Here is a 57,523-nt window from a genome sequence, read left to right as displayed (position 1 = left end):
GCGCCGGCCAGGCGATTACTTTTGACCGGAGCCTTTGATGTCGAACGCTGGCGGCATCTACTACATCGTTGCAGCGGCGACATTGGCGCGAACGGGCGGAAATCGGCGCGTTTGCCGGATATCAAAGGTCGCACGAAGCGATTGTTCGTCTCTGCGCTCGCACTCCTCTCGTTCGCGACGTGCGTTCATGCGCAAAGCAGCGCGTCCGGCCCGATCGCGACTGTCTCAGGCGTACTGCAGTTCGAGCGCGAACAACGCGATTTCGTGGCGATGCTCGACAACCAGGCGTTCGATCGCTTCGACGCGAACACGCTCATCCATTTCGATGATGCCGGCAATGCAAACGACACGCTCACCCGCATGCTCGTGCAGACCGATGCCGGTCCCGTGTTGTACGATTTCCGGCGCCATCCACCGCTTGTGCAGCGCTCGGGCAGGCGCATGACGGTCAAGCGCGTGTTCTGGCAACGCGACGAAGTCGTCATGCAAGGTTCGCAAGGCTGGTTCCGATTGCTGGGCGGCCAACTCACGAAGCTGCAGTCGTCGTCGACGACATACCACTGATTTCCGTCGCGAGTGCGCACGGGCCATCGCGATAAGCGTTGGCCGGTTTTTCCGTCTGTCTCGACGCGTAATGCAAATTCGTTCCGTCCGTTCGATTGCTGCCGCAAGGGAAACGACTGCGTGGCTCACGGCGTCAATCGGAGCGTCGGGTCGACGAGTGCGGACAGCAGCCCGGATACCGGGCCGCAGCCGACATTCGAGCGGCGCGACACTGCCGTTCGCTCAGGGATTGAAATTCCGAGCGCGTCTGAATGACCCGCTCGCTGCTCTACAGGCTGGACGGGCTGGGCGCGGGCAATTGCAGTCTGTACCGCGCACGATGGGCCGCCACCTGTTGCATCAGAGTCGGGTCCGTGACAGGTGCGCTTCCAAAATACGGCATCTGCGACAGCGTATGAGGCTGCCGCACGCCTTCATGATGGACCGATTGCCCTGCGGCGTTCTGCAGCGCTTCCATATACCCCCGGCCATGTTCCGTGCTGGTCAGACTCGCGCCGGAATGTGCCTGATGCGTCGTGACAATCCGGTTAGACGGAAACAAAGCGAATGTCTGCGATTGGCCGCCTTTGACGCGATTGTCGATCAGGGAAAACATTTTCGTTCTGGTCGGAAGACTCTTCGCCATCGTGTTTGTTTTGTGAAACGCGGTCTGCTTTTTCATTTGACTCAGTTGCGTGCGCCGTGCGTGGACGCGTTGAGCGTGCTGCATTAAATCCACGCCGAGCGGCGCGGCGTGCTTCCCGCCGTATGTCAGTTTGCTTAAAGCTGCTTTCATCGACCTCTCCATCACGAAGGTAGCGAATCAGAAGAAAAAGGCGTGCGCCTGGCTACCGGAAAAGCGCCCGCTCTCGCCGACCGGCCAGCATCCGTGCTCGTTGCAATCGCGTTCGATAGTGTCAGTCGGTGAGGACAAGATGAACGGCAGCGGCCGGAGCGAGGCGCTTTTCACACAAGTTTCGTGCCCGCGATCGGGCGTGCGCCGGCACCCAGCGGGCCGCGTTGGCGCGCGCAACGCGCACTCGTGGCGGGTGCGAATTCACCCATCATGAGCATACGGTTGCCGCCGGAGAAACCTGCGATGCGCCTTTGCAGCGGCAGGCGTGAAGCAAGACGGGTGTCACGACGAACGCTGTCCGCTTACTGGTCGATTCGAACCCATTGGAGGGCGACTTCTCACCTCAACCGTCGAGGTGTATTCGCGCCAAAGCCAACGCGCGCTGTTCGCGGAAAAGCAGGCTGAGCAGGCTGGATAGCGTGATGTTTGTTGATCGGCCCGGTCTGACCGCTCCATTCAAAGCGCGACTCATTCGGCTTACGTGGATGAGCGCAATGGAGACTTCCTGGCGCCTTCTTTTTCAGTTGACATGAAATCCTGTATACGGGATATTTTCTCCATTATGATGGAACGTCGAAATCGGACTTCCTCACTTCGATCACGTGCAACGATCATGTACATCGATCACATGCGATCACTCAACTCGGGCAACGCAGGCACGATGCATAGCGCACAAACACACCCATGGCAAAAAGCAAACTGAGTCAGACGGAAACCCGGCTCGACATCAATTCGCGCATTGCGACTGTCGTCAGGTCGCTACGCGGCGAGCTCGAGATGACGCTGGAAGATCTGGCGAAGGTGTCCGGCGTGAGCCGTTCAATGCTCTCGCTAATCGAGCGTGGAGAATGCAGTGCGACCGCCGTGGTACTCGAGAAAATCGCTACCGCGCTACGTGTGCCGCTTGCGAGTCTTTTTGAAGATCCGGTGCAAGCCGTTTCGCCCGTTTCCCGAAGTGTCGATCGCCGCGCGTGGACAGATCCTCAAACCGGCTACAAACGATGGAACATCTCGCCACCCGGTCTCGCAACACCGATACAAATTGTAGAAGTGCTGTTTCCACCCGGCGCGACGGTCGCCTACGAAACCGGCGAGCGCAAGCCGGCGGTGCATCAACAGATCTGGGTGCAACGCGGGGTAATGGAAGTCACTCTGGGAGACGTCATCTACACGCTTCGGAAAGGCGATTGCCTCGACATGCAACTCAACGTGCCGATCACTTACCACAATGCGACAGATGAACCCGCGCGCTATGCGGTCGTTATCGTCGCGCCCGATCGGATGCTATTGCGAAAATGAAAAATGGAGAAGTTTACGATTGAGGCCGTCAAGTCTCTCACCCGCAAAGAGCTCGATGAGTTGTGCGACGTACTGGTCGATTGCGTCGAGGGTGGCGCGTCCGTCAGCTTCATGCTTCCCATCGAGCGTCGCACAGCAGTGGAATTCTGGACTGGCGTCGTAGCCGGTGCGGCTGACGGGAAGCGTGTTCTGCTGATCGCGAAAGACGAAGCGGGTTGTATCGGAACCGTGCAAATTCTGCTGGATCAGCCGGAAAACCAACCTCATCGCGGCGACCTCGCAAAGATGCTGGTGCATCGGCGCGCCCGCGGGCGCGGTGTCGGCGCCGCACTGCTGCGCCACGCTGAAGCGGCCGCTCTACGGGCCGGCAAATCACTACTGGTGCTCGATACGGCAAATCCGGCCGCCGAGCGGCTGTACGAGCGCGGCGGGTGGATCGCCTGCGGCCTGATTCCAAACTACGCGCTGATGCCGGACGGCCCGCTGTGCGCCACGCGCCTCTACTACAAGCAGTTGGCGCCGCCTGGCCATGCTCTATCGACGCAAGACTCTTGACATTCCCACCGTGGCAACGTCCAAAGTTCGCACCAGCGCGGACCCGAACCGTCGACCGGGTTCGCGCAGCATGCGCCGTATCCGTACACCATGTGTGATCCTGCAGTGAATCGGCGCAATAGTTTTGCGAACCCGCTAGAATGTCGCGACACTCGACTGCCGCCATGAAATTCTTCCGAACCCTCTTCGTGTTGTTGCTGTGCGCGATGCTGCCCATCAGCGGGCTGGCAGCGAGCGGCCTCGCCGGCGAGTGTCCGATGCAGCAGTCCGCCGGGCAGTCCGCCGCGCTGCACGATGATGACGGCAGCACGTCTACGGCCATGGCGGGTTGCGATTCGATGAAACCGTCGCCGGACGGCAACGCCAAAACCGGGTTCTGCAAGATGACGGCGCAGTGCCAGTTCGGCAGTCTCTATTATCCCGGCACGTCTGCCACGGTCGTCCGTCCCGCGGCGCCTCACAACCGGGTTGTCTTCCACTATTCGCAGTCGCTCTCCGTCCGTGCACCGGATGGACGCTGGCGTCCCCCGCGCTCCCTGTAACGCTCCGACCTTCTGGTACACCGCGCTCGCGCGGTGATGTCTGTCCTGACCCAGGACATGAGCTGCTACGCCTGTTCTAACCGGGCGTGGGCCGGCTCGACCATTCGGGGTTCACATGTTCCTCCCCTTACTTCCATCGGGCAGCCGATGGCGGGCGCTGCGTGTCGTTACGCTCGCGGCACTCATGCTTGCCGGCCGCGCCGCGTGGGCGCAGCGCAGCGGCATGACGCTCGACGAGGCGCTGCAGGTCGCACAGAGCCGCTCGTCGTCCATTCAGGCGTCGCAGGCGGCTGTGCGCGGCGACTCGGCCGTCGTCGTCAAGGCGGCCCAACTGCCCAACCCCACGTTAAAGCTCAGCGTTGAAGACCTGCCGATCAACGGACCTCAGGCATTTACGATCGGCCAGGACGACTTCACGATGCGCGGCATCGGCATCGAACAGGAGTGGGTGTCGCCGTCCAAGCGCCGTCTGCGCACCGCCCTTGCCCATCGCACCGTCGACCAGGACAGGTCCGCCTACCTGGAAAAGCTGGCCGAGGTCCGGCAGCAAACGGCGATGGCGTGGCTGAACGCCGTCTATACGAAGAAAGCGGTCGCGCTCAACCAGGCGCTGGTCGATCACCTGAACGACGAACTCGCTGCCCGCCAGGCGTCGTATCGCGGCGCGCAAGGTACTGCGTCGGATATCGCGCAGGCGCGCGTGACGCTCGGCAACGCGCGCGATGCGCTGATCGACGCGCAGCAGGACCAGAAGACCGCGCTGATCGACCTGTCACGCTGGACCGCTGCCGGCGATGTGCTCGACGTTTCGGACGAGCCGCCGCCGCTGGATTCGCCGGTGTCGGGCATGAGCGCCGAACAGCTCGCGCAGGTTCAGCCGGCTCTCGTGGCCGCGCATGCGGCCATCTCGGTTGCCGATGCGGCGACCGATGTCGCGCGTAGCGACAGGAACCCCAACTGGACGTGGGGGCTGACCTACTTCAAGCGAGGCGGCAATTTCTCCGACTACGTGTCCTTCGGTGTATCGATTCCATTGCCGCTCAACCGGAAAAATCTCGAGGACCGCGACGTCGAGCAGAAGTCGGAAATGGGCACCCAGGCGCGGCTCAACTACGAAGACACCGAGCGGCAGGTGATGGCGAATATCCAGAGCCTCGCGACCCGGTTTGCAAGCGGCCGCGAACGACTGGTCAATCTGCGGCAAACCGTCCTGCCCGCTGCCGCACAGAAAGTGCAACTGGCCAACGCGGCCTATCGGTCTGGCGCCGGCACGCTTGCGGACGCATTCGAAGCACGCCACATGCAGCTCGAAACGCAACTCCAGGTGCTCAATCTCGAGCGGCAGGTGGCGCTTCTCTGGGCAGGACTCGAATACCAGGTTCTGCCGCCCGACCTGATCGCGGCCGCGGACCAATGAGGACAACCATGAACAGGAAGCGAATCGTACAGGCGCTCGCATTGGCCTTCGCCGGTGTGGCGCTACTGGCGGCAGGTTATGTCGTGGGCACCTCTCGCGGCGCCGCGACGAACCGTGTGCCGATGGTTGCGTCTGCATCCACTTCGGCCCCGCCCGATAAGGCCGGCCCGCAGACCGGCCGCAAGGTGCTCTACTGGCGCGACCCGATGGTGCCGAACCAGCATTTCGACAAGCCGGGCAAATCGCCTTTTATGGACATGCAGTTGCAGCCCGTCTATGCCGACGAAGGCAGCGGCAGTGCCGGCATCCGGATCGATGCGGGTCTGCAGCAAAACCTCGGCATTCGCTACGCGAGCGTGCATCGCCGCGACACCGCGGAAGGGTTCGACGCGGTGGGCACCACGCAGTTCGATGAATCGCAGGCCGACGTCGTGCAATCGCGCGTCACCGGCTATATCGATCGTCTGTACGCGAGCGCGCCGATGCAGCGCATTGCGAAGGGCGCGCCGATCGCATCGCTGTTCGTGCCCGACTGGCTGGCCGCGCAGGAAGAATACCTTGCCCTCGAACGCGGCGGGATGGACAACGGTTTGCTGCAGGCGTCGCGAGCGCGCATGCGGGCGATGTCGATTCCCGACAGCGTCATCGCGAGCCTCGAGCGCACCGGCACGGCACAGACGCACATCGTGCTGACGTCGCCGGAAACGGGCGTCGTCAGCGAACTGAACGTGCGCGACGGCGCGATGGTGACGCAAGGTCAGACGCTCGCCAAAGTCGCGGGGCTGTCGAAGCTGTGGCTCGTCGTCGAGATTCCGGAAGCACTCGCGCTCGATGCGCAACCCGGCATGGGCGTCGACGCGATATTCAGCGGGGACCCGACGCGGCACTTCACCGGGCGCATCCGCGAGATTCTGCCCGGCATCAGCACCACGAGCCGCACCTTGCAGGCCCGGCTCGAAATCGACAACGCCGATGGACGGCTCACGCCCGGCATGCTGATGCGGGTGCGGGTGAGCGGCGCCCACGCGGTGTCGCGTCTGCTCGTGCCGTCCGAAGCCGTGATCACGACCGGCAAGCGTTCGATTGTCATCGTCAGGAACGGCGATGGGCGTCTGCAACCGGCCGAGGTCACGATCGGCCGCGACGTCGGCAACGAGACCGAGGTGCTCGGCGGATTGAACGACGGCGACACGGTCGTGGCATCGGGCCAGTTCCTGATCGATTCGGACGCGAGTCTGAAATCGATCCTGCCGCGGCTGGAAAACGCATCGACGAGCGGTGCATCGGCGCCGGCTGCGGTTCCAACTGCAGTGCCAACTGCGGTTCCAGCTGCCGCCGCGCCACAGACATACGAAACAACCGGCAAGGTCGAACAGGTCACGCCCAACGACATCACGTTCTCGCACCAGCCGGTTCCCGCGCTGGGCTGGCCGGCGATGACGATGTCGTTCGACAAACCCGCGCCGACCGCCTTTGCCGGCGTGAAGGTCGGCGACACGGTGCACTTCGTCTTCAAACCGTCGGGAGACGGTTATCAACTCACGAAGGTCGAACCGGCCGGAGGCGCCAAATGATTGCCCGCATCATTCGCTGGTCGATCCAGAATCGCTTTCTTGTGCTGTTGGCCACGGTGCTGGTTGTCGCGTGGGGCGTGGTGTCGCTGCGCGAAACGCCGCTCGACGCGCTGCCCGATTTATCGGATACGCAGGTGATCATCAAGGCGTCGTATCCGGGCAAGGCGCCGCAGGTCATCGAGGATCAGGTGACCTATCCGCTCACCACCACGCTGCTCGGTGTGCCGGGCGCGAAGACGATCCGTGCGTATTCGTCGTTTGGCGATGCGTTCGTCTATGTGCTGTTCGATGACAAGACCGACCCGTACTGGGCCCGCTCGCGCGTGCTCGAGTATCTGAACCAGGTGCAAAGCCGTCTGCCGCCCGGCGCGACCGTTTCGCTCGGACCGGACGCCACCGGCGTGGGATGGGTCTACGAATACGCGCTCGTCGATCAAACCGGGCATCACGATCCCGGACAGTTGCGCGCACTGAATGACTGGTTCCTCAAGTTCGAGCTGAAGGCGGTGCCGGATGTGTCGGAAGTCGCGAGCCTCGGCGGCATGGTGCGCCAGTACCAGGTCGTGCTCGATCCCGACCGGCTGCGCGCGTATGGGATCACGCAGCAGCAGGTGGCCGACGCGCTCGGCAACGCGAACCAGGAGTCGGGCGGTTCCGTGATCGAAATGGCCGAGTCCGAGTACATGGTGCGCACCTCGGGGTACCTCCATTCGCTCGACGACTTCCGCAACGTCGTGCTGCGCACCGACGACGCCGGCACACCGGTGCTGCTCGGCGACGTCGCGCGTATCCAGATCGGCCCCGACACGCGTCGCGGCATTGCCGAGCTGAACGGGCAAGGTGAAGTGACAGGCGGGGTGATCGTGATGCGATCGGGCAAGAACGCATTGACCACCATCGAAGGGGTGAAGGCAAAGCTTGCGGACCTGAAGCGTTCACTGCCGCCGGGCGTCGAGATCGTCACAACGTACGACCGCTCGCAACTGATCGAACGCGCAATCGACAACCTCAGGGACAAACTCATCGAGGAGTTCATCATCGTCGGCCTCGTCTGCGCGGTGTTCCTGTTCCATCTGCGCAGCGCATTCGTCGCCATCCTGTCGCTGCCGCTCGGCGTGCTGGCCGCCTTTATCGTGATGCGCTACCAGGGCGTGAACGCGAACCTGATGTCGCTCGGCGGCATTGCAATCGCAATCGGCGCGATGATCGATGCGGCGATCGTGATGATCGAGAACGCGCATAAGCATCTGGAGGCGTACGAGCATCATCATCCAGGCCAGCCGATCACGACCGCGCAACGCTGGGAGCTCATCGCGACGTCGGCAGCGGAGGTCGGCCCCGCCCTCTTCTTCTCGTTGCTGATCATCACGTTGTCGTTCATTCCGGTGTTCTCGCTGGAGGGACAGGAAGGCAAGCTGTTCGCGCCGCTCGCGTTCACGAAGACCTACACGATCGCGGCCGCGGCCGGGCTTTCGGTGACGCTCGTACCCGTGCTGATGGGCTACCTGATCCGCGGACGCATTCCGCACGAGAACGCCAATCCCCTCAACCGGCTTCTGATCCGGCTATACAAGCCGCTGCTGGAGGGGACGCTGCGCCGCCCGTGGCTGGTGATCGGCATGGCGGCGGCAGCGCTCGCGCTGACGGCGCTGCCGGTGTCGCATCTCGGCAGCGAGTTCATGCCGCCGCTCGACGAAGGCGATCTGCTGTATATGCCGACCGCGCTGCCGGGCATCTCGGCCGAAAAGGCGTCGGAGTTGCTGCAACAGACCGACCGGCTCATCAAGACCGTGCCCGAAGTGGCGACCGTGTTCGGCAAGTCGGGCCGCGCCGACACGGCCACCGACCCGGCGCCGCTCGAAATGTTCGAGACCACGATCCAGTTCAAGCCGCGCAGCCAGTGGCGAGCGGGCATGACGCCGGACAAGCTGGTCGACGAACTGGACCGCACCGTCAAGGTGCCCGGGCTGTCGAACGTATGGGTGCCGCCGATCCGCAACCGTCTCGACATGCTGTCGACCGGAATCAAGACGCCGGTAGGCGTGAAGGTTTCCGGCCCCGACCTGACGCAGATCGACAAGGTCGCCGCGCAGGTCGAAGCGGCGGTAAAGGACGTGCCGGGCGTCACATCGGCGCTCGCCGAGCGGCTGAACGGCGGCCGTTATATCGACGTCGACATCGACCGGCAGGCCGCGGCTCGCTACGGTCTTGCGGTCGCCGATATCCAGAACGTCGTGTCGTCGGCGGTCGGCGGAGAGAACGTGGGTGAAGTGATCGCGGGCCGCGAGCGCTTCCCGATCAATATCCGCTATCCGCGCGAGGTGCGCGATTCGATCCAGAAGCTGCGCGAACTGCCGGTCGTCACCGGGCGTGGCGCGCAGATCACGCTCGGCGACGTCGCGCATATCGCGATCGAAGACGGGCCGCCGATGATCCGCAGCGAGAACGCACGGCTTTCCGGATACGTCTACATCGATATCCGGAATGTCGATCTGGCTTCCGCAGTGCAGGCGATGCAGCGCGCCGTTGCGGAAAAGGTGGCGCTGCCGCCCGGCTATTCGATTACATGGTCGGGCCAGTTCGAATACCTGGAGCGCGCGGCCGCGAAGTTGCGCACCGTGATACCGGTGACGCTCGTCGTGATCTTCGTGCTGCTTTTTCTCACGTTCAATTCCGCGGCGGACGCGCTGCTGCTGATGTCCACCGTGCCGTTCGCGCTGGTCGGCGGCTTCTGGCTGATCTGGATGCTGGGTCACGCGGTATCGGTGGCGACGTCGGTGGGCTTTATCGCGCTGGCCGGTGTGGCCGCCGAGTTCGGCGTCGTGATGCTGCTCTACCTGAAGGAAGCATTGAACCGCAGGTTGAAAGCGGGCGAACCGTTCAGCGAAGCGACGCTGACCGATGCGATCCGCGAAGGCGCCGTGCTGCGCGTGCGGCCCAAGGCGATGACGGTCGCGGTCGTGCTCGCCGGTCTGATTCCGATCATGGTCGGGCACGGCGCGGGCTCCGAAGTCATGCAGCGCATTGCCGCGCCGATGGTCGGCGGGATGATCACCGCGCCGTTGCTGTCGATGTTCGTGATTCCGGCTGCATGGATGCTGCTTCAACGTCGCCGTCTGCCGCGCATCCGGGATATCGCCCAATCTCATGCAGTCCCCACTGGCGCGCGAGTGCCATCTTCCCCCATCGGCACACCTGTGCCGCAATCCCACACTGGAGAAACACCGTGAAAAAATCGATGATGCTGTCTGCTGTTCTGGTCGCTGCAACAGGTGCAAGCGGCACCGCGTTCGCTGACGATATGTCCGGCATGAAGATGAGCGACGACGCCATGAGCCATACGCCGGCATCCGGCAATACCGCGATGACCGACGCTGTGGTCAGGCACGTCGACGCATCGGGCGGGACGATCACGCTCAAGCACGGCGCGCTCGCCAACGTCGGCATGCCGGCCATGACGATGGCCTTCAAGGCAAAGGATGCGGCGATGCTGAAAGAGGTGAAGGAAGGCGACAACGTCAAGGTGCGGGTCGAAAATGTCGACGGCGCATTGACGATCGTGAAACTGGCAAAGCAGTGAGTGTCTGCTGAAGGTCGTGAGTACACCGCTCAACGGGTGTTGAGCGAGTGATCATCGTCGGACGCCGCCGGGAAATTGCCGCTCGCGACCGATGAGACCGCGCAGGTTCGCCGTGGACCAGAGCAAGCCACACGCTGGTCCACGTGCGCGGGCAAACTACGTCGGCGCAATAGTGAGGCTCCCCTGCCGGACTTCCACGCGAACTTTGCCGGAGATCTCAAAGCCGAAGTCACGATGGCATCGGTATGTCCATCAGGTCGACCGCGGATGGTCGAGAAAAAAGCGCAGCATTTCAGCACTTGCGTCGGGACCCGCGGGATCCGTATAAGTACCGCGCGCATCGCCGCCGGCCCATGCGTGAGACGCACCGTGTATCGTCCACAATTCCGCTTCCACATCGTCGCCTGTGGTCAATCGCATGACGGAACATGCCCGTGATGCCACGCGTTGCCCACGCTTCTCGCAATCGTGATGGGCTTTCGTTTCGAATCCCCGCAGAATCCGGGCGGCATTCGTCACGTGAACGGTACGATCCGCGTCACCATGAAAGACGATCATGGGCCGGCGGGCAGCGCCTGCGCTGACATTGCGAGACATCCTGCCGGAAGGCTCAGCGCCTTTCATCGCGGCAAGCGCCGAAGGCAGGTCGTGCGCGCAACGCGCGGGCAGACCCGAATGCACACCTGCGGCCGCGTACAGTTCGGGATACTCATCGATCATGATCGCCGCCATTGCGCCGCCCGCCGACATGCCCGCGATATACACGCGCGCCGGATCGACGTCATGCGTCGTGATGATTTCACGTGTGATGCCCGCGATCAGTGACGGCTCGCCGCGCTCGCGCTGCTGGTCGCCGGGCTTGAACCAGTTCCAGCAGCGGGACGGATTGGCCTGCTGCGGCTGCACCGGATAAGCCACGAGGCACCCGTGCCGCTCGGCAAGCACGTTCATCCGCGTGCCTGCTGCAAAATCGTCGGCGTCCTGCGTGCAGCCGTGCAACATGACGATCAGCGGACGCGGCTCACCGGCCGCCGACGCGGGCACATATAGCCGATATTGACGGCGTCCTGCCGCATTGGCGTAAGAAAGCGTATCGAAATGGCTGCGTTCCTCGACGTCGACGCCTGATTCACGCGCGACAGACGTCGCGCTCGCCGTCGCAGGTTTGCCGACACGCGGAACCGTAACCGCTTCCTGCGCCGCAGCGCCGGCTGTTACGCCCGACGAATCGCCCCGCAACGCGCGTTGAATCGCTTCGGTCGCCTCAACCGGGCCGCGCGTTCGCAATAAGGCGATCGCTTCGTGCATCGAATTCAAAAAGCCGTCATTCAGTTTCATGAGTTTGTCCGGTGATCGGATTGGACCTGCGCGGCTAGCGGACTCGGGCTCCGAGTGCGGCTTTGACGGCGGGCGTTGCATGGAAAGCGCCCAGCACCACGACACTTTCGATGGTGGCAAGCGCGAGTTCCGGTGAGACGTCATCGGCGATGCTGGCCAGGCCGAGCACGTGAATGTTGAGATGCTCGTGCGCGGCGCGCGCCGCTTCGAGGTCCTGTCTGGAAAAATGCTGCATGCCAAGCACGAGCGCGCGACGCGTGATGGTTTGGTGCATGAACGGCGCGTGCGCTGCAAGCTGGTTGCGGATTGCCGTGCGAATCAGGTCGGTACGGTTCGAGTAAAAGCCCTCTTCAACCAGCAGATCGATCTGTCCAAGGTCGACAGGGCCAAGATTGATCGTGAGTTTTTCCGATTCGCCGCCTTTCGAACGCGGCGGGACGACAACCTCTGATTTTTTCATGTTTCCATCCATATTCCATCCATATGGATGGTTATAGGCGGGTATTCGCTGCGACGCAACATGAAAAATTGGGGCGCGCTCCCGTGAGTGCCAGCCCGTGACAGCACGGCGTTGTCATGCAGTTATCCATTGCCCTTTCGCGCTCCGGCGAATCTTCATCCACGCGGCGCCAATCGCTTCAATGTTTCATCAAGGGGTAGCGCAAAGGCCAGTGCGAGGTCCGCGACTGCAGGAATATCGTCGATATGCGCATGCGGCAAAGGCGTCCTGCTTCCTTCGGTGTCGCTCACGACTGCCGCGATATGACGATCGGTAGTCCAAAGCCATGGTTTGCCATTGGCTACGCGGTAGATCTCGATCTTGACGTGCTCTTCTTTCTTGAATCCTTCGACCACGACAAGATCGACCGGACTGAGACGGGGCAGCAAGTCGACGAGCGCCGGCTCGTCCGCTCCGCGCATTTCGTGCATGATCGCCCAGCGGGCGCTCGATGCGACGAGCACCTCACTCGCTCCCGCCTCGCGATGCGCGTAGGAATCCTTGCCAGGCTTGTCGAAATCGAACGCATGATGCGCGTGCTTGACAGTCGAAACGCTGAGCCCCCTGCTCTTCAGCTCGGGAATCAGCTTTGCAAGCAACGTCGTTTTGCCTGCTCCGCTCCAGCCTGCCAGTCCGATGACGCGCATCACTCCATGACGCTGGCGACATCTGCGCGCTCAGCCCGTACCGCACAGAACTTGAACTCGGGGATCTTACCCGCCGGGTCCAGCGCCGGGTTGGTCAGCAGATTCGCCGCGGCCTCCGCGTAGCAAAAAGGCATGAAGATCATATTCTCGGGTACGTCACGGTCGGAACGTACCTTGATCTCGACCGCTCCGCGCCGGGTGAAGAGGCGCGCAAACTCGCCGGGCTTCAACTGCAAACGGCGCATGTCCTTCGGCGACATCAGCGCGACCGCTTCCGGCTCGATGCCGTCGAGCACATTCGAGCGCCGCGTCATCGAACCCGTATGCCAATGCTCCAGCACGCGGCCGGTCGACAGTACCATCGGGTAGTCGGCATCCGGGATTTCATCTGGCGGCCGGATGTGGGCGGGCACGATCTTGCCCCGGCCACTGGTTGTTGGAAATCCGCCAGTGAAAATGATGTCATTGCCCGGCACCGCGGGGCCGTCCACCGGATAGGTCACGGCGCCCTCGCGCTCGAGCCGCTCCCAGGTGATGTTTGCCAACGACGGCATGACCTGCGTCATTTCCGCGAACACATCGGCGGGGCCACGGTAGTTCCAGTCGAGGCCCATGCGCCTGGCGATTTCCTGAATGATCCAGAGGTCCTGCCGCGCGTCGCCCGGCGGATCGATAACCTGTCGTGCGAGCTGAACGCGACGATCCGTGTTGGTGAACGAGCCAACCTTTTCTGCAAAGGCGGATGCCGGCAGGATCACGTCCGCATGGAACGCGGTCTCGGTGACGAACAGATCCTGCACGACCAGGAACTGGAGCTTCGCGAGAGCCTGCCGTGCATGCTGCAGATCCGGGTCGGACATCGCCGGGTTTTCCCCTTCGATGTACATGCCGGTGATCGTGCCCGCGTGAATCGCACCCATGATCTCCACGACAGTCAGGCCCGCCTTGGGATCGACTTCCTGCTGCCAGACACGTTCGAACGGCGCACGCAGGTCGGTGCGGCCGACGGACTGATAGTCCGGCAGGAACATCGGGATCAGTCCCGCATCCGATGCGCCCTGCACGTTATTCTGACCACGCAGCGGATGCAGCCCGGTACCGGGTCGTCCGACCTGCCCGGTGACGAGCGCCAGTGCAATCAGGCAGCGTGCATTGTCGGTACCGTGCACGTGCTGGCTGATGCCCATCCCCCAGAAAATGATCGACGCCTTCGCCGTGGCGTAAAGGCGTGCGACCTCGCGCAGCGATTCTGCCGGCACGCCGCAGATCGGTTCCATCTTCTCCGGCGAAAACGCCTGTATCCGTTCCTTCAGTTCCTCGAAGCCTTCGGTGTGGTCCGCGATGTACTGGTCGTCGGTCAGGCCTTCGGTGATGATCGTATGGAGCATCGCGTTGAGCAGCGCGACATCGCTGCCGGGCTTGAACGCGAGATGCCTATGCGCGTGCCGCGACAACGTCTGTCGCCGCGGGTCGATCACGATCAGCCTGGCCCCGCGTCGGGCAGCGTTCTTCAGAAACGTCGCGGCGACCGGATGGTTCACGGTCGGATTCGCGCCGATCACGATAATCACTTCGGCATCGAGCGCCGCTTCGAACGGAGCCGACACCGCACCCGAATTCAGCCCTTCCATCAGCGCCGCAACCGACGACGCGTGGCATAACCGCGTGCAGTGGTCGACGTTGTTCGAGCCAAAACCGGTGCGCACCAGTTTCTGGAACAGATACGCTTCCTCGTTGGAGCCTTTCGCCGAACCAAAGCCAGCCAGTGCTTTCACTCCCTGCGTATCGCGGATCGTTGCGAGGCCGCGTGCCGCCACGTCGAGTGCTTCTTCCCACGTCGCTTCGCGGAAATGCGTGTACGGGTTAGCCGGATCGACCTGATCGGTCCAGTCCTTCTGCGCGTTCGACAAGCGAATCAGCGGTGTCGTCAACCGATGCGGATGGTGAATGTAGTCGTATCCAAAACGGCCTTTGACGCATAGCCGGTTGTGGTTGGCGGGACCGTCCTTGCCGTCCGCGTACAGGATCGTGTTGTCCTTCACCTGATACGTGACCTGACAGCCCACACCGCAGAATGGGCAGAGAGAATCGACCTGTTTGTCCGGATAGTGGATGCGCGTCTGATGTTCGTCGAGCAGGGCGGCAGGCATCAACGCACCCGTCGGACACGCCTGTACGCATTCTCCGCAGGCCACGCAGGTGGATTCGCCCATCGGATCGTCGAAGTCGAACACCACCTTCGCTTCGTGGCCCCGATACGCCATGCCGATCACGTCGTTCGCCTGCACTTCGCGGCACCCTCTTACGCACAGGCCGCATTGAATGCACGCATCGAGATTGACACGCATCGCGGGGTGACTCGCATCGCCTTCCCAGCGCTTCGCCGCGGGAAAGCGGCTCGCGCTCACGCCGGTTTTATCGGCCCACTGCCAGAATTTCGAGTCCGGATCGTGCGACGTGGCGCGCGCCGGCTGATCGGCGACGAGCAGTTCCATCACCATGTTGCGGGCGGATACCGCGCGTGCGCTGGCCGACTTCACCTTCATTCCGACCGCGGGTGTGCGCTTGCAGGAAGCGGCCAGCACGCGCTCGCCTTCGATCTCGACCATGCAGGCCCGGCAGTTGCCATCCGCGCGGTAATCCGGCTCCGGTGAGTAACACAGGTGCGGAATCTCCGTGCCAAGCCGTTTGGCGACCTGCCAGATCGTTTCACCGGGCGCCGCTTCAACCGTCTGCCCGTCGAGTTCAAACTGGATGGAATTCATTGCGCGCGCTCCCGGGCCGGAAACAGTTCGGTGAAGTACCTGATGACACTGGTCAACGGATTCGAGGCCGCCTGCCCCAACCCGCAGATCGACGCGTCCCGCATGGCCTGGCTCAGCTCGCCGAGCAGATCCTGATCCCAATCATCTTGCGACATGAGCAACGCGGCCTTTTGCGTTCCCACACGACAAGGTGTGCACTGGCCGCAACTCTCGTCTTCAAAGAACCGCATCAGGTTGAGCGCCGCCTGCTTGATGTCGTCCTGATCTGAAAGAATCACGACGGCAGCCGAGCCGATGAAACATCCGTATTTTTCGAGCGTTCCGAAGTCGAGCGGAATGTCGTCCATCGCGGCCGGCAGGATGCCGCCCGATGCGCCGCCGGGCAGATAGGCGCGTAAAGTGTGGCCGTCCGCCATTCCGCCGCAGAACTCGTCGATCAGCTCGCGGATGGTGACGCCGGCGGGCGCCAGCTTGACGCCGGGTTGCTTCACGCGCCCCGACACGGAGTAACTGCGCAAGCCAACCCGATCGTTGCGGCCGTGCCCCTTCCACCAGTGCGCGCCTTGTTCAACGATGTCACGCACCCAGAACAGGGTTTCGACGTTGTTGATCAGCGTGGGGCGACCGAACAGACCCACCTGAAACGGATAAGGCGGTTTGTGGCGTGGATACCCACGCTTGCCTTCGATGCTCTCCAGAAGCGAGGACTCTTCACCGCAGATATAGGCGCCCGCCCCGCGCCGCAGATGCAGCACAGGACCGCCCGGCGGAAGCTTGTCGATCTCGCGTGCGAGGATTTCGCGCACCGCCGGATACTCATCGCGGATGTAGATGTAGACGTCCGGCGCTTCGACAACGTGCGCGCCGATCAGCGTGCCTTCAAGGAAGCGGTGCGGATCGCGTTCGAGGTAGTAACGATCCTTGAATGTCCCCGGCTCGCCCTCGTCACCGTTGATCGCCATGAGACGCGGTCCCGGCACACTCAACACAGAGCGCCATTTGCGGCCGGTCGGAAATCCTGCCCCGCCCAGACCGCGCAAGCTCGCATCGTCCAGCGCCTTCAGCAGGTCTTCAGTCGCCAGCGCGCCCGAGCGCAAACGCTGCAGAAGCTGGTAGCCGCCGCGCGCCACGTATTCCTCGTATTCGACATATTGCGGCACGTGAGCATGGGTGTCGTCACGCCGCACGGTCTCGAGCACGTTCTGTACATTCGCGTGATCGACGAAGTTGTGGCCGACTTCTGCCACCGGCGCCGTGTCGCAGCGGCCGACACACGGTGCGCGCACGACGCGCACGCCGGGGCCAGCCGTTTCCTGTAGTTGCGCGAGCAACCTTTCAGCACCCAGCATCGCGCAGGTGAGCGAGTCGCACACGCGGATGGTGAGCGGCGGAATCGCCGGATCACCTTCCTTGACCACATCGAAGTGCGCGTAAAAGGTCGCCGTCTCGAACACCTCGGAGAATGCGAGCTTCATCTCGTCGGCGAGCGCCGCCAGGTGTACCGCCGAAATCTGTTTGCAGGTATCCTGGATCAGGTGCAGATATTCGATTAGCAGGTCGCGTCGCCGCGGCCGGCTGCCCAGCAGTGTCTCAATCTCGTGGGCCGCTTGCGGGTCAATCACCCGGCCCTTCGGGGTGGCTTTGGCCTTGCGCCTTCCCGCGCCCGGATGCTCAAAAATCCGGATCGTTTGCTCGTGCCCACTCATGGTTTCACGTCTCCGATGCCGCATCGTGATACTGCGAGCCGTTGGCGCCGCCGCCACGGAATCCGCGTGCCGTCGCGACCGGTATCTGGCCGCCGGCACCTATGCAGTCTGACTTCACGTACTGGGGAACGACCGTCCAACGGTGGTTCGGTTGCGCTGCGGCCTGACGGCCGAGGCGAGCGGAAACGCCAGAGACAGATCGATATGTTTTAGAGACTATATCGAACCTTGGCAACCGCGCAAATATGAAATCGGACTGCCGGACGGGTGCTACCTGTCGGCGCGAGCGTGCTGGGAAAAGTGCGGCAGGCGAGCCTCGACCACCCGGGCGACCTCGTCCTGCAGAAGACGGTACTCGGCGAGAATCTGTTCGCCAAGCGCTGTGACCGTTGCGCCGCCGCCGCCCGCGCCGCCCTTGTTTGCCGCGACGAGCGGGGAGCGGAAACATTGGTTCATGGTCTCGACCAGCAGCCAGGCGCGTTTGTAGCTCATGCCGAGACGCCGCCCGGCCGCCGAGATCGACCCGGTTTCCCGAATCGCCGCCAGCAGATCGGCCTTGCCGGGCCCGAGCGCAATATCGGTGTCCGTCAATAGACGGATCTGAACGTCATGCTTGAATGTCATGCAGGTTCTTGTACTGACTCAGTCGGATTAGAGGCGTGTGAACACGTTGAGACGGTTTGAAAGTTGGCAACGCAACTGGGTCTTGTCAACCGCCGTCGGCATTTCGCTTTTTATCACCCTTTCAGGAGGCCGGTTCGACGGTGCTTCGACATCCTGTGCTGAATCGTCGACAATCGCCGGCTGGCGGAGGCGCTCCGTCGCTCACCATCCAGCCCGGGAATCGCATACGATGCCAGCGGCCGCGGTAAAAACGATCAACATAGCCATGCTGATTCGACCCATACCCGGTAAGCGCGCCACATTGTCGAAGCACCCAGGTCACTTCTGCGTGATTTTCGCGTAGCTAGTAGAGTGACGCGTGACGCGCCCATGCGCCCATTCGACGAAACGAAGCTATGGCATCCGAAACGAACCTTGCACTCGTCAATACGCCTGCTGGAATACCTCCGATTACGCCGGACGCGTGGAGGCACGCCATCGAAACAAGCTGGGGTATGCGGTGCGACTTTGCGGACAGCGACCCGTCGCCGATGTATTCCACGCACTGGCTGATGGGCGGGCTGCACCTGAGCGCCGCCCAGGTTGCCGCGCAACAATGGACCTGGCTCGGAGAACCGGCGCAGACCGACTGGCGTCACGACATGATGGTCGTCAACATCGTGCAACGCGGCGCCGTCGATATCGAGCAGTCCGGTGTGTGCTTGCATATGACCGACGGGTCGATGCTTCTGCTCGATGCAAGCCGGAAATATACGCAGACGGTCGCGGAAGGCACCACGGGCATTTCCGTTCGCGTGCCGCGCAGCGCGCTCGCGCAACGAGGCCTGCGTCTTTGCGGACACGACATGTTTATCGCGGATCCCGCTTCGGCAGACGTGCGGCTACTCAGATCATGGATCGAATCGACGGCTGCGCACGGTCAGGGCGCAAGCCGGACCGCTCGCGCACTCGCCGCCGAACATCTGATCGACCTGATGCAGATACTGGCCGCCGCTGATCCCGCCGCGCTCAAGCGCATCACAAACGCCGATGCCGTGCTGTCGAGGGCAAAGCGCTTTATGGAAAGAAACATCGGCAATGACACGATCGACCTGCCGGCCGTTGCGCGCGCGATTGGCGTATCGCATGGACACCTGTCGAGGCTGTTCGCCCGTTCCGGCACAACGGTGATGCGCTTCCTGTGGCAATTGCGTCTCGAGCGCGCCAAAGCGATGCTGGCCGATCCGCATATCGAGTTGCGCATCAGCGACGTTGCGCAACGATGCGGGTTCGTCAGCGCCGCGCACTTCAGCCGTGCCTTCAGGAAGCAGTACGGCGCGACTCCCCGCGACGTGCTGCGCAGTCCGAAAAGCTAAGCGGCACTCGCCCGACTTTAATACACCGAGGGCCTGGAAGCAGCGGAGCTTTTACCTGCACGCGTGTGTGCGTCGCGTGCGGAATTGAACTACTCGTGGCACGAACGGCTGCGGGTGCGGTCCGCGCCGGCCTTCACCCGTGCCTTAGACAGAACCGCGACACGCGCGCGGCTGGCGCCGGCGCATCGGCCGCCGTGAGCCGCGCAACCAGTTCGACGAAGCTCGCCACGCTCGCCGTGCGCAGCGGATAGTACGCAACCTGGCTGCGTTCGCAGACGCGCTTCAACATGTTCATCGAATCGTGGTCGATGCAATCGACCGGGAATACGACCATATCCGCATTCGGCAGCGCCGCGGCGAGCAGACCCTTGCGATCTTCAATGCCGCCGTCGTGCACCGTCAGTTCGCCGCCGGCCGCTTCGACAAGGCGCCGCACGGCGCTATTGGACCCCGGACGGCCGCCGACGTACACGATGCGCTTGCCCTGCAACGCATCGAGTGCGCCGCTCTTCGCGGCGGACGCGGGCGACGACGACGTATCGTTGGCCGCCGCCTGCACGGTACGTTCGAGCGCGTTCGCTTCGTCCTGGATTACCTTCAGCAGTGCGAGCGCATCGTCGAGACTCGCACGCAACAGACGCACGTTCTCCTGCTCGGTTGCCACGCGCTGCTCGGCCGCATCGCAGCGGCTCGTCTGCAGCGCGAGGCGCGCGTCGCGCGCGGCAAGCGCCTCGCGCAACCGGTCCGCGTCCGCTGCGCGTTGCGCCGTATCCGCGGGCACTGAACGCGCAGCCAGCTGTGCATTGAGTTCATCGACACCGCGTGCAAGCGTATCGCGCTCGAGCGCCATCTCATGCAAGCGCTGCTGTTGCCGCTCCATCTTCGCGTGCAACTGCGCGTTCTGTTCCTCGAGCGCGACCAGCCGGCGAATATCCGCGCGATTCGCGGCGCCGACCAGGTGCGAAAGCATATGCAATTCACCGAACGCCGCCTGGCGAACCGGCAGCGTCGCCTGCGGATGCGTCATCAGCGCCCAGTAAGCGGGCGGAATATCGCCGCTCTTGAGCGCGTCGTTCCATAACGCGAGCAGCGCGTCGGCATCCTTCGCGCTGTCGAAGCGGCGCAACGCGCCCGCATAGCGTTCATCGAGCGCCTTGTGCAGCGCCTTGCCGCCGGCGCCGCCTTCGATGGCGAGCTCGATCGCCGCGTGATGAATCTCGAGATCCGTCGCCTTCTGCCGATCCAGCCGCGTGAATTTCGGCACGAGCTTGCGCAGCTCGTGCGTGGTCAGGCACGTACCGATGATCGAGCAGTGCAGATGCGAGTCGAGTTCGGAGAGCCGCGGGCGGCGCTTCAGGCTTTGCAGTTGCCCGGGCGACGGCGCGCAGCATGCGTCCGGCGTGCGCATGCGATCGCCGATGTAAGCGTCGGTCCGCTCGGCGCCATTCACGGCGGCGGCGAGACGAAACGGAGGAGCCTGCATGATGGCCTCGTGTCGGATTCGGTTCGCGACGGAACAATACGAGCGAAATATACCATTGAATATATCGATACACGTGGCAATGCCGTCTGCATGTTCCGTTGCGGGTACGCCGCGGGGGCGAATCAATGAAAGAAGCAGATGAAAACGATACCGCGCGCTGCGCGAGCGGCGACGGCCGGGTGAGCGATGACCGCTGCGTCGCGTCAGCGCCCTGCCGAAGGCACGGCCTCAGCGACCTTCGCCGCCGCCGGACGCGCGGCGCGCACGCCGCCGGCCACCACGGCCCGTTCCGCGCGCAGCACGGTGCCGACCCGCACCGCGTCGATTGGCGTGGCCAGTTGCCGTTCGAGCACATGTTCGACGCATAGCCCGACGAGAATTGCATCGACGCGCTCGAGCTCCGCCGCGGCCGCGCGCAGCGCGGCCGGATCGTTGCTGAACGACTCCGAAAACACCGCGTCGCGCGTTTTTTCGAGCGCGCGCGCATCGCGAATCGTGCGTCTGAGTTCGCGCATCCGGTCGAATTGCGCGGCCTGCGCCGCGTTGCCGAGCAGCGTCAGCAACCGCAGCAGCGGCGCCGCACGGTATTCTTCACCCTGCGCGTCGCGCAGCGCCGTATTGTCGTGGCTCACAAAGAGCAGCACGAAGCGCAATACGCTATTACGCAGACGCATCAAGCCGTCCACGACGTCCCGGATCAATTCCGCGCGGTTATCGCCGCCGGCCGGTTTCAGCGTGCTGATATGCGCTGCCAGCGCGCCCGCCGGCAGCGCCTGCGCCGACCGCTGTTCCGCGATGTGACGACTGCTCACGCCACCCTCTCCTGTTCGATTCCCTGTGGTTGCCCGTGGTTGCCCCGTCGTTGCCGTCCGGCAGACGGTCGCGCCTGACCCTGCGCACCCACCGATGTATTCTACCGAATATATCGATACTATATCGAAACCTGAATGGAAGCGAAAAACTTTCGGCACGCTTGCGTGAGCGGGAAACGGCGGCGCACGCACGCTGTCACGCCAGGAACGGGTCAGCTCCGCTTCTGGCCGCTCGCTTCGTAGATCGCCTGACGGATTCGCGGATACGTGCCGCAGCGGCACACTACCGGCGTCATCGCCTGATCGATATCCGCCGGGCCGGGCTTGTGATTGTGCGTAAGCAGCGCGCTCGCGGCCATCAGTTGCGCGCTCTGGCAGTAGCCGCACTGCACGACGTCGATGCGCGTCCATGCGGCTTTCAGCGCACGGGCTTGCGCACCGTCGAGCCCTTCGATCGTCGTGATCTTCGCGCCGCGCAATTGCCCGACGGGCTTCGTGCAGCAGGTCTGCGCGACGCCGTCGATGTGCAGCGTGCATGCGCCGCACACCGCGACGCCGCAGCCGAATTTTGTGCCGGTCAGTTTCAGCTCGCAACGCAGCACCCACAGGAGCGGCGTCGCCGGGTCGGAACGGACCGCGGTCTCGCGGCCGTTGATGTTCAGAAACAGCATCGTCGTCTCCCGCGCCCGTCGGTTCGGGCAACATTGTTCAGCACCGGCCCTATGCTTCGCTTCGGGACAGCGCTCAAGCTCAAGCCCAAGCTCACGCGAGCATGAGCGGCAGCGTGCGCAGCCGCACGCCGGTCAGCGCAAAAACCGCATTCGCGACCGCCGGCGCGACCGGCGGCGTCGCCGCTTCGCCGACGCCTTGCGGATGTTCGCGGCTCGCCACGATATCGGTCACGATGCGCGGACACTGCGCCATCCGCACGACCGGATAATCGGTGTAGTACTGCTGCTGCACGACGCCGCCATCGAGCGTGATCGCGCCATACAGCGCGGCGGACAGGCCGAACACAATCGCACCTTCGAGCTGCTGCGCGATCAGATTCGGATTGACCGGCAAGCCGCAATCGATCACGCAGACCACGCGGTTCACATGAATTGTCCGCTCCTTGCCCTTTTCCACTGGCGCGTCCACCGACACTTCGACCACCTGCGCAACGACACTGCCGAACGCATCGTGCAGTGCGACGCCGCGCGCCTGCGCGAGGCCGCGCTCATCGGTGTCGAGCGGCGCGTGCCAGCCGGCGAGTTGTGCGGCGCGACGCAGCACCGCGAGATGACGCGGATGATGCGCAAGCATGGCCGCGCGAAACGCGACCGGATCCTTGCCGGCCGCGGCCGCCAGTTCGTCGACGAAACTCTCGACAAAGAACGCCTGATGCGAATGACCGACCGATCGCCAGAAGCCGACCGGCACCGGCAGCGACACCGCCTTGTGGCCGACCCGCAGATTCGGCCACTCGTACGGCTGATCGAACGCGCCTTCATCGTTGGTCTTGTCGAACGCGCGGCCGAGTTCGGCGGCAAAGCCTGGCACACCGTAATTGCGCGCCAGCCAGTGGGTGACGATCGACTGGCTCGCCGACGTATTGCGCCACGCGATCACCGCGCCCGCGTTGTCGAGGCCGGCGCTCAGGCGCGACACGCAGGCGGGCCGGTAGAAGTCGTGCATCATGTCTTGCGGCCGGGTCCAGATGGTCTGCACCGGCGTGCCGCGCATCTTGTTCGCAATCGCGACCGCTTGCGCGATGTAGTCCATCTCGAGCCGGCGGCCGAACGCACCGCCGATCAGCATCGACCGGATATCGACCTGCTCCTCCGGAAGATCGAGCATCTGCGCGGTATAGCGACGCGCGACGTCGGGCACCTGAGTCGCGGCCCAGACGATCGCCGAGCCATCGTTCACCTGCGCGGTGCAGTTGATCGGCTCGAGCGCCGCATGCGCGAGATACGGCACGCGATACTCGGCATGCACCGTGCGCGCGGCGATGCCGAGCGCGGCATCGGCGTCGCCGCGCGCGTACCACGTGTGGCCGGCGCTGTCGTCGAGCGCGTCGCCAAGGCGCGTGAATACATCGGCGCTCGACACGCGCGACGCATCGTCGATACGCCATTCGCACTTCACCGCCTCGAGCGCATGCATCGCGGCATACGCGTTGCCGGCAATGACCGCGACACCGCCGGTGCCGCCGTGATACGGCGGCACCGCGAAGACGCTGATGACGCCCGGCTGCGCCGCGGCGGCCGCGCCGTCGAAATGCGCGACCGCGCCACCCGGCACCGGACACATCGCGACACTCGCGTACAGAAGCCGCTCGGGCGCCGCATCGATACCGAAGCGCGCGGAGCCGTCGAGCTTCGACGGCGCTTCGATGCGCAACAGCGGCTTGCCGATCAGCGTGAACGCGGCCGGGTCCTTCACTTCGATTTTGCGCGGCAACGGCTGGCGCGCGGCGAGCGGCGCGAGTTCGCCATACGTCGCGCTGCGGGTTGCACCGGAGGCCGGGCCATCGAACACGCGGCCGGCTTCGGTGCGGCACTGCGCGACCGGCACGCCCCATTGCGCGGCAGCGGCCTGAATCAGCATCACGCGCGCGGCGGCGCCCGCCTCGCGCATCGGCAGCCATGCATCGTTGAGCGACGTCGAGCCGCCGGTCATCATCGCGCCGATCTCGCGCGCGCCCTTGCGCGCGAGCCACGCGACGACGCCTTTGAGCGTGCTGTCGTCGTCGGGGCGAAACGGCAGATTGCCGACCACGCTTTCCACGTTGTTGTAAATCCGGTCGACCGGCGCGGCTTCGACGCCGACGCGCGACCAGTCCGCATCGAGTTCCTCGGCGACCAGCATCGCGACGCCCGTATGCACGCCCTGCCCCATTTCCGCGCGGCAGACCATCACGGTCACGCGGTTGTCGGCGCCAATCTTGACCCAGCCGTTCAGCGCGGCCTGCGCGGGCAGCACGTCCAGCGCACGCGCCGGGTCGAGGCGCTGGCGCGGCGGCAGCGCGGACCAGCCGACCGCGAGCGTACCGAGCGCCGCGGCCCCGCCAACGAGGAAGGTTCTACGCTTGACCATGGCACGCCGCGATGCGGGTTGTGCAACGTTGGAAACGTCGGCCGGACCACGACCCGCGCCACAAAGCACGGGATGCACGGCGCGGACATCAGTAAAACGCACAAACACGGCGCTGAATGAAACCCTGCTTTTGCCGCAGCCGCGTCGATCCGGCTCGCGGCCGGCGCTCGATCGCGCGTTGATCCGACACGGCCTCGATCGCTCACCTTACGAATGCGATGCGGGTATTTCAAGCATATTAGTCTGCGCACGGGCGGCGCGCGTCCATTCGTGCGAGGCCAGAGACTCGCGGCGCCGGCGTTCCGCTGCCGCGTGCCGTAACCGGCGCGCCTGCCCGGCCGGGAACCGGGAACCGGGAATGCAATTCGCTACCCGTGTGACTCGGCGACAGGCACGGAGGAACCACGATGGCTGGCATCTTTCAGGAGTTCAAGCAGTTCGCGATCAAGGGCAACGTGATGGATCTCGCGGTCGGCGTGATCATCGGCGGTGCGTTTTCGACCATCGTCAACTCGATCGTCAAGGATCTGATTACGCCGATCGTCGGAACGGTGACCGGCGATATCGACTTCTCGAACAAGTTCGTCCGGCTCGGCCATATTCCGGCGACCTACAAAGGGAATCCGGATTCGTATAAGGACCTGCAATCGGCCGGCGTGGCGGTATTCGGCTATGGATCGTTCGCGACCGTGGTGCTCAATTTTCTGATCCTCGCGTTTATCGTGTTTCTGCTTGTGAAGTTCATCAATAAGCTGCGTGAACTCGAAGCAACCAAAGAGGAGGCGCCCGCAGCGCCGGCCGCGCCGCCCGAAGACGTCTTGCTGCTGCGCGAGATTCGCGACGAATTGAAGGATCAGCGGCAGCGCGCATAGTGGCATGCGATGCGTTGCCGGAGGATCAGAGCCGCGCCGCAGTTGCACGGCGTGAATGTCTCAATGCGAAGACCGGATCGCGCGGCTCGGACCCGGCCGCGCAGTGTGCATCGCGCCGGCATGCACCCATGTCGTATCGACCATGCGGGAACGCCACATGCTCGCTAGCGGTTAAGGGGCTACGGGGCGAGCCGCTAAAGGGCTAACGACTGAAGGTCGACCAGCACCGCGTCGCGGCCGCTTCGCCGCGTGCACTGCAACAAGGAGGCTGCGTATGTTATCCATCCATGCGTCCGATCCCGCATCGGACCCGCCGATTCCCGATCAGCCGGCGATACCGCCGGAGCCCAGCCCCGGCACGCCCGATGTGCCCGATATCGGTATGCCGGAGCCGGAACCGGATCGGGCGCCGCCGGAAACAGGCAAGCAGAATAAATAGTATCCGGCCGCAGCCGGATACTGCGTGTCTTCATTTTTGAATTCACGCGTATTCGCGCGCTTTCGCGATACGCGATACGCGATACGGCCTATTCGATTATCTTGCCGGTCCGCATTGCCATAGCAATCCAAAAAATGGTTAAATCAACGGCACCACCCTGAAGGGTGAATTCGAATCAATTAGAAAGCCGGGGATCAAGCAAAATGAAAAATAAATGCGCCGTATTGCTGCTCGCATGCAGCATGCCGATTATCGCGTTCGCGCAATCGGTTAGCGCACCGACATTAAAGGAAGGAGACACCTGGACCTATGTCGATACCGTCGAAAAAGGTCCGACCGGATGGCAGCAAACGCACAACGCGCTCACCGTGCAGCGCGTCACGGAATCGCATATCTACGTTTCATCGAAACCGGTCGGCGCCTCGACCAGCGGCAATGAAGCCATTGTCGGCGCGGACTGGAGCCGGGCGCGCGAATTCGATGGAAGCGAAGTCGTCGTCAACCGGCCACTCGCCTTTCCGTTGACAGCCGGCAAAAGCTGGAATGTCGAGTACACGGAACCGCATCCGACGCCGAAGCTCAGTTCAGCAACCTGGACGACGAAATACAAGGTGGTCGGCTACGAGGACGTCGATGTGCCGGCCGGCAAGTTTCACGCGCTGAAAATCGAAGCGGAAGGCGACTGGCACGGGCAGATCGCGCCATCGAATACGGTCGTTCAGTCGGCGCAGGTGCAGCAGGGACAGACGACGCTCGTCACGCAGGCACGGCGCGTCACGCCTGAAACGACCGCGGGCCATACGTACAAGGCGTTCTGGTATGTGCCCGAAGTCGGCCGCTGGGTGAAGTCGGTGGAGGAGTACTACGGCAGCAATGGCGTGCGCAGCGAGCGCTTGACAACGGAACTCGAGACCTACAAGCGCAGCGCGCCATAAAACGCACAGGCCCGCACCTCGACGGCAATCGACAGGCGGCAGCGGGACATACATGGCCCACTACGCCAACTCCAGCCGGTTCCCTCCCAACGCCTTCGCGCTATACAACGCGTGATCCGCGGCAGCCAGCAGATCCGCCAGCGTCGACGCATCACGCCCGAACTGTGCGAGGCCGATGCTCACCGTCGCCTGGATGCGCACTCCGTCCGCGCTGTATGTGGTTGTCTCGGCGAAACGCCTGACGACCGCCTCGCCCACTTCCGTCGCACGCATGCTGTCGTCGCCAGGCAGCAGCGCGACAAACTCTTCTCCGCCGATGCGTGCAAGCAGCGCCGCGGGCCCGATCACGTCACGGGCAATCTCGCCGAATGACTTCAGCACGGCGTCGCCCGTTTCGTGACCGTATCGGTCATTGACCGTCTTGAAGTGATCGAGGTCGAACGCCAGCAGCGACACCGGCCGCGTTGCGCCGGCCTCGCGAAGCACGCGCGCGCCCTGTTCGAAAAACCATCGGCGATTGCCCAGACCGGTCAGATAATCCGTTTGCGATTCCAGCAGAAGCTCGCGATGCGCTTCCTCACGCACGAGTCGCAGCAAGGTCATCGGTAGAACGACCGAATACAGCACGCCCTCGTACAACGTGATCTTGCCGACAGCGACCAATACATCGCGCCCGTAGAGCGTCACCATCCACGGCAGGATGCATGCGCGCGCGGCATAAAACACCGCGTGAACGCCCGATACCAGCGCGGCAATACGTTGCGACTGCAGCCCCGTCATTCCGTCGCTGCGCAGCAACTCGCGAGCGGTCAAGCCGCAAGCAATCGCAATCGGAAACGCGCTCACATAACTCCACACGACCTCCTGCCAGCGCACGCCGCCCAGCGCCCACACGAGCGCCGTGCCGGCAAGCGTCGCGATTGAAACCGCGCTGTACCGCCGGCCGCTCAGCGAGCCGGCGCCGCGCAGAATCAACAGATAGCCGGCGAGAATCAGGAGATTGCTCAATGCCGAGCCGGTCACGCCCGGCGGCGCGTGACGAAACAGGGCCGCCGCACAGCCGATCGCAAGGGTCGCGTATCCGGCTGCCAGGATGGTCAGTTCCCTGCTGCGCTTCAGATGAATTCGCCGCTCCCACAGCGTCAGCCCCGAACTGGCCAGAAGCGTCCCGATGGCAAGGAGATAAAGGGTTATGAGGTCGACATGCATTGCTGACGTAGCGGCTGTCCACCGTTGCATCGCGGCGGGAGTCGCATTTTACGCTGAAAAATTCGCCAGTACTAAGCCTGTGGGAAGCGGAACAACACCGCCCGTTGATTCGCCTGCAACGCCTGGTTCGGCTGACTGCCGGATCAGAATTCAGGCGGCGACCGCAGTCGTTCAGCCTTCCGCTCGCTATTAGTCCGCCGATATCAATTGATTTTTTAAGCTGGCGCCGGCTTTATTGACCTTGTTAGATGCATGACATCCCGAAGACCCAATGACAGATAACTAATCCTGCTTCGCGATGCCGATACCGCTTGCACCCGCATCGCCTGCCCACCCGCCCGTCGAACCCGGAGCCGAGTTCGATGCGGTTTCGTTACGCCTCAACGTCCACATCGTTCGCACCGATCGGCCAGTCCGCGCTGTTTGCACTCGCCCCGCCGCCTGCAGGCATACTGACAGGCACCGCACTGCGCGCGCTCGCCTGCCGCAGCGCATGCCCGCCGCATTCGACCCGTCCGCTTCCCGTTATTCGAACCGCATGCCTTCATGACCGAACCGATTCGATCAACCGCACGTCTCGTCCCGATCACGCGCGACTCACACGGCGTCGACATCGACCTCGTCTACGCGAGCGACCGCAATCTCACCGGCAAACCGATTTACAAGCGCGCCCACTGCCTGCTGCTCGAGCCGGCCGAAGCCGCGCTGCGCACGGCAGTCGGCATCGCGCGCGAAAGCGGGCTGACGCTGCGCATTTTCGATGCGTACCGTCCGCCGCAAGCGCAACAGGTGCTGTGGGACTTTCTGCCCGACCCGACTTATATCGCCGATCTGACACGCGGCTCGAATCACAGCCGCGGCGCGGCAATCGATCTCACACTCGTCGACGCGAGCGGCGCCGAGCTCGATATGGGCACCGGCTTCGACGCGATGACAGTCGAGTCGTGGCACTTTCACCCGGGCCTGCCGCAGCACGTGCAGCGCAACCGGCTGATGTTGCTCGGCATCATGCACGCGGCCGGCTTCACGCATATTCCGAGCGAATGGTGGCATTACGAGCTGCCCGGCGCGCGTGCGCTGCCGCTGATCGACAACGCGGACAGCGGCCCATGGCAGCTGATGTAACGGACAACGGCAGCATAACTTCACGAACAGGCAGGGGAACACGGATGAAACAGGTTTTGCGCAGCATGCTTGCCGCAACCGCATTCGCCGCCGCGCTGAGCATGTCGTTGACGGCCGCCGCACCCGCGCACGCGGCCACGCCGAAGGACATGCTCGTGATGGCGACGATGCTCGACGAGTTCTCGACGCTCGATCCGGGCGAAGTCTACGAACTGGTTCCCGAGGAATACGTCGCGAATACGTACGACCGGCTCGTGCGCGTCGACCTGAAAGACCCGTCGAAATTCAACGGCGACGTCGCGCAATCGTGGAGCGTGAGCCCGGATGGTTTGACATTCACGTTCAAGATCAAAAGCGGGCTCAAGTTCCACTCGGGCAATCCGCTGACCGCCGACGACGTCGCGTGGTCGATCCAGCGCACCGTGCTGCTCGACAAAGGCGCGGCCGCGGTGCTGCAAGGCATCGGCCTCACGAAGGACAACGCGCTGCAGCGCGTGAAGAAGATCGACGACACGACAGTCAGCGTCACGACTGATCAGAAATACGCGCCCACCTTCGTGCTGAACGTGCTCGGCGCATGGCCCGCGTCGGTGGTCGACAGGCAGCTGCTGCTCACGCACCAGCAGAACAACGACCACGGCAACGCGTGGCTGCGCACCAACGAGGCCGGCTCGGGCGCCTATAAGCTCGTCAGGTGGACCGCGAACGACAGCATGATCCTGCAGCGCTTCGACGGCTACCGCGTGCCGCTCGCGATGAAGCGCATCGTGCTGCGTCACGTGCCGGAAGCCGCGAGCCAGCGCCTGCTGCTCGAAAACGGCGATGCCGATATCGCGCGCAACCTGAGCCCCGACGATCTCGCCGCGCTCGAAAAGTCCGGCAACGCGCATATGATGGCCGTGCCGCAGGCCACCTTGCTGTATCTCGGCCTGAACGTGAAGAACCCGAATCTCGCGAAACCCGACGTACAGGAAGCGATGAAATGGCTGATCGATTACACCGGCATCCAGACCAACATCGCGAAGTCCACCTATAAGGTGCACCAGACCTTCCTGCCCGAAGGCTTTCTCGGCGCGCTGAACGACAACCCGTATCACCAGGACGTCGCGAAAGCGAAAGCGCTGCTCGCGAAAGCGGGCCTGCCGAACGGCTTCAACGTGACGATGGACGTGCGCAGCAGCTACCCGTACAGCGAAATCGCACAGGCCGTGCAGGCGAATCTCGCGCAGGGCGGCATCAAGGTCGAGATCATTCCCGGCGACAACAAGCAGACGCTCGCGAAATACCGCGCGCGGGCGCACGACATCTATATCGGCGAATGGTCGGCGGACTATATCGATCCGCACAGCAATGCGCAGGGTTTCGCCTGGAACCCGGACAACTCGGACAAGTCCAGCTATAAGATGCTCGCGTGGCGCAATTCGTGGAATATCCCGGACCTCACAAAGGAAACCAACGAGGCGCTCGCCGAATCGTCGACCGCCAAACGCGCACAGCTGTACCAGACCATGCAGAAGCAGATGCTCGCGCATTCACCGTTCGTGATCATGTTCCAGCAGGTGTCGCAGGTCGCGATGCGGCCGGGCGTGAGCGGCCTCGAAGTCGGCCCGATCAACGATCTCGTGTCGTATCGGCATCTGCAGAAGCAGTAAGCGAATCACGCCGGCGCGGGCGATGCGCGGCGGCGCGCCGTCCTCATGCAAGGAAGCGAAGATGTCGACTCCCGTCACCCCGCTCGAACGCCTGCGCACCCTGCCCGCGCGCCGCGCGGACGTGCGCTGGGCGCTGTACGTGCTGCGCTGGGTGCTGACGCTGGCCGTCACGTTCGTCGGCCTGCTCGCGGTCACGTTTGTGATCGGCCGCAAGGTGCCGATCGATCCGGTGCTCGCGGTGGTCGGCGACCGCGCGTCGGCGTCCGCGTATGCGGCCGCGCGTGCGCAACTGGGCCTCGACCGGCCGCTCGCGGTGCAGTTCTGGCTCTACGTGCGCGATGTGCTGCACGGCAACCTCGGCGTGTCGCTGCTCACCGCGAACCCGGTGCTCGACGATATCAGGCGGGTCTTCCCCGCGACGCTCGAACTCGCCACGCTGTCGACGCTGATCGGCGTGCTGGCCGGTGTGCCGCTCGGCGTGATCGCCGCGGTGCGGCACAACCGCTGGGTCGATCACGTCGCGCGCCTGATCGGCCTCGTCGGCAGTTCGGTGCCGGTATTCTGGCTCGGGCTGATGGGTCTGCTGCTCTTCTATGCAAAGCTGCACTGGGTGGCCGGACCCGGCAGGCTCGACCCGGTGTACGACGGCATGGTCGACACCCGCACCGGCAGCCTGCTGATCGACGCGCTGGTTGCCGGCGAATGGGATGTGCTGTTCAACGCGCTATCGCATATCGCGCTGCCCGCGGCCATTCTTGGTTACTACTCGGTGGCGTATCTGAGCCGCATGACGCGGTCGTTCATGCTCGACCAGTTGAGCCAGGAGTACATCACCACGGCGCGCGCGAAAGGCCTGCCCGAACGGCGCGTGATCTGGAGACACGCGTTCGGCAACATCATGGTGCCGTTGCTCACCGTGATCGCGCTGTCGTACAGCTTCCTGCTCGAAGGCTCGGTGCTCACCGAGATCGTGTTCGCGTGGCCCGGCATCGGTTCGTATCTGACCGGCGCGCTGCTGAACGCCGATATGAACGCGGTGCTCGGCAGCACGCTCGTGATCGGCGCGACGTTTATCGCGCTGAATCTGCTGACCGATGCGCTGTACCGTGTGTTTGATCCGCGCGCCCGTTAGTGCATAGTTGTGCGCGGGTCGCGCGTAGGTCGTGCATTGATTCGCACAGCCCCCTTTTCAAAGCGTTGATGAACCGTGTCCGACCTTCTTCCGAACCGACCGCGCCGCAGAATGACCATGCGACGAAGTCCGCTGTCGACTGCGCAGTCTCCGCGCCGCCGCAAGGCGGCCCAATGAGCGCTGGGTCACCGTCGCGCGCATCGGGCTGGCGCGCGTGGCTGCTCACCGACACGCCCGCATCGCGCCGCCAGGCCGCGCTCGGTCTCGCATATCGCCGCTGGCGGCGCTTCGCGGGCAATCCGCTGTCGCTGTTCGGCCTCGCGATTCTGCTGCTGCTCGTCGCCTTCGCTGCGTTCGGGCCGCTCGTCGCGCCGCACGACCCGTTACGCCAGGTGCTGTCGGACCGGCTGCTGCCGCCCGGTTCCGCGTCGCATTGGCTCGGCACCGACCAGCTTGGCCGCGACATCCTGTCCCGGCTGATCTACGGCGCGCGCATCACGTTGTCGATCGCGATGCTCGTCGTGATCGTGGTCGTGCCGCTCGGCCTCGCGATCGGCACCGTCGCCGGCTTTTTCGGCGGCTGGGTCGATATCGTGCTGATGCGCATCACCGACGTCGCGCTCGCGTTCCCGAAGATCGTGCTCGCGCTCGCCTTCGCAGCCGCGCTCGGACCCGGCGTGATCAACGCGGTGGTGGCGATCTCGATCACCGCGTGGCCCGCCTACGCGCGGCTCGCGCGCGCGGAAACGCTGCGCCTCGTCGAAGCGGATTTCATTCATGTCGCGCGGCTGCAGGGCGCGTCGCGCATGCGCATCGTGTTGCGCTATATCGTGCCGCTGTGCGCGTCGTCGGTGATCGTGCGCGCGACGCTCGATATGGCGGGCGTCATCCTCACGGTCGCCGGTCTCGGCTTTCTCGGCCTCGGCGCGCAGCCGCCCAGCCCGGAATGGGGCTATATGGTCGCGTCCGGCCGCAACGTGCTGCTCAACGCATGGTGGGTCGCGACGATCCCCGGTTGCGCGATTCTCGCGGTAAGCCTCGCGTTCAACCTGCTCGGTGACGGACTGCGCGACGTGTTCGACCCGCGCCACGGAGACTGACTAATGGAACGTCCAACGTCAGTGAACGCAGCCGCCGCCGCTTTCGAAACGGCGCCGCTCGCTGAGATCGACAATCTGCGCATCGCGTTTCGCGGCCACGACGGCACGCTCGCCGAAGCGGTGCGCGGCGTATCGCTGACGCTCGACAAGGGCGAGCGCCTCGGCATTGTCGGCGAATCCGGTTCGGGTAAATCGCTGACCGGCCGCGCGCTGCTCGGTCTTTTGCCGGGCGCCGCGCAGATGAGCGCGAGCACGCTGCGCTTTGACGGCGCCGATCTGCTTGCGCTCAGCGCGCGCAAACGCAGGCAGTTGTGCGGACAACAGATGGGCATGATCCTGCAGGACCCCAAATATTCGCTGAATCCGGTCATGACGGTCGCGCAGCAGATGCGCGAAGCGTTCGCACTGCACGCGCCGAAAACCGGCCGCCGCGCGATGCGCGAGAAAATCGTCGACGCGCTGGCCGCCGTGCATATTCGCAACCCGGAGCGGGTGGCCGATGCGTATCCGCACGAACTGTCGGGCGGCATGGGGCAGCGCGTGATGATCGCGATGATGGTGTCGAGCGGCCCGCGCCTGCTGGTTGCCGACGAGCCGACCAGTGCGCTCGACGTGCTGGTCGCGCAGCAGGTGCTCGCCATTCTCGACGAGACGATCGCCCGCCACGATACCGGGCTGATTCTGATCAGCCACGACCTGCCGCTCGTGATGTCGTTCTGCGACCGCGTGGTCGTGATGGTCGCAGGGCGCGTCGTCGAAACCTGCGTCGCGCGCGATCTGTTGCACGCGCAACATCCGTATACGCGCGGGCTGCTTGCCGCGAATCCGCCTCTGGCGAATCCGCCGGACGAATTGCCGGTGCTCGCGCGCGACCCGGCGTGGCTCGCCGACCCGCACGACAGCGCGCACGGAGCGCCGCGATGAACCACCCGATAAACAGCGCGACGAACCACGCAACGGGCCGCGCGATGATCGAGGTCGACGCCTTGACCGTCCGCTTTCGCACGAAAACCGGCACGTTCGACGCGGTACGCGACGCGAGCTTCCAGGTTCATGCGGGCGAAGCGTTCGGCCTTGTCGGCGAATCGGGGTCCGGCAAATCGACGGTCTTGCGCGCGTTGACGGGGCTCGTGCCGGTCGCGGGCGGACGGCTCAGCGTCGGCGGATGCGCGGTCGGCACACCGGACCATGCGGAGCACGGCGGACCACGCGGTGCATACCGCACATCCGGCACATCCGGCAAGCGCGACCGCTCATTGCAGCGCGACGTGCAAATGGTGTTTCAGGATCCGTACGGATCGCTGCATCCGCGCTTTACCGTCGACCAGACATTGCGCGAGCCGCTTGCGATCAACAGGCTCGATCGCGAAGACGAGCGCATCGCCGCTGCGTTGCGCGAAGTCGGGCTCGGCCCGGCATTTCGCTTTCGTTATCCGCATCAGCTGTCGGGCGGCCAGCGGCAGCGTGTGGCGATCGCGCGCGCGCTGATTGTCGAGCCGCGCGTGCTGCTGCTCGACGAACCGACTTCCGCGCTCGACGTGTCGGTGCAGGCGGAGATTTTGAACCTGCTGCGGCGTCTTGCGCGCGAGCGCAATCTGACGATCCTCCTCGTCAGCCACAATCTCGCGGTGATCGGCTTTCTGTGCTCGCGCGTCGCGGTGATGCGCAACGGCGAGATCGTTGAAGAACTGGGCATCGACGCGGTGCGCGCGCAACAGGTGCGGCATGCGTACACGCGCAGTTTGCTGCAGGCCACGGCGGGATACCGGCGCGATGCGGCGGATGAGATTGGGGTGGATGCGGCGCTTTAGCGGCGGACGTATCCGACGCGTACGCTGGTTTCCGGAACGCAGCAGCAAACATTTCTGCCCGGCATTCGATCTCAACGGACTCGCTCACCGCTCGACGTCGACCCATCCATCAGGCGCAAGCGGCGCTGGAGCGTTGACAAACCTTTGCAACCCACCACCTGACCTTTGATACGTATACAGGCCTCAAACCGAACGCGAGGCGTGGCATATGTCAACTGAATTGGAGATTGGACACGAAGAGACGGGCAATGTCGTATAACGCGCTCTACGTTCCGCTCGACATCGGCACATGGAGCTGCAAACTTCTGCCTACGTCGGAATATCGCAGTCCGTCGGGAGAATGGCTGAACCTGATTAAGGGTGAAGAGCTGCATCAACTCGAAGAAGACCGGCGCGCATTCGATCTGTATTTCCGGCCGAACTATGATTTTCGATCTCTGATCCGCAGCGATATCGACGCCATTTGCTCATTCATTCGTGATCAACTTGCCTTGGCGCACTGGGATTTGCCGACTGATAACGCTGGCATGGAACGTATCCTCAAACAATCAGTCCGTGATAGGCGGCTCATACCCGTCGTCAACCGTGACCAACGCGTGCGCGCCTATGCGCACCGACCGCCCCCCGCGCCACTGCGATGGCCGCCTTCGGGCGGTGCCATGCCTGAAGTGCAGGCCATACCCTATGTCGGACGGCTGTCTCTAACCGTCAGCAGCGGGCCAGCGACGACGATGGGAAGCACGCGCGCTGCGGCTGGTACGGATTTCCGGCGAGGCGGGGTCGCGGCAGGAAGCGCGACTGGCGCAATAGTGCGCAGCGCCCGCGCTGTCTCAGTCGTTGACGCCTGGACGGGCGACGGCATCACGCGCCTCGCCGAGGCCCAGCCGTTCGAATATACGCCCGATGCGTCAAGCGGTAGCGTGACGGAAATAGCCGCACGCGGCGTACGCATGACGGGCAATCAGCCAAGTGGATTCCGCATCAACCCTAATGGCCTCGATGTCGATTATTTCGACGCGGACGGCAATCTGTGCGCCCAATACCACGCAAGTCACGGGGAGCCACATGGTCACAATTTTGAGGGCGGTGTGAGAGATGGCGCTCACCTGTCGATGTCACCGATCGACTGCCGTTAAGCCGCAACAGACAGGAGAACAGAAGTGGGCAGCGAAAATAAGTCATGGGGCTGGGAACTGGCAACAGGCAGCGACCTGCTGGTCAAGGTGTTCGGCGAATATCCGTCATTTCACGATTCCGCTGTAACGACATTCTGCATGCAAAGACAGCGGCGTTCGTTTGAAAGCGCAGATGGAACGCTGTTACCGCATGGCCGGGTGCGGTATCTGGTCGACGTCAAACTTGAGGTGCTACATAACCGATATGGCAAACCTCGCTGCGATGGAGGCTTGGACTATCTGGTCGTGCTGGATCTTCTGGACGTCAGAACTTCGGAAATCGATGTGAACGCGATGCTCGAGGAAGCCTCGATCATGGAGATTTCGTTGTCCAGCATCCCCAACGGACTGATCAGCTTCGACCTGATGCCGAACATCGGGCTCGACGTTCGTCTAACCTGCAAAGAGGTCGTCGTCAGCGCGGTTCGCCCGTACAGTCGCAACGACGTCTGACAGACTGCCCTAGCCCGCCATCACCCGATTGCGCCCATGCGCCTTCGCCGCATACAACGACGCGTCCGCGCGCGCCATCAGATGCGCAAGCGTTTCGCCGCGCCGGTACTCGTCCACGCCGGCGCTGAACGTATACCCGAGCCGTTCGCCGTCGCTCAACCGGCAGCCGCCGGCGGCAATTTTCGCGCGCAGCCGGTCGAGCAGCGTGACCGCCTCGCTGCGTCCGGTCGACGGATGGAGCAGCGCGAACTCCTCGCCGCCAAGACGCCCGAACAGATCGGACGACCGGATATTCGCGGCGACGACCCGGCCGAAATGCGCGAGCACCTCGTCGCCGCTCGCGTGCCCGTACTCATCGTTGATCGATTTGAAGTGGTCGATATCGAGAATCGCGATCGACAGGTGCGTGCCGTGCGCGGCCGCCTGCCCGAGGCACGCCTGCGCACGCGCGAGAAACGCGCGGCGCGTGAGCGCGCCGGTCAGCTCGTCGATGTTCGCCCAGCGTTCGAGGCGCTCGGCCATGCGGTCGTGCGCGAGCATCACCATGCCGATCGACAGCGACGGCAGCGCAAGAATGCCGAGACCCAGAAACGCGATATTCACCGCGTTCGGCTGCAGCAGCGTCGTCTGGGTCACAATGCCGAACCCGTAGATCAAGCCGCGCGACAGATGCCCGAGCGCGCCGATGCCGGCCGCCGCGGTCACGAAGTGATAGCTGTATTTCGGCCGCCCCGGAATGTGGCCCTTATAAGTGATCCAGCCCACCGACGCGTAGATATAGGCGTGAAACATCGACGAAGCCGCGATGCGCGCGTTGATGTCGGGCTTCACATAAGTCCAGCACACGAAGCCGAACATCATCGCGGCCCAGCACACATACTCGCCGAATTCGACCGGCCGGCGCCCGAAAAACTGCCGGCAACCTTGCAACATCTGTAGTACTGCAAGCGAAAAGATGCCGTTCGCCATCATCACTGAAAGATAGAGCGGCGCGGTGCGTTGCAGTGCGAACAGGATAAGCCCGGTGATCGCGAGCGCATTGCCGCCGATCCAGTAGCCGACCCCGGGAATGGCCGCGGGCCTGAGCGAGCCGAGCACGGCCATGCTCATGATGCCGGAAAGCACCGTGACGATCAGGATACTGACTGGGTCTAGCATGGCCGGTGCAATGCGGCGCAAGCGCCGCGGGAAGTTGCAGGAATCGCGCGAGCAGCGCCGCTTCTGACGGCTCGCCGCGCGAAAAGCGTTTGTCAGACAGTTTACGGCATAAACGCGGCATTTCTTGAAAACAGCAGCGCGCCGCCGCGTTTAGAATTGCGCTATGACTACACCGACTCCGCCGACTTCCACCGAACGCGGCAACGAGCCCGAGTTGCCGTTGCATACGCCGAGCGCCGCCTCACTCAGCGTGGCCGTCCTGATCGCCCTGATCGCATGGCTCGCGTTTGCCGCCCAGACCGACATCACAATCGGCCGGCTCGCCGCGCGCGGGTATGGCGTATTCGACGCGCTCGAGCGGATGAGCAGCTATCTGACCAATCTCACCGTGCTGTTATGCGCAATCAGCTTCACGTGCGTCGCGCTGCGCCCGCCGACGCCGATCGGCCGGTTTTTCCGCACGCCGACGGTCGTTACCGCGATCGTCGTGTACATGGTGTTCGTGGGGATCGCGTACAACGTGTTGCTGCGTCATCTGTGGACGCTGTCCGGCTACCGGGCGCTCGTCAACGAAAGCCTGCATACGGTGCTGCCCGTGTTGTCCGCGCTCTACTGGCTGCTGTTCGTGCCGCGCTTTCATCTGACATGGCGGCGCGCGCTGTTGTGGCTCGTCTATCCGCTCGCGTATATCGTCATGACGATGCTGCGCGGCAGTCTGTCGGACTTCTATCCTTATCCGTTTATCGACGTGCTCGAACTCGGCTATACGCGTGTGCTGATCAACGAGACGCTGCTGGTAGGCGCGTTTGTCGCGCTGATGGCCGTATTTGCCGCGATCAATCATCGCCGGCCGCCACGCCCGCGCGAGCCGGCCGCCGCGCGCGACATGCGGCAGGATGCGCGGTAAGCGCACGTGGCCGCCCCTCGCGCCGTCATGCGTGATGCACGAGCCGGCAGCGATGACCGGTATTCCACGCGTGGCCAAGCCGCGGTAAGTACACGTCGTACCGCGCCGCCTTGCGCGCTTTCTTCAACCGGTTAACCGGCCGCGAGCGCGGCCAGCGTATCGCCGAAGCCGCCGCGCACGCGGCTGTCGATGCGCGCACTCGTGACCACCCGCGGCGCCGCGCTCCACGTGACGCACACACCGGCCGCGATCAGCAAATCGACGAGCGCGACGTCTTCGCTGCATGGCAGCGGCGGAAAGCCGCCCGCGCGGCGATACGCGCGCGCGGACACGCCGAAATTGGCGCCGTGCACATGCCGATGCCCATCGGCATCCATATATGCGCGATAGAACGCGGCGCGCGTGCGCTCGTGATGCGCACTCCAGTCATCGACGGTGACCGGCCCGCATACCGCCTGAGCGCGCAGTTCGAGCTGCGCCGCGAGCCAGTCCGGCGCGACACGGCTGTCCGCGTCCGTGAACCCGAGCCAGCGCGCGCCACGCGCGAGCATCCAGTCCGCGCCGGCCGCGCGCGCGATGCCGACATTGCGCGCGTCGACCTCGAGCACGTCGATGTCAAAGCCGGCCGCGATCGACGCGCTGCCGTCCGCGCAGCCATCGAGCACGACCGCGATGCGCACCTGCTCGCCGCGCAGACGCGGATGCGCCGCCGCGACGCACGCCGCGCGCAGGCATGCGCCGAGCCGCGCCGCTTCGTTGTGCGCCGGAATCACGATGCCGATCATACGAGCCCCTCCTGTTGCGCGACCGAACGGCCGTCGCGCGACCATACGTCGAGCAGCAGGTCGGGTTCCTCGTGATGCACGAGCCGCGTGAGCGCCGTGCAGGCGTCAAAAACCGCATGCGCGGCGCCCGCGGACTGACGCTGTTCGACGAACGCATGGCGCCAGTGGCAAGCGAGCAGCGCGCCGTCCGCGGAGAGCGACGCGCACACGCAGTCGGCCAGCCGCGCGATATCGGCCGCATCGAGGTAGTACGCGATCTCGCCGAGCACGATCAGATCGAACTGCTGCGCCGGCAAGCGCGCGTCCGGCCATTGTCGAGGCAGCACGCGCTGCTCGATGTCGACGTTCGGCAAATGCGCGCAGCGCTGCTGCGCAAGCTGCACCGCGCGGCCGCTCAGGTCGCACGCGATCAGCGTGTCGCAGCGCGCGGCCAGCAGCGCGGTCAACTCGCCGTTCGCGCAGGCCGGCTCGAACGCGCGGCGATAGCGCTCGCGCGGCAGCGCGGCAAGCGTCAACTGCTGCTTGCGGCGTTCGTACCAGCGGTGCCGATAACCCCACGGGTCGTCGTCCGCGCGGTACATGTCGTCGAAATAGGTAGCGGGGAGCGGCATGCCGGCGAATCCTTCGTGCGTCGTGCGGGTGAATCGCTATGGATGGGTCGCGATGCAGGCCGCCACTGCGGCTGCATCGGGTCGTCAATCGTCAGCGCTAAGGGCAAGCCAGCGGCCACAACGGATCCGGATCGCGCTCAAGCGGATCGCGCGCATTGCGCAACACGTCGCCGAGCGCGGCCGCATCGCGTTCAGCGTGGCTTTGGCGCAGAAATACCGGCAGATCCGCGACCGCGCGCGCAAAGTGCGGGTCGCTGCACAACGGACCGGCGCCAAGCGCGCGCGTCACGTGCTCGAGCACTGCGCTCGCCGCCTGTTCGACCGCCAGACGGACGCGCATCGCGTGGCGCATTGCATCGGCGCGCCGATGCGCGTCGATCCATGCGGCGGTTTCCCGCAGCAGCGCGCCGGCCGCGGCCAGTTGCGCATCGGCCGCGCCGAGATGCGCACAGGCATGCGGCTCGGCACGCGCCACGACGTGCGCGCGCAGCGCCGCGGCGAGCTCGACCGCGCAGCCGTACCAGCATGCGGCAATGCCGGCGCCGCCGTGCCAGAAACCCGGTCGCGCCAGATACGCACCCGCGTCGCCGACCTGCCGGGCGCGCGCGCCGTCGAAGCGGACGTCGCAGGTGCCGGTCGCGGCCATGCCGACCGCGTGCCAGCCATCGTCCGACATCTCGATCGACGGCTGCGCGAGTTCGACCGCGGCCAGCACCGGCTCGCCATTACGCGACACCGTGACGAGCGCGTGCGTCAGCATCATGGCGCCCGAGCACCATGGCTTCACGCCTTCCAGCCGCAAGCCGTCACGGCTGCCGTCGGGTATGGCGGTCACTTTCCGGTGCGGCGGCTCGGCGGCCCATACGCCCCAGCGACGGCCCGGCGCCGCGAGCAGCGACGCGTGCAACTCCGTGAGAATCGCGAGCGCGTCGGTGTGGCCTTCGTACAGCTTGACGAGCGACAGATCGCATGCGGCGACCGCGGCCAGCGCGCGCCAGCGGGCCGCCGTGCGGCCATGGCCCGGCAGCGGCAAGCGGTCGAGGCCGCGCGCGCATAGCGCTTCGAGCGCGGCGCCGCGGCTGGGCGGCGCATCGGTCGTGAAGCGCAGCGCGGCCAGTTGCTGTTCGAGCGCGTGCAGCAGCGCGATGTCGTGATGCATACGGCGATCGATGTCGCGGACCCTCGCGCGAATCGCTGCGTCGCGCTCGTCGATGCCGCGCTGGTCCATGCTGCGCTGGTCGACGCCGCGCTGGTCGGCGCCGTCGGCGGCTGCGCCGCTTGCGCGCGCGCCGGCGCGCGGATGCGGCTCCGTATTGATGTCGGTGCCAGTGCCGGTGCCAGTGCCGGGTGCACGGCTGTCGGATACGCGGCGCGCAGCGTCTCGCACCGCATCGTGGCCGATGTGGTTCATGCGGATCTCCGTCGGGAATCGGTACAGTCCACGCCCGGGCCGCTGCTCGCGCAAGCGCCCGTTCGTTTGCAAGCCACTTCGCAAGCGACATGCCTACATGGCAAACACTGCACGTCCGTTCACCGCCCGCGCGACGCCGCGCGGCATGCGCCGGCCGCTTCATCGCACGACAGGGGTGCGACGGCGCCGATCATGCAATGATGGGCGCCACGGCGGCACAGCGTTTGCAACACCTTCCCGCAACCCCCGCCCGTCGCTTGCGCGCGCATTCGCTGCAGAGGCGCCGGACCCTCCGAAACCGCCCGTCCAATGCGGGCCGTCCCCCATTACGACCGTCATGAGGTTTCCGATGTCCACTCAACCGATGCAAAAGGTCGCCGCCCTCTCCGAACTCGAAGAAGCCCAGCCCCGCCGCGTGAAGCTGGGCGACACGCCGATCCTGCTGATCCGCACCGGCAACGCGGTTCACGCATACAGCGCCGATTGTCCGCACGCGGGCGCGCCGCTCGAGGAAGGCGCGATCTGCCACGGGCGGCTGATCTGCCCGTGGCACAAGGCCACGTTTGAAATCGACAGCGGTGCGATCGTCGAGCCGCCGGCGCTGTTGCCGCTCACCCGCTACCCGGTGAAGGTCGAGGGTGGCGACGTGCTCGTATCGGCCGAGTCGATCGAGTCCGCGAGCGGCGCGGCCGACGCCCAAACCACTTCACTACGCAGCGACGCCACGCAAGGTGTGCAGCACGCAAACGCGGCCGAAGCGGCCCAGCCCCAGGTCTTCGCGATCGTCGGCGCAGGCGCGGCCGGCGCCGCGGCGTGCGCCGCACTGCGCGAATTCGGCTACCGCGAACGCATCGTGCTGATCGACGACGACGCGCATGCGCCATACGACCGGACCGTGCTGAGCAAATTTGTCCCGTCCGGCGATATGGCCGTCGACGACGTGCCGCCGCTGCTGCCCGATGGCTTTTTCGAGCAGCATCAGATCGAGCGGCTGCATGCGCATGCGACGCGACTCGACGCACAACGCCGCGAAATCGAGTTCGACGGCCAACCGCTGTTGCGCTACGACGCCGCGCTGATCGCAACCGGCGGCACACCGAAGCTGCCGCGCCTGCGCGGCAGCGAAGATCCGGCGCTCAACGAGCGGCTCCTGCTTCTGCACAATCGCGCGGACGCGGCGCGCCTCGCCGACCTCGCCTCGCAGGCGAAGCACGTGGTAGTGCTTGGCGGCGGCTTTATCGGCCTCGAGGTTGCCGCGTCGCTCAGAAAGCGCAAGCTGCGCGTGACGGTGGTGCTGACCGGCAGCGTGCCGTTCGAAAAGCAGTTCGGCGCCGAACTCGGCCGCCTCTTTATGAAGCTGCACGAAGAAAACGGCACCGAATTTCGCACCAACGCGCAGATCGAAGGCGTCGAGGCCGGCGAGCCGCTGCGCGCGCGGCTCGCCGGCGGCGATGTGCTCGATTGCGACTTTGTCGTGGCGGGCACCGGCATCACGCCGGCCACACATTTCGTGACCGGCGTCGCACACAACGACGACGGCGGACTGAACGTCGACGCATCGATGCGCGTGACAGACGGCCTGTACGCGGCCGGCGACGTCGCCGCGTTCCCGTACGGCGACGGACGGCGCGTGCGCATCGAGCACTGGCGCGTCGCACAACAGCACGCGCGCGCAGCCGCCCGTGCGATGGCCGGCGCCGGCGACGCGCCACCGCTCGTGCCGTTTTTCTGGACCGCGCACTTCGACCGCAACTTCAACTATCTCGGCCATCCGCAATCGTGGGATGAAATCGTGATGACCGGCACGCCGGACACATACGAATTCGTCGCGCTGCTCTGCAAGCATGGATTTGTCGCAGGCGCGCTCGGCTGCGGCCGCGACACCGAACTTGCGCGTCTGGCCGAAGCGATGCGCGAGCCGCTCAGTCGCGACGACGCGCGCCGGCTGATTGGCGACAACCAGCATTGAAGCGCGCACCCACGCAACACAAACACACCGACAAGGCACAAGGCACCGGCGAAACCGGCCCCGCTACAACACGACCTGCACGCCAAGCTCGACGACATCTTCGCCGTCGAGCCCGTAGTATTCGGCGCTCGATGCCGAATGAAACGACATCGCGCCGAACAGCTTTTCGCGCCAGTGCGACATCTGGCCGTGCGAGCAACCGGGGGTCACCTCGTCGCGCGGCAGAAAGAACGTCGTGTGCCGCGCATCGAAGCGCCAGTCGCCGAGCTGACCTTCAAGCGACGCAAGCAGGCGCGGCAGATTGGGACGCTCGACGAAACCGTGGCGCGACACGATCTCATAGCAGCCTTCGCGCAGATCGCGCACCTCGATGCGCGTGTGCTCATCGATGCGCGGCGCCGATTCGGAGCGGTTCGCGAAGAAGATCACCGTTTGATGCAACACGCGGTTGTGGCGCACGTTGCTCATCAGCGCGGCAGGCGTCGCGCCGGGTGTGGCGCCCGGATAGACGGCGGTGCCCGGCACGCGCACCGGCGGCTGCGCGCTGGCAAACAGTTCGCGCAAGAACAACTGCAGCGGCTGCGCGTGAGACGCGCGCGAAGCGGCAAGTTGCCGGCCGCGCAACCACGTCGACATCAGCAGAAACAGCACGATGCCGACCGCGACGGGAAACCAGCCGCCTTGCGGAATCTTGCGCGCGTTCGACGCGACCAGCAGCGCATCGACCACCAGCAGCGGCGCGCTCAACGCCGCGACCGCGGCCCACCGCCAGCGCCACATATGACGCGACAGGCTCACCATCTGCACGGTCGTGATCAGCATCGTCAGACCGACCGCGATGCCGTATGCGGATGTGAGCCGCTCTGAACTGCGAAACGCGAGCGTCAGAAACAGCACCGCGACAAACAGCACCGTATTCACCGCCGGCACATAAACCTGGCCGCGCTGCGAGCGGGACGTTTCGATCACACGCAAACGCGGCAGAAAGCCGAGTTCGATCGCCTGACTCGTCATCGAAAAGGCGCCGGAAATCACGGCTTGCGACGCAATCACTGTCGCGAGCAGCGCGATCGCGACCGTCGGTATCAATGCCCACGACGGCGCCGCATAAAAGAACGGCTGCCGCACGGCGCCCGGCTGATACAGAATGGTCGCGGCCTGACCGAAATAGCCGACGATGATCGACGGAAACACGACGAATAGCCACGCGAGCCGGATCGCCCGCCGCCCGAAGTGACCGATGTCCGCATAGAGCGCCTCTGCGCCGGTCAACGCGAGGATCACCGCGCCGAGCACGACGAACGCCAGCGCCGGATGATCGGCCACGAGCGCCGCCGCCCAAACCGGCGACAACGCCCGCAGCACCTGCGGATGCTGCACGATCCGATAAAGGCCGACCGCGGCGAGGTAGACGAACCAGACCGCCATCACCGGCCCGAATGATTTGCCGACCACCGCGGAGCCGCGCCGCTGGAACAGAAACAGCGCCATCAGGATCGCTGCGGCGATCGGCGCCACGAACGGATCGAATTTCGCGTTGATCTGACTCAACCCTTCCACCGCGGACAGGACGGAAACCGCGGGCGTCACCATCGAATCGCCGTAAAACATCGCCGCGCCGAACAGGCCGGCCATTACCAGCAGACGCGGCACGCGCAATCCGTCGCGCTCGTAGCCCGAACGCACGAGCGCGGTCAGCGCGACGATGCCGCCCTCGCCTTCGTTGTCCGCGCGCATCACGTAACAGACATATTTGCCCATCACGACGATCACGACCGCCCAAACGATCATCGACAGAATGCCCATCACCGTCTGCACATTGACCACGCCGGCCTCGCTGACGCCTTGTCGCAATGCATAGATTGGGCTCGTGCCGATATCGCCGAATACCACGCCGAGTGCGCCGAGCATCAGGCCGGGCAGCGCGTTGCGCTGCGCTTCGGCGTGCGGGGGATCATCCGGATCGCGTGCGGGTGAGGACGAGTCGTCGCGCGCGCCGCGGGAAGCGCCGCGCGGGTGTGCGTCATGCGAGGTCGGGGTCATGCGCCGCGGGCCGTCCTGTCGATTGGATGCCGTCGTGGCAAGCAAGGGGCATTCCCCGGTGCGGGCGCGGCTCGTTGCGGGCCGATGTTATCGGACCCAATAACGGGCCCCATTAAATCATCGTCACGCCGTGCAGCGTGAAAAGCGGACTGTCGTGCTCCGGCCCCGGGATCTTCGCGTGCGGCTGCGCGATAGTGAGCATGCGGGCAGTCGTGCGTCGTCGCGCTTCGTACGATTTACCTCACAATGCGACATTTTCCCGACAGTCGTTCGCAAGAAACGACCACCTCGTCGCAGGTGACCGCTTCCCTCGTCCGCGTTGTCCGTCATGTCCGATAGTCCTTGCTAATCCTTCCCGCCAGGGATGACGGACCCCAGCACCTGGCGCGCGGTGTTCGCAATCACGCCGCCCTCTTTCGGATCGCCTTCCATCAACGCGCGCGCAAACGCCTTCGCTTGCGTGAGCGTCACGTGCGGCGGCAGCGGCGGCACTTCCGGGTCGGACTTCACTTCGAGCACGACCGGCCGCTGCGCGGCGAGCGCGGTTTCCCATGCGTCGCCCAACCGCTCGGCCTTGTCGACGTAGAGGCCGGTCAGACCGATCAGTTCCGCGAAGCGGTGGTACGGCACATTCGGAATCTGCTGCGACGCGTTGAACTTCGGGTCGCCTTCCATCACGCGCTGCTCCCACGTCACCTGGTTCAGGTCCTCGTTGTTCAGCACCATGCAGATCCAGCGCGGATCGGACCATTGCTTCCAGTACTTCGCGACGGTGATCAGTTCGGCCATATTGTTCATCTGCATCGCGCCGTCGCCGACCATCGCGATCACCGGGCGGCCCGGATAGGCGAACTTCGCGGCAATCGCATACGGCACCGCGGCGCCCATCGATGCAAGTCCGCCGGATAGCGATGCCATCATGCCGCGGCGTATTTTCAGGTCGCGTGCGTACCAGTTCGCGCACGAGCCGGAGTCGCTCGTCAGAATGACGTCATCGGGCAGGCGCGGCGACAATTCGGTGAAGACGCGCTGCGGGTTCACGCCGTTATCGGTCGGTTGATGCGCGCGTTCGTCGAGCGTTTCCCACCAGCGCGACGTCCAGCGCTCGATGCGCGAGCGCCACGCGTGGCTGTCTTTTTCTTTCAGCAGCGGCAACAGCGCGCGCAAGGTCAGCGCGCTATCGCCAACGAGGTTCACTTCCATCGGATAGCGCAGGCTCAGCATGTCCGCCTTCAGGTCGATCTGCACGCCGCGCGCGTCGCCTTCCTTCGGCAGGAATTCCGCGTAAGGAAAACCTGAGCCGATCATCAGCAGCGTGTCGCAGGTCGTCATCAGTTCGTCGCTCGGCTTCGTGCCGAGCAAACCGATCGAGCCCGTCACCCACGGCAGATCGTCCGGCAGCACGGCTTTGCCGAGCAACGCTTTCGCGACGCCCGCGCCGAGCCGGTTGGCGACTTCGATCACTTCGTCGGTCGCGTGCAACGCGCCCGCGCCGACCAGAATTGCAACCTTACGGCCGGCATTGAGCACGTCGGCCGCACGCTGCAGATCGGCATGCGCCGGCACGATCTCCGGCCGCGTATAGCCGATGCCGGAATGGGCGGTGCCGTGCTTACGCGCGGGCGATTCGTATTCGAGGTCCTGCAGATCGTTTGGCAGGATCAGCGCGGTGACGCGCCGCTCCGATAGCGCAATGCGAATCGCGCGGTCGATCATATGGCGCACCTGCGCGGGCACGCTCGCCTGCTGCACGTACGAGCCGGCGACATCCTTGAACATCGCCGCGAGATCGAGTTCCTGCTGATAATGCGAGCCCAATGCCGCGCGCGCCTGCTGCCCGACGATCGCGAGCACCGGCATATGGTCCATTCTCGCGTCGTAGAGCCCGGTGATCAGATGCGTGGCGCCCGGTCCGGACGTCGCGATGCATACGCCGAGTTCGCCGGTGAATTTCGCGTGCGCGCTCGCCATGAAGGCCGCCATTTCCTCGTGGCGCGCCTGGATGAATTCGATCTTCCCTTCCGCACGGTTCAGTGCGCCGAACACGCCGTTGATGCCGTCACCCGGATATCCGTAAATGCGCCTCACGCCCCAGCGATGCAGCCTGTCGACGATAAAGTCGCCCACTGTTTTTGCCATGAGAACCTCCTGCAAAAGAGAAGTTTTACCGACGTCGCCGACGTCGCGTTTGCATTTGCACCTGCGCTTGCGCGGTCTGCCGCTTGCCGGGTCAATGAGCAAGAGTCGCGCCCTGGTCCGCCAGATCGTGCGCGCAGCGAAGGCGATGGTTCGGCGCTCCTTTCGATTGAAAGCAGCCAGCGCGGCTCGTCGCCTTTGCATCACGGCGTGAGGTTTCGTACGTTGCCGTGCGCTGGCCGCAGTGGAGCAGCGAGGGTGGAACAGGAGTTGCGCAGTCATGCATCATCTGCCTACAGGAGAATCGCCGTGACCGCGCACAAGAAATCAGACGCCTATCGATACGCGAGCGGCGGCTGGGGTTCGTTGAGAGCCGTCGCCACCGTGCTGCTGAAAGAAGAAGCGCTCGTCACCACGAGCCGTGCGCTCGCGCATCAGAACAAGCCGGACGGCTTCATGTGCGTCGGCTGTTCGTGGGCGAAACCGGCGCACCCGCATCCGTTCGAGTTTTGCGAGAGCGGCGCAAAAGCCACCGCGTGGGATATGACGTCCAAACGCGTCGCGCCCGATTTCTTCGAGCAGCACACCGTCAGCGAACTCGAGCAATGGCACGATCACGCACTCGAGGACGCGGGCCGCATCGTCGCGCCGATGCGTTACGACGCGATCACCGACCGTTACGTCGAAGTGAAATGGGAGCGCGCATTCGCTGAAATCGCGCGCGAGCTGCAGGCGATCGAACCGGATGCGGCGGTGTTCTACACATCGGGGCGCGCGTCGCTCGAAACCGCGTATATGTACCAGCTGTTCGCGCGCATGTACGGCACCAACAATCTGCCGGACAGCTCGAACATGTGTCACGAAAGCACCAGCGTCGGCTTGACGGAGGCGATCGGCGTCGGCGTCGGCACGATTACGCTCGACGACTTCGACAAGACCGATCTGATGTTTTTCTTCGGGCAGAACGTCGGCACCAATAGCCCGCGCATGCTGCATCAGTTGCAGGATGCCCGGCTGCGCGGCGTGCCCATCATCACGTTCAATCCGATCCGGGAGCCGGGGCTCGTGAGCTTCGTCAATCCGCAATCGCCGACGCAGATGCTCACGCCGGGCGCGACGCAGATCAGCACGCAATACCATCAGGTGAAGGCCGGCGGCGACAGCGCGGCCATCACCGGCATCTGCAAGGCGCTGATCGCAGCCGACGACCGTGCGCTCGCCGAAGGCGGCCCGCGCGTCGTCGATGCGGCGTTTATCGCCGCGCACACGGTCGGCTACGAGGCGTTCGCCGCGTATGTACGCGAGATGAGCTGGGAAAAGATAGAAAGCACGAGCGGCCTGACCCGTGAAGCGCTCACTGGCGTTGCTGACGAATATGCGCGCGCGAACGCGGTGATCGCGCACTTCGGCATGGGCCTCACGCAGCATCGGCTCGGCGTGCAGAACGTGCGGATGGTCGTCAATCTGCTGCTGTTGCGCGGCAATATCGGCAAGCCGGGCGCCGGCCCGTCGCCGATTCGCGGCCATTCGAATGTGCAGGGACAGCGCACGGTCGGCATCACCGAAAAGCCGGCGCTCGCGCCGCTCGACAAGCTCGCCGAACAGTTTCTCTTCGAGCCGCCGCGCAACGAGGGCATGTCGACGGTCGACGCGTGCCGCGGCGTGATCGACGGCAAGGTGCGCGCGGTGCTTCAGCTGGGCGGCAACCTCGTGCGCTCGGTGCCGGACCGCTATGCGATCGAGCCCGCGTGGCGCAAGCTGCGGCTGACGGTCGGCATTGCGACCAAGCTCAACCGCAGCCATCTCGTGCACGGCGAAGTGTCGTATATCCTGCCGTGCCTGTCGCGCATCGAGATCGATGAACGTGCCGGTGTTGCGCAGGCGGTATCGATGGAGGACAGCACCGGCTGCATGCACGGTTCGCGCGGTGTCGCGACGCCCGCGAGCGACCGGCTGCTGTCGGAGCCCGCGATCGTCGCCGGCATCGCGCAGGCGACGCTCGGCACGCGCTCAACCATCGACTGGGATGCGTGGAGCAACGACTATGCGCTGGTTCGCGATGAAATCGCATGCACGTGGCCGGAGATTTTCCACGACTTCAACGAGCGGATGTGGACACCGGGCGGATTTCATCGGCCCCTGCCCGCGCGCGAACGCAAATGGAAAACGACAAGCGGCAAGGCCGAATTCATCATGCCGGAAACGCTCGACGAAGACCCCGATATGCCCGCGCGCGACGCAACCGATATGCGGCTCTTCACGGTGCGCAGCGATAGCCAGTTCAATACGACGATCTACAGTCTCGACGACCGTTTCCGCGGTATTCGCGGCAGCCGCATGGTGGTGATGATCAACGCGCGCGACATCGCGCGGCTCGGGCTTGCCGCACACGCGCAGGTGTCGCTCGAAGCGGTATCGCCGGACGGACATACGCGCCGCGTCGATGGCATGGAGGTGGTGCCGTTCGATCTGCCCGACGGTTGCGTCGCCGGCTATTTTCCGGAATGCAATCCGCTGATTCCATTGTCGCACCATGCGAAGCAAAGCAAGGTGCCGGCGGCGAAGGCGATTCCGGTCAGGGTCATCGCCGCGTAGGCGGCAGGCCGTCGCAATGCGTTGCGATATTGAGGGTGTCGAGCGTGCATCAGTCGCAGCGTCCAACCCAAGCGGTCACCGCGCGTGCGCCGCTCATGCAGCGCACGCCGTTGCGCACCCGCACCTAACCGACCAGCAGCGACTGCCCGCCGTCGATCCACACCGGCGTGCCCGTGATAAATCGCGCGCGCTCCGATGCCAGATACACGACCATGTCAGCAATATCATCGCTGCTGCCCGCCTTGCCGTCGGTGAGCGGAATCCTGCCCTCCGGATACTCGGCCGGCTCCGACGTTTCGGCAGTCGAGCGCGCCTGCGTGTTCTCGTCGATCTCGGTGTCGACCTTGCCCGGGCAGATCACGTTCACGCGAATCCTGTGCTTCGCGAGTTCGAGCGCGGTCATCTGGCCGAGCGCGAGCAGGCCGGCCTTGGTGGTCGAGTAGGCCGACGCGCCGCCGTGGCTGAACACGCGCGTGCCGTTGATCGACGAGATGATCACGATCGATCCGCTACCCGCGCGCTTCAGATGCGGCACCGTCAGATGCAGCGTCAGATAGGCGCCGCGCAGGTTCGTGTTGATCGTGTTGTCCCATTCGGCGGGCTTCAGTTCGTCGATCGGCGCCCACACGCCGTTGATGCCCGCGTTCGCAACCACGATATCGAGCCGGCCGCTTTGCGACAGCGCGTGAGCGAGCGCCTGGCCGAAGCCCTGGTCGTCGCGAATGTCGGCGGTAAAGCCGAACGCGTCGCCGCCGCGACGCACGATTTCATCGACGGTTGCGCGCGTCTCATCGTCCTTGTGCGCGTGCACGATCACACGTGCGCCCGCCGCCGCCAGATGCAGCGCGCTTGCCTTGCCGATGCCCGATCCCGCGCCCGTCACGAACGCGGTCTTGTATTGCAGATCCATGCGTTTTCTCCCTGAAAAATTCTTGCGTGCGGCGCGCCGGCGTCACGGCTTGCGCGTGTCGTCGGGCTTGCGTCGTTGCGATGGACGGCCGCCGCCGCCCGGCGGCTCCGCATGACCGCCGGTGCCGTGCGGCACTTCGGCGGTCTGCTCAGGGTGGACGTCCGCGCGTGGCGGGTTGGACTGCTTCATTGCTTCGGTTGGTTCTTCGGTCGCATTGGTCGCCTTGGTTGGTCCGGTCGCCCTGGTCGCTTCCGTTGCGCCGCCGGCGGGGTTTGCCGCTCGCTCATGCTGCGCTTCGTTGCGCATATCGCGATGAGCGGCGCGCTCACGGTCACGGTTCGGCTCATTCGCTTCATTCGGTTTGTTCGGCTGCATCGTTCCTCTCCCTGACGTCGGATAACAACCTTGCAGCAACAACCGGACCGCGAAAACGCATTCGCGCTGTCAGCATCGGGTATGCGCGTTGCACCCGCTGCTGCGATTGCATGATCCCGGGAGCACGTTATGAGCGTCACCATCATCCGCACGTCCGACACCGAGGTTCAGGTCGAGCACACGGTCTACACGTTCGCCGCGAAGGACGACGCCGACGCGTTTCAGCGCTGCATCGCGAGCCATTCGATCAACACCTGTTACCAGCGGCACCCGCCGGCCGCGATGCGCTCCGCGACGCCGGAAGAACGCCCCGACGACCCGAATCGCGGCAGCACGATTTCGCCGTCGCCCGGACGCATGCGCTAGCCGCTGAAGTGTGCCGAGGTGCGCCGAAGTGCGCTGTGGTGTGCCGATGCCGCTTCGATAAAACGCCGCATCATCGAGAGGAACGGTCCTTGCTACAGCCTTGGCTACGGTTCCATTCACGGAGAATTTCATGCTCGGTCACGGAATGCCCCGCAACAAACCGCGTCGTGTCGATCCGCATTCGCGTGTTCAGGTTTATCACGACGCCTCCCGCGATATTCCCGCCTCCGGTTATCGCACCACTCCGCCCGCTGCCCCGCCCGTTTCCGCGGCGGGCACATCGGCGCCGAAGCGTCATCACGAAAAGCATCCGCACGCCGACCGTTCGGAAAAGAACATCGACAAGGCCGGCGAAGACAGCTTCCCCGCAAGCGATCCGCCCGCGACCGGCGGCACGACGCGCATCGATCCGGACTCGTCGCCGGAGCGCGCCAAACGCGATCGTCCGGCCCCGGACAAAGGCGGCAATTCGTGATGCACGCGACGAGCGGCCGCTGCCTGGAAGACCTGAACAAACGAGCGGCACACCATGGATGAACGTACGGCGCAGGCGCCGCACGCGCACGAAGCGCCGGGCAGCACGCAGCGCGCGGCTCGCGACGGCGGGCATGACGCGACGCGCGACCGCCAACGCGACACAGCGCGCGACGAGGACGGCCATGCGGCGCGCGACAGCGAGCGCGGCGACAACCATGCAAAAGGTACAGCCGGCGAACCCGACGAGCGCAACGGCGACACGAATGACGACGCGCACGGCGACACGTCACGCGAAGGCGAGAAAGGCCACGCCGACGATGAAAGCCACGAGAAAGACAGCGAAGGCAAAGACGGCGACAGCGAAGACGGCAAAAGCGACAAGGACGGCTCCGACGGTCAGGAAGAAAAACCGCACAGCCGCAAGCCGCTTTACATCCTCGCCGCGCTCGTACTGCTGTTGCTGATCGGCGCGGGCATCTGGGCATTCGCCACGCGCAACCAGGTCAGCACCGACGACGCCTACACCGACGGCAACGCGATCACCATCGCGCCGAAGGTGTCGGGCTACGTCGTGCAGCTCGCCGTCGACGACAACACGCATGTGCACAAGGGCGATCTGCTCGTCGTGATCGACAAGCGCGACTACATCGCACAGGTCGATCAGGCGAAGGCGCAGCTCGGCCTCGCCGAGGCGCAACTGGCGGCCGCGCAAGTGCAACTCGATATCGCGCGCGTGCAATTTCCCGCGCAATTCCAGCAGGCGCAGGCGCAAGTTCGCTCCGCGCAGGCGAACCTCACGCAGGCGCAGGCCGCATTCGACCGGCAGCATTCGGTCGATGTCCGCGCGACGTCGCAGCAGAATATCGATGCGGCGAATGCGCAGCAGCAGACTGCGAGTGCGAACGTGCAGCAGGCGCGTGCGCAATTGCAGACCGCGAGTCTCGTGCCGCAGCAGATCCGCCAGACGCAGGCGAGCGTCGCCGAACGGCAGCAGCAGGTCGAGCAGGCCCGCGCGCAACTCGAACAGGCGGAACTCAACCTGTCGTACTGCGAGATCCGCGCGCCGTCGGACGGTTGGATCACGAGACGCAACGTCCAGTACGGCAGCTTCCTGCAGGCGGGCACGTCGCTCTTTTCGATCGTCACGCCGCAGGTCTGGGTGACCGCGAACTTCAAGGAGTCGCAACTGACGCGCATGCGCCCCGGCGACGCGGTGAAGGTCGACGTCGACGCGTATCCGGATCTCGAACTGCACGGCCATGTCGACAGCATCCAGCTCGGCAGCGGCTCACGCTTCTCCGCGTTTCCCGCCGAAAACGCGACCGGCAACTTCGTGAAAATCGTGCAACGCGTACCGGTAAAAATCCTGATCGATAGCGGGATGCCCGCCGATCATCCGCTGCCATACGGACTGTCGGTTACGCCGAAGGTGTATCTGAAATGACCGCGCGAGATTGACAGTGGGCCGACGTATGCGCGCCCACTGGATGGTTGGCAAAAAGTGCGAAGCATGGAAGCGCAATCGTGCCGGGCGGGATGACTCCAGCCGCGATAACGCCGCGCAGGAATGCATCGAGCGCGGTACGCGCCGCGCTTCGCTCACCAGTCGGGATCGTTCACTTCCTGCCGGTAGCCGTACGCATGGTTCACAAGCCGGTGCGGGCGGCCGCCCGCCTGCAGCACTTCGCGCCAGCCGTTCAGTTCGGCGAGCGAATTGGTATGCAGCGCCGCATACGGTTTGCCGTCCGGACCGCTGCCCGGGAAGAACTCGATCGGCTCGCGGCCGGCGACCGGCAGCATGGATACGTCTGCCTGCAAGACCTGTATTTCGTATTGGGTCATGCGTGTTCTCCTTTTCCCGGCGTTTCAGAAAGGCCGATGCGGGCCCGCGCGATAGTCGAAGCAGCGCTGAAGAAGGCGCCGCCCAAGCGCCGAGCAAGCAGCATACCAGCACATCGCCGGGCTCACGCTCGACACGCCAGAGCGGCGCTACGGCAATGCACGGCTCACGCGCCCGCCGGTGCGCGCAACATGGACGCTGATGAACCTGTCGTTCGGCAAGCGCGAGGCGCGCGCTGCGCTCGACGTCGATATCGCGAATACGAGCGGCACCGTGCGCGTCGTCGCGACGCATCCCGGTTTGTCGGCGCATGAACGGCGCACACAGATCGCGTCACTGAGAGCGGGCGTTTGCGCGATCCATGCGCGGGTGTGCTGAAAGCGTCGGGCGTGGGCCTTGCTGACATGACCCGGTCAATTCGATGCCGCGCGCCGCTGTCATGCCATGGCGCGCGCCGCCCGCTGCTTCGCTCGCAAGGAAATTTCGATGAACCAGTCATGCAGATACGCGCCCGATGAGCACGACGACGCACGATGATGCAGCCGGCGGCAACCGCAAGGGCAACCCCAACGGCAACAGCCACGGCGGCAACGGCGGCGGTCGCAACGGCAATGGCGCGAACCCGCCGCGCGATCAGACCTGGCGCCCGGCCGCGAACCCCTGGCTGATCGCGGTCGTCGTCACGCTGGCGGCATTCATGGAAGTGCTGGACACGACGATCGTCAACGTCGCGTTGCCGCATATTGCCGGCACGATGTCCGCGAGCTACGACGAGGCAACCTGGACGCTGACCTCGTATCTCGTCGCCAACGGCATCGTGCTGCCGATCTCCGCATTTTTCGGCCGCGTGCTCGGCCGCAAACGCTACTTCGTGATCTGCATCATCGCGTTTACGATCTGCTCGTTTCTGTGCGGCATCGCGACCGACCTGTGGCAACTGATCCTGTTCCGGCTGCTGCAGGGCTTTTTCGGCGGCGGTCTGCAGCCGAACCAGCAGTCGATCATTCTCGATACCTTTCCGCCCGAGCAGCGCGGCCGCGCCTTCTCGATCTCGGCGGTGGCGATCGTCGTCGCGCCGGTGCTCGGGCCGACGCTCGGCGGCTGGATCACCGACAACTTCACGTGGCGCTGGGTGTTCCTGCTCAACGTGCCGGTCGGCATCCTGACGTCGATCGCGGTGATCCACTTCGTCGAAGATCCGCCGTGGGAACGCAAGCGCACCGGCAAGATATCGATCGACTATATCGGCATGGGGCTGATCGCCATCGGCCTCGGCTGCCTGCAGGTGATGCTCGATCGCGGCGAGGACGACGACTGGTTCGGCTCGAAGGTTATCTGCACATTCGCGGCGCTCGCCGTGGCCGGCATCGGCGGCGCGATCGTCTGGCTGTTGTACACGAAGAAACCCGTGGTCGATCTGCGCTGCATGAAGGATCGCAATTTCGCGCTCGGCTGCGCGTCGATCGCGGCGTTCGCGGTCATTCTGTACGGCAGCGCGGTGCTCGTGCCGCAACTCGCACAACAGCAGCTCGGCTATACGGCGACGCTCGCGGGCCTCGTGCTGTCGCCGGGCGCGGTGCTGATCACGCTCGAAATTCCGCTCATCAGCCGGCTGATGCCGTACGTGCAGACACGCTCGCTGCTGAGCGTCGGCTTCCTGCTGATGGCGCTCGCGCTCGCCTATGCGCATACGCTCACGCCCGATATCGACTACGACACGCTCGTGAAGATGCGCAGCGCGCAGTCGATGGCGATCGGCTTCCTGTTCGTGCCGATCACGACGCTCGCGTATCTGACGGTGCCGCAGCGGCTGCACAACGATGCATCGGCGATCTTCACGATGTGTCGCAACGTCGCGGGCTCGATCGGCATTTCGTTGTCGACCGCGCTGATCCGCGAACGCACGCAGGCGCGCATGGCGCATCTGGTCGAGCATATGACGCCGCTGTCGCAGAACTTCAGCGACGCGATGCAGCGCAACGCGCGCGCGGTGATGGATTTCGTCGGCCAGCCGCTGCCGCAGGCCATGCAAACCGCCACCGGGCGGCTGTATCAGACCTTCGTGAGCCAGGCGACGATTCTCGCGTACGTCGATGTATTCGCGATGCTGTCGATCTTCTGCATTCTGTGCATTCCCCTGACCTTTTTCTTTTCGCCGGCCAAAGCGTCCGGCGGCGGAGCGCACTGACATGGCATTCGACATGCGCCGCTTGCCCGGCCAGTGGATGCGCCGCTTGCGCGATTGCGCGCGAGGCTGCCAACGTCGACACAGCCCGGACGGGCATGGCCGTGATATCGACGGCCGCTGCGGATATAGGCATCGCGAGGCGCGCCCGTCGATGCGGCGCGCGCGCGTCCGCGCGCTGCCATGGCTGCTGTGCGCGGCGTTGAGCGCATGCGCGGTCGGCCCCGACTTCAAGGCGCCCGATGGGCTCGGCAACGACGAGCCCGCGCATTGGCGCGATCCGCAACGCGCAAACGATGCGGCGTCGTCCGGACAGGCGCCGAAGCCGGGCGCGGGCGCCGCGAAGGTGCCGCCGGCCGACGATGTCGCGTCGCAGCCGACCGAAGACTCCGACCCCGACCCGCGTTGGTGGCGCACCTTCAACGACCCGCTGCTCGACCAGTTGATCGAGCGCGCCGCGCAAAGCAATCTCGACTTGCGCGAAGCGGTGCTGCGTATCGAAGAGGCGCGCGCGCAAGCGCAAGGCGCGGCCGCGCAAGGTCTGCCGAACCTGCGCGCGAGCGCCAGCTATACGCGCGAGCAGCTCGGCATCAAAGGCATTCTCGACGATGAAAACGCGAATAGCAGCATCGATCGGCCCGGCGCACCGGGTTCGCCGCTGAACCAGGTCGCGCCCGGCGCGGGCACCGCGGCCGAAAACGGTGCGCGCAATCTGGTGAACCAGTTGGAGCAGCCGATCAATCTGTGGCAGGCCGGTTTCGACGCTTCGTGGGAGCTCGATCTGTTCGGCCGCGTGCGGCGCTCGGTCGAGGCCGCGAACGCGCAGACCGAAGCCGCGCTCGAGAGCCGCAATGACGCGCTGCTGTCGCTCGAAGGCGAAGTCGCGCAGACCTATATGCAATTGCGCGGCGCACAGGCGCAGCTCGATATCGCAAAACGCCTCGTCGATGAGCAGAACGGCGTGCTGACGCTCACGCAAAGCCAGGCGAAGGTCGGCCTCGCGAGCCAGCAGGATGTGCAAAGCGCGGCCGCGCAGCTCGAATCGACGCGCGCACAGTTGCCGCAGTTCGAGCAGCAGATCGCGCAGGCGTTGAACGGCCTGTCCTATCTGCTCGCCGAGCCGCCCGGCGCGCTCGACGACGAACTGGCGACGCCCGCCGCGCTGCCGCCGGTGCC

The 57,523-nt window shown here is 64.6% G+C and carries 49 protein-coding genes and 1 pseudogene; 29 read left to right on the top strand and 21 right to left on the bottom strand.

Annotation, left to right across the window (positions count from 1 at the left end; genetic code table 11):
* The first annotated feature begins 141 nt into the window (after positions 1–141).
* A complete protein-coding gene (locus tag HV675_RS11090) occupies positions 142–564 on the top strand; it encodes a hypothetical protein (RefSeq protein WP_246270183.1) in 423 nt (140 codons plus the stop codon).
* Between the two features lie 268 nt (positions 565–832).
* Here the strand turns inward: HV675_RS11090 and HV675_RS11085 are convergent, their stop codons facing one another.
* Positions 833–1,339 carry a hypothetical protein gene (locus tag HV675_RS11085; protein ID WP_175110951.1) on the bottom strand — a complete coding sequence of 169 codons (507 nt, stop codon included), beginning with the start codon at positions 1,337–1,339 and terminating at the stop codon, positions 833–835.
* Positions 1,340–2,083: 744 nt separating this feature from the next.
* Here HV675_RS11085 and HV675_RS11080 point away from each other — a divergent pair.
* The 7 genes from HV675_RS11080 (at position 2,084) to HV675_RS11050 (ending at position 10,366) form a co-directional block, all read left to right on the top strand.
* Positions 2,084–2,698 (top strand): helix-turn-helix domain-containing protein, encoded by a 615-nt coding sequence (locus tag HV675_RS11080; RefSeq protein ID WP_175110950.1) that lies wholly within the window; start codon positions 2,084–2,086, stop codon positions 2,696–2,698.
* Between the two features lie 3 nt (positions 2,699–2,701).
* Positions 2,702–3,253: a GNAT family N-acetyltransferase gene (locus tag HV675_RS11075; RefSeq protein ID WP_175110949.1), complete on the top strand. Its 552-nt coding sequence runs from the start codon at positions 2,702–2,704 to the stop codon at positions 3,251–3,253.
* Positions 3,254–3,417: 164 nt separating this feature from the next.
* Entirely contained in the window at positions 3,418–3,795 is a 378-nt protein-coding gene (locus tag HV675_RS11070) for a hypothetical protein (protein WP_175110948.1), read from the top strand.
* Positions 3,796–3,979: 184 nt separating this feature from the next.
* Positions 3,980–5,212 carry a TolC family protein gene (locus HV675_RS11065; RefSeq protein ID WP_246270182.1) on the top strand — a complete coding sequence of 411 codons (1,233 nt, stop codon included), beginning with the start codon at positions 3,980–3,982 and terminating at the stop codon, positions 5,210–5,212.
* A gap of 8 nt (positions 5,213–5,220) precedes the next feature.
* The gene (locus HV675_RS11060; RefSeq protein ID WP_175110946.1) at positions 5,221–6,786 is read left to right on the top strand and encodes an efflux RND transporter periplasmic adaptor subunit; all 1,566 of its coding nucleotides are present in this window, start codon (positions 5,221–5,223) and stop codon (positions 6,784–6,786) included.
* Positions 6,783–10,016: an efflux RND transporter permease subunit gene (locus tag HV675_RS11055; RefSeq protein WP_175110945.1), complete on the top strand. Its 3,234-nt coding sequence runs from the start codon at positions 6,783–6,785 to the stop codon at positions 10,014–10,016. Before HV675_RS11060 ends, HV675_RS11055 begins: the two co-directional genes overlap by 4 nt.
* Positions 10,013–10,366: a copper-binding protein gene (locus tag HV675_RS11050; protein WP_175110944.1), complete on the top strand. Its 354-nt coding sequence runs from the start codon at positions 10,013–10,015 to the stop codon at positions 10,364–10,366. Before HV675_RS11055 ends, HV675_RS11050 begins: the two co-directional genes overlap by 4 nt.
* Positions 10,367–10,618: 252 nt before the next feature.
* On the opposite strand, the gene HV675_RS11045 is transcribed toward HV675_RS11050, so the two are convergent.
* From HV675_RS11045 to HV675_RS11020, 6 genes are all read right to left on the bottom strand, one after another.
* Complete coding sequence (locus HV675_RS11045; RefSeq protein ID WP_175110943.1) at positions 10,619–11,704, bottom strand: extracellular catalytic domain type 1 short-chain-length polyhydroxyalkanoate depolymerase; 1,086 nt, start codon at positions 11,702–11,704, stop codon at positions 10,619–10,621.
* Between the two features lie 34 nt (positions 11,705–11,738).
* Positions 11,739–12,176, bottom strand: coding sequence for a CopG family transcriptional regulator (locus tag HV675_RS11040; RefSeq protein WP_377700494.1), 438 nt, complete (start codon positions 12,174–12,176; stop codon positions 11,739–11,741).
* Between the two features lie 143 nt (positions 12,177–12,319).
* The gene (gene mobB / locus HV675_RS11035; RefSeq protein ID WP_175110942.1) at positions 12,320–12,853 is read right to left on the bottom strand and encodes a molybdopterin-guanine dinucleotide biosynthesis protein B; all 534 of its coding nucleotides are present in this window, start codon (positions 12,851–12,853) and stop codon (positions 12,320–12,322) included.
* A complete protein-coding gene (gene fdhF, locus HV675_RS11030) occupies positions 12,850–15,615 on the bottom strand; it encodes a formate dehydrogenase subunit alpha (protein ID WP_175110941.1) in 2,766 nt (921 codons plus the stop codon). Before fdhF ends, mobB begins: the two co-directional genes overlap by 4 nt.
* Entirely contained in the window at positions 15,612–17,321 is a 1,710-nt protein-coding gene (locus HV675_RS11025; RefSeq protein WP_175110940.1) for an NADH-ubiquinone oxidoreductase-F iron-sulfur binding region domain-containing protein, read from the bottom strand. The genes fdhF and HV675_RS11025 overlap by 4 nt, the downstream gene beginning before the upstream one ends.
* Before the next feature lie 270 nt (positions 17,322–17,591).
* Positions 17,592–17,945 carry a winged helix-turn-helix domain-containing protein gene (locus HV675_RS11020; protein WP_175110939.1) on the bottom strand — a complete coding sequence of 118 codons (354 nt, stop codon included), beginning with the start codon at positions 17,943–17,945 and terminating at the stop codon, positions 17,592–17,594.
* A gap of 494 nt (positions 17,946–18,439) precedes the next feature.
* Here HV675_RS11020 and HV675_RS11015 point away from each other — a divergent pair, with 494 nt between their 5' ends.
* Positions 18,440–19,300, top strand: a complete 861-nt coding sequence (locus HV675_RS11015; RefSeq protein WP_175110938.1) for a helix-turn-helix transcriptional regulator — start codon at positions 18,440–18,442, stop codon at positions 19,298–19,300.
* A 133-nt stretch (positions 19,301–19,433) separates the two neighbouring features.
* Here HV675_RS11015 and HV675_RS11010 read toward each other — a convergent pair whose 3' ends face one another.
* The 4 genes from HV675_RS11010 to HV675_RS10995 form a co-directional block, all read right to left on the bottom strand.
* Positions 19,434–20,783, bottom strand: a complete 1,350-nt coding sequence (locus tag HV675_RS11010) for a DUF2325 domain-containing protein (protein ID WP_175110937.1) — start codon at positions 20,781–20,783, stop codon at positions 19,434–19,436.
* 203 nt (positions 20,784–20,986) lie between these two features.
* Complete coding sequence (locus HV675_RS11005; protein WP_175110936.1) at positions 20,987–21,595, bottom strand: hypothetical protein; 609 nt, start codon at positions 21,593–21,595, stop codon at positions 20,987–20,989.
* Positions 21,596–21,807: 212 nt separating this feature from the next.
* The gene (locus tag HV675_RS11000) at positions 21,808–22,266 is read right to left on the bottom strand and encodes a (2Fe-2S)-binding protein (RefSeq protein ID WP_175110935.1); all 459 of its coding nucleotides are present in this window, start codon (positions 22,264–22,266) and stop codon (positions 21,808–21,810) included.
* 91 nt (positions 22,267–22,357) lie between these two features.
* Positions 22,358–24,676 (bottom strand): xanthine dehydrogenase family protein molybdopterin-binding subunit, encoded by a 2,319-nt coding sequence (locus tag HV675_RS10995; RefSeq protein ID WP_175110934.1) that lies wholly within the window; start codon positions 24,674–24,676, stop codon positions 22,358–22,360.
* A gap of 407 nt (positions 24,677–25,083) precedes the next feature.
* Between HV675_RS10995 and mscL the strand changes: the two genes are divergently transcribed.
* The 3 genes from mscL (at position 25,084) to HV675_RS10980 (ending at position 26,922) form a co-directional block, all read left to right on the top strand.
* On the top strand, positions 25,084–25,548 hold the full coding sequence (mscL, locus tag HV675_RS10990) for a large conductance mechanosensitive channel protein MscL (protein WP_175110933.1): 465 nt from the start codon (positions 25,084–25,086) through the stop codon (positions 25,546–25,548).
* Between the two features lie 274 nt (positions 25,549–25,822).
* The gene (locus HV675_RS10985) at positions 25,823–25,987 is read left to right on the top strand and encodes a hypothetical protein (RefSeq protein ID WP_175110932.1); all 165 of its coding nucleotides are present in this window, start codon (positions 25,823–25,825) and stop codon (positions 25,985–25,987) included.
* A 203-nt stretch (positions 25,988–26,190) separates the two neighbouring features.
* Positions 26,191–26,922, top strand: a complete 732-nt coding sequence (locus tag HV675_RS10980) for a hypothetical protein (protein WP_175110931.1) — start codon at positions 26,191–26,193, stop codon at positions 26,920–26,922.
* A 60-nt stretch (positions 26,923–26,982) separates the two neighbouring features.
* Here the strand turns inward: HV675_RS10980 and HV675_RS10975 are convergent, their stop codons facing one another.
* Positions 26,983–28,131 (bottom strand): GGDEF domain-containing protein, encoded by a 1,149-nt coding sequence (locus HV675_RS10975; protein ID WP_175110930.1) that lies wholly within the window; start codon positions 28,129–28,131, stop codon positions 26,983–26,985.
* A gap of 546 nt (positions 28,132–28,677) precedes the next feature.
* On the opposite strand from HV675_RS10975, the gene ddpX reads away from it, so the two are divergent.
* The 8 genes from ddpX to HV675_RS10935 all read left to right on the top strand — a co-directional run bounded on the left by ddpX (position 28,678) and on the right by HV675_RS10935 (position 36,579).
* Positions 28,678–29,256: a D-alanyl-D-alanine dipeptidase gene (ddpX, locus tag HV675_RS10970; RefSeq protein WP_175110929.1), complete on the top strand. Its 579-nt coding sequence runs from the start codon at positions 28,678–28,680 to the stop codon at positions 29,254–29,256.
* 44 nt (positions 29,257–29,300) lie between these two features.
* On the top strand, positions 29,301–30,908 hold the full coding sequence (locus HV675_RS10965) for an ABC transporter substrate-binding protein (protein ID WP_175110928.1): 1,608 nt from the start codon (positions 29,301–29,303) through the stop codon (positions 30,906–30,908).
* Between the two features lie 61 nt (positions 30,909–30,969).
* On the top strand, positions 30,970–32,040 hold the full coding sequence (locus tag HV675_RS10960) for an ABC transporter permease (RefSeq protein WP_175110927.1): 1,071 nt from the start codon (positions 30,970–30,972) through the stop codon (positions 32,038–32,040).
* Positions 32,041–32,213: 173 nt separating this feature from the next.
* Complete coding sequence (nikC, locus tag HV675_RS10955; protein ID WP_175110926.1) at positions 32,214–33,140, top strand: nickel transporter permease; 927 nt, start codon at positions 32,214–32,216, stop codon at positions 33,138–33,140.
* A 3-nt stretch (positions 33,141–33,143) separates the two neighbouring features.
* Positions 33,144–34,064, top strand: a complete 921-nt coding sequence (locus HV675_RS10950; protein WP_175110925.1) for an ABC transporter ATP-binding protein — start codon at positions 33,144–33,146, stop codon at positions 34,062–34,064.
* A gap of 44 nt (positions 34,065–34,108) precedes the next feature.
* On the top strand, positions 34,109–34,951 hold the full coding sequence (locus tag HV675_RS10945; protein WP_175111001.1) for an ABC transporter ATP-binding protein: 843 nt from the start codon (positions 34,109–34,111) through the stop codon (positions 34,949–34,951).
* A gap of 248 nt (positions 34,952–35,199) precedes the next feature.
* Positions 35,200–36,087, top strand: coding sequence for a hypothetical protein (locus HV675_RS10940; RefSeq protein ID WP_175110924.1), 888 nt, complete (start codon positions 35,200–35,202; stop codon positions 36,085–36,087).
* Positions 36,088–36,111: 24 nt separating this feature from the next.
* Positions 36,112–36,579 carry an Imm50 family immunity protein gene (locus HV675_RS10935; RefSeq protein WP_175110923.1) on the top strand — a complete coding sequence of 156 codons (468 nt, stop codon included), beginning with the start codon at positions 36,112–36,114 and terminating at the stop codon, positions 36,577–36,579.
* Positions 36,580–36,588: 9 nt separating this feature from the next.
* Here HV675_RS10935 and HV675_RS10930 read toward each other — a convergent pair whose 3' ends face one another.
* Entirely contained in the window at positions 36,589–37,737 is a 1,149-nt protein-coding gene (locus HV675_RS10930) for a GGDEF domain-containing protein (RefSeq protein WP_175110922.1), read from the bottom strand.
* A gap of 163 nt (positions 37,738–37,900) precedes the next feature.
* Here HV675_RS10930 and HV675_RS10925 point away from each other — a divergent pair, with 163 nt between their 5' ends.
* Positions 37,901–38,644: a Pr6Pr family membrane protein gene (locus HV675_RS10925; RefSeq protein WP_175110921.1), complete on the top strand. Its 744-nt coding sequence runs from the start codon at positions 37,901–37,903 to the stop codon at positions 38,642–38,644.
* A 131-nt stretch (positions 38,645–38,775) separates the two neighbouring features.
* Here HV675_RS10925 and HV675_RS10920 read toward each other — a convergent pair whose 3' ends face one another.
* From HV675_RS10920 to HV675_RS10910, 3 genes are all read right to left on the bottom strand, one after another.
* A complete protein-coding gene (locus tag HV675_RS10920; protein ID WP_175110920.1) occupies positions 38,776–39,429 on the bottom strand; it encodes a glycosyltransferase family 2 protein in 654 nt (217 codons plus the stop codon).
* The gene (locus tag HV675_RS10915) at positions 39,426–40,040 is read right to left on the bottom strand and encodes a class I SAM-dependent methyltransferase (RefSeq protein ID WP_175110919.1); all 615 of its coding nucleotides are present in this window, start codon (positions 40,038–40,040) and stop codon (positions 39,426–39,428) included. Before HV675_RS10915 ends, HV675_RS10920 begins: the two co-directional genes overlap by 4 nt.
* 97 nt (positions 40,041–40,137) lie before the next feature.
* The gene (locus HV675_RS10910; RefSeq protein WP_246270191.1) at positions 40,138–41,199 is read right to left on the bottom strand and encodes an acyl-CoA dehydrogenase; all 1,062 of its coding nucleotides are present in this window, start codon (positions 41,197–41,199) and stop codon (positions 40,138–40,140) included.
* 601 nt (positions 41,200–41,800) lie between these two features.
* Between HV675_RS10910 and HV675_RS10905 the strand changes: the two genes are divergently transcribed.
* Positions 41,801–43,420: an FAD-dependent oxidoreductase gene (locus tag HV675_RS10905; protein WP_175110917.1), complete on the top strand. Its 1,620-nt coding sequence runs from the start codon at positions 41,801–41,803 to the stop codon at positions 43,418–43,420.
* Between the two features lie 63 nt (positions 43,421–43,483).
* Here the strand turns inward: HV675_RS10905 and HV675_RS10900 are convergent, their stop codons facing one another.
* Positions 43,484–45,463 carry a potassium transporter Kup gene (locus HV675_RS10900; protein ID WP_175110916.1) on the bottom strand — a complete coding sequence of 660 codons (1,980 nt, stop codon included), beginning with the start codon at positions 45,461–45,463 and terminating at the stop codon, positions 43,484–43,486.
* Between the two features lie 345 nt (positions 45,464–45,808).
* The gene (locus HV675_RS10895; RefSeq protein WP_175110915.1) at positions 45,809–47,602 is read right to left on the bottom strand and encodes a thiamine pyrophosphate-requiring protein; all 1,794 of its coding nucleotides are present in this window, start codon (positions 47,600–47,602) and stop codon (positions 45,809–45,811) included.
* Between the two features lie 306 nt (positions 47,603–47,908).
* Here HV675_RS10895 and HV675_RS10890 point away from each other — a divergent pair, with 306 nt between their 5' ends.
* Positions 47,909–50,194 carry an FdhF/YdeP family oxidoreductase gene (locus HV675_RS10890; protein WP_175110914.1) on the top strand — a complete coding sequence of 762 codons (2,286 nt, stop codon included), beginning with the start codon at positions 47,909–47,911 and terminating at the stop codon, positions 50,192–50,194.
* A gap of 124 nt (positions 50,195–50,318) precedes the next feature.
* Here HV675_RS10890 and HV675_RS10885 read toward each other — a convergent pair whose 3' ends face one another.
* Positions 50,319–51,104, bottom strand: coding sequence for an SDR family oxidoreductase (locus HV675_RS10885; protein WP_175110913.1), 786 nt, complete (start codon positions 51,102–51,104; stop codon positions 50,319–50,321).
* 42 nt (positions 51,105–51,146) lie between these two features.
* Positions 51,147–51,479, bottom strand: a complete 333-nt coding sequence (locus HV675_RS10880; RefSeq protein ID WP_175110906.1) for a hypothetical protein — start codon at positions 51,477–51,479, stop codon at positions 51,147–51,149.
* A gap of 129 nt (positions 51,480–51,608) precedes the next feature.
* Between HV675_RS10880 and HV675_RS10875 the strand changes: the two genes are divergently transcribed.
* From HV675_RS10875 to HV675_RS10865, 3 genes are all read left to right on the top strand, one after another.
* On the top strand, positions 51,609–51,845 hold the full coding sequence (locus HV675_RS10875; protein WP_175110912.1) for a hypothetical protein: 237 nt from the start codon (positions 51,609–51,611) through the stop codon (positions 51,843–51,845).
* 130 nt (positions 51,846–51,975) lie between these two features.
* A complete protein-coding gene (locus HV675_RS10870) occupies positions 51,976–52,320 on the top strand; it encodes a hypothetical protein (protein ID WP_175110905.1) in 345 nt (114 codons plus the stop codon).
* A gap of 54 nt (positions 52,321–52,374) precedes the next feature.
* Positions 52,375–53,766, top strand: a complete 1,392-nt coding sequence (locus tag HV675_RS10865; RefSeq protein WP_175110911.1) for an HlyD family secretion protein — start codon at positions 52,375–52,377, stop codon at positions 53,764–53,766.
* A 155-nt stretch (positions 53,767–53,921) separates the two neighbouring features.
* Here the strand turns inward: HV675_RS10865 and HV675_RS10860 are convergent, their stop codons facing one another.
* Positions 53,922–54,164, bottom strand: a complete 243-nt coding sequence (locus HV675_RS10860) for a hypothetical protein (protein ID WP_175110910.1) — start codon at positions 54,162–54,164, stop codon at positions 53,922–53,924.
* 112 nt (positions 54,165–54,276) lie between these two features.
* Between HV675_RS10860 and HV675_RS10855 the strand changes: the two are divergent.
* From HV675_RS10855 to HV675_RS10845, 3 genes and pseudogenes are all read left to right on the top strand, one after another.
* Positions 54,277–54,507, top strand: a pseudogene (locus HV675_RS10855) (endonuclease/exonuclease/phosphatase family protein); the annotation flags it as partial.
* 169 nt (positions 54,508–54,676) lie between these two features.
* Positions 54,677–56,350, top strand: a complete 1,674-nt coding sequence (locus HV675_RS10850) for a DHA2 family efflux MFS transporter permease subunit (RefSeq protein ID WP_175110908.1) — start codon at positions 54,677–54,679, stop codon at positions 56,348–56,350.
* A gap of 151 nt (positions 56,351–56,501) precedes the next feature.
* Positions 56,502–57,523, top strand: a 1,022-nt coding sequence (locus HV675_RS10845) for a TolC family protein (RefSeq protein ID WP_175110907.1), incomplete at its 3' end; no start/stop codon positions are given.

It is taken from the genome of Paraburkholderia solisilvae (genome assembly GCF_902859875.1).
Classification (GTDB): domain Bacteria; phylum Pseudomonadota; class Gammaproteobacteria; order Burkholderiales; family Burkholderiaceae; genus Paraburkholderia; species Paraburkholderia solisilvae.
The sequence above is the reverse complement of the archived record's forward strand: the minus strand, read 5'-3'. Positions and strand labels throughout refer to the sequence as shown.

Excerpts from the sequence above, each read along its gene's own strand:
- HV675_RS10880 (WP_175110906.1), bottom strand. The coding sequence starts at position 51,479 with ATGCAGCCGAACAAACCGAATGAAGCGAATGAGCCGAACCGTGACCGT.
- ddpX (WP_175110929.1), top strand. The coding sequence starts at position 28,678 with ATGACCGAACCGATTCGATCAACCGCACGTCTCGTCCCGATCACGCGC.
- HV675_RS11085 (WP_175110951.1), bottom strand. The coding sequence starts at position 1,339 with ATGAAAGCAGCTTTAAGCAAACTGACATACGGCGGGAAGCACGCCGCG.
- HV675_RS10915 (WP_175110919.1), bottom strand. The coding sequence starts at position 40,040 with ATGCCGCTCCCCGCTACCTATTTCGACGACATGTACCGCGCGGACGAC.
- mscL (WP_175110933.1), top strand. The coding sequence starts at position 25,084 with ATGGCTGGCATCTTTCAGGAGTTCAAGCAGTTCGCGATCAAGGGCAAC.
- HV675_RS10995 (WP_175110934.1), bottom strand. The coding sequence starts at position 24,676 with ATGGTCAAGCGTAGAACCTTCCTCGTTGGCGGGGCCGCGGCGCTCGGT.
- HV675_RS11045 (WP_175110943.1), bottom strand. The coding sequence starts at position 11,704 with ATGAAACTGAATGACGGCTTTTTGAATTCGATGCACGAAGCGATCGCC.
- HV675_RS10960 (WP_175110927.1), top strand. The coding sequence starts at position 30,970 with ATGTCGACTCCCGTCACCCCGCTCGAACGCCTGCGCACCCTGCCCGCG.
- HV675_RS10860 (WP_175110910.1), bottom strand. The coding sequence starts at position 54,164 with ATGACCCAATACGAAATACAGGTCTTGCAGGCAGACGTATCCATGCTG.
- HV675_RS10930 (WP_175110922.1), bottom strand. The coding sequence starts at position 37,737 with ATGCTAGACCCAGTCAGTATCCTGATCGTCACGGTGCTTTCCGGCATC.
- HV675_RS10910 (WP_246270191.1), bottom strand. The coding sequence starts at position 41,199 with ATGCATCACGACATCGCGCTGCTGCACGCGCTCGAACAGCAACTGGCC.
- HV675_RS11000 (WP_175110935.1), bottom strand. The coding sequence starts at position 22,266 with ATGCTGTTTCTGAACATCAACGGCCGCGAGACCGCGGTCCGTTCCGAC.
- HV675_RS10895 (WP_175110915.1), bottom strand. The coding sequence starts at position 47,602 with ATGGCAAAAACAGTGGGCGACTTTATCGTCGACAGGCTGCATCGCTGG.
- HV675_RS11080 (WP_175110950.1), top strand. The coding sequence starts at position 2,084 with ATGGCAAAAAGCAAACTGAGTCAGACGGAAACCCGGCTCGACATCAAT.
- HV675_RS10850 (WP_175110908.1), top strand. The coding sequence starts at position 54,677 with ATGAGCACGACGACGCACGATGATGCAGCCGGCGGCAACCGCAAGGGC.
- HV675_RS11040 (WP_377700494.1), bottom strand. The coding sequence starts at position 12,176 with ATGGATGGAAACATGAAAAAATCAGAGGTTGTCGTCCCGCCGCGTTCG.
- HV675_RS11015 (WP_175110938.1), top strand. The coding sequence starts at position 18,440 with ATGCGGTGCGACTTTGCGGACAGCGACCCGTCGCCGATGTATTCCACG.
- HV675_RS11065 (WP_246270182.1), top strand. The coding sequence starts at position 3,980 with ATGCTTGCCGGCCGCGCCGCGTGGGCGCAGCGCAGCGGCATGACGCTC.
- fdhF (WP_175110941.1), bottom strand. The coding sequence starts at position 15,615 with ATGAATTCCATCCAGTTTGAACTCGACGGGCAGACGGTTGAAGCGGCG.
- HV675_RS10870 (WP_175110905.1), top strand. The coding sequence starts at position 51,976 with ATGCTCGGTCACGGAATGCCCCGCAACAAACCGCGTCGTGTCGATCCG.
- nikC (WP_175110926.1), top strand. The coding sequence starts at position 32,214 with ATGAGCGCTGGGTCACCGTCGCGCGCATCGGGCTGGCGCGCGTGGCTG.
- HV675_RS10975 (WP_175110930.1), bottom strand. The coding sequence starts at position 28,131 with ATGCATGTCGACCTCATAACCCTTTATCTCCTTGCCATCGGGACGCTT.
- HV675_RS11060 (WP_175110946.1), top strand. The coding sequence starts at position 5,221 with ATGAACAGGAAGCGAATCGTACAGGCGCTCGCATTGGCCTTCGCCGGT.
- HV675_RS11025 (WP_175110940.1), bottom strand. The coding sequence starts at position 17,321 with ATGAGTGGGCACGAGCAAACGATCCGGATTTTTGAGCATCCGGGCGCG.
- HV675_RS10980 (WP_175110931.1), top strand. The coding sequence starts at position 26,191 with ATGAAAAATAAATGCGCCGTATTGCTGCTCGCATGCAGCATGCCGATT.
- HV675_RS10900 (WP_175110916.1), bottom strand. The coding sequence starts at position 45,463 with ATGACCCCGACCTCGCATGACGCACACCCGCGCGGCGCTTCCCGCGGC.
- HV675_RS10905 (WP_175110917.1), top strand. The coding sequence starts at position 41,801 with ATGTCCACTCAACCGATGCAAAAGGTCGCCGCCCTCTCCGAACTCGAA.
- HV675_RS11055 (WP_175110945.1), top strand. The coding sequence starts at position 6,783 with ATGATTGCCCGCATCATTCGCTGGTCGATCCAGAATCGCTTTCTTGTG.
- HV675_RS10940 (WP_175110924.1), top strand. The coding sequence starts at position 35,200 with ATGTCGTATAACGCGCTCTACGTTCCGCTCGACATCGGCACATGGAGC.
- HV675_RS11075 (WP_175110949.1), top strand. The coding sequence starts at position 2,702 with ATGGAGAAGTTTACGATTGAGGCCGTCAAGTCTCTCACCCGCAAAGAG.
- HV675_RS10965 (WP_175110928.1), top strand. The coding sequence starts at position 29,301 with ATGAAACAGGTTTTGCGCAGCATGCTTGCCGCAACCGCATTCGCCGCC.
- HV675_RS10920 (WP_175110920.1), bottom strand. The coding sequence starts at position 39,429 with ATGATCGGCATCGTGATTCCGGCGCACAACGAAGCGGCGCGGCTCGGC.
- HV675_RS11010 (WP_175110937.1), bottom strand. The coding sequence starts at position 20,783 with ATGCAGGCTCCTCCGTTTCGTCTCGCCGCCGCCGTGAATGGCGCCGAG.
- HV675_RS10925 (WP_175110921.1), top strand. The coding sequence starts at position 37,901 with ATGACTACACCGACTCCGCCGACTTCCACCGAACGCGGCAACGAGCCC.
- HV675_RS10885 (WP_175110913.1), bottom strand. The coding sequence starts at position 51,104 with ATGGATCTGCAATACAAGACCGCGTTCGTGACGGGCGCGGGATCGGGC.
- HV675_RS10945 (WP_175111001.1), top strand. The coding sequence starts at position 34,109 with ATGATCGAGGTCGACGCCTTGACCGTCCGCTTTCGCACGAAAACCGGC.
- HV675_RS10950 (WP_175110925.1), top strand. The coding sequence starts at position 33,144 with ATGGAACGTCCAACGTCAGTGAACGCAGCCGCCGCCGCTTTCGAAACG.
- HV675_RS11020 (WP_175110939.1), bottom strand. The coding sequence starts at position 17,945 with ATGACATTCAAGCATGACGTTCAGATCCGTCTATTGACGGACACCGAT.
- HV675_RS10875 (WP_175110912.1), top strand. The coding sequence starts at position 51,609 with ATGAGCGTCACCATCATCCGCACGTCCGACACCGAGGTTCAGGTCGAG.
- HV675_RS10985 (WP_175110932.1), top strand. The coding sequence starts at position 25,823 with ATGTTATCCATCCATGCGTCCGATCCCGCATCGGACCCGCCGATTCCC.
- HV675_RS11070 (WP_175110948.1), top strand. The coding sequence starts at position 3,418 with ATGAAATTCTTCCGAACCCTCTTCGTGTTGTTGCTGTGCGCGATGCTG.
- HV675_RS10865 (WP_175110911.1), top strand. The coding sequence starts at position 52,375 with ATGGATGAACGTACGGCGCAGGCGCCGCACGCGCACGAAGCGCCGGGC.